Annotated in this window: 30 protein-coding genes (2 of these 30 only partly in view); 17 read left to right on the forward strand and 13 right to left on the reverse strand. The window is 50.3% G+C overall.

All coding sequences use genetic code 11. The features are described from left to right. The 10 genes from L6472_RS10790 to L6472_RS10835 form a co-directional block, all read left to right on the forward strand. Nucleotides 1-962 carry the 3' end of a TonB-dependent receptor gene (locus tag L6472_RS10790; protein ID WP_237804979.1) on the forward strand. The gene continues 2,134 nt to the left of window position 1, outside the view, so the window shows 962 of its 3,096 coding nt (coding positions 2,135-3,096); its start codon lies off the left edge, out of view; its stop codon occupies nt 960-962. Nucleotides 963-1,009: 47 nt separating this feature from the next. Beyond that, complete coding sequence (locus L6472_RS10795; protein ID WP_237804981.1) at nt 1,010-2,695, forward strand: RagB/SusD family nutrient uptake outer membrane protein; 1,686 nt, start codon at nt 1,010-1,012, stop codon at nt 2,693-2,695. A 13-nt stretch (nt 2,696-2,708) separates the two neighbouring features. Beyond that, nucleotides 2,709-3,689: a DUF5017 domain-containing protein gene (locus L6472_RS10800; RefSeq protein ID WP_237804983.1), complete on the forward strand. Its 981-nt coding sequence runs from the start codon at nt 2,709-2,711 to the stop codon at nt 3,687-3,689. A gap of 80 nt (nt 3,690-3,769) precedes the next feature. Beyond that, nucleotides 3,770-7,762, forward strand: a complete 3,993-nt coding sequence (locus L6472_RS10805) for a two-component regulator propeller domain-containing protein (protein ID WP_237804985.1) — start codon at nt 3,770-3,772, stop codon at nt 7,760-7,762. Between the two features lie 114 nt (nt 7,763-7,876). Continuing rightward, nucleotides 7,877-11,143, forward strand: coding sequence for a family 43 glycosylhydrolase (locus L6472_RS10810; protein ID WP_237804987.1), 3,267 nt, complete (start codon nt 7,877-7,879; stop codon nt 11,141-11,143). After that, entirely contained in the window at nt 11,140-12,306 is a 1,167-nt protein-coding gene (locus L6472_RS10815; RefSeq protein WP_237804989.1) for a family 43 glycosylhydrolase, read from the forward strand. Before L6472_RS10810 ends, L6472_RS10815 begins: the two co-directional genes overlap by 4 nt. 1 nt (nt 12,307) lies before the next feature. Beyond that, complete coding sequence (locus L6472_RS10820; protein ID WP_237804991.1) at nt 12,308-14,341, forward strand: alpha-L-arabinofuranosidase C-terminal domain-containing protein; 2,034 nt, start codon at nt 12,308-12,310, stop codon at nt 14,339-14,341. Beyond that, complete coding sequence (locus tag L6472_RS10825) at nt 14,338-15,870, forward strand: sulfatase-like hydrolase/transferase (RefSeq protein WP_237804993.1); 1,533 nt, start codon at nt 14,338-14,340, stop codon at nt 15,868-15,870. The genes L6472_RS10820 and L6472_RS10825 overlap by 4 nt, the downstream gene beginning before the upstream one ends. Nucleotides 15,871-16,103: 233 nt before the next feature. Continuing rightward, entirely contained in the window at nt 16,104-17,948 is a 1,845-nt protein-coding gene (locus tag L6472_RS10830) for a hypothetical protein (RefSeq protein ID WP_237804995.1), read from the forward strand. Between the two features lie 18 nt (nt 17,949-17,966). Next, nucleotides 17,967-18,164 carry a hypothetical protein gene (locus L6472_RS10835; RefSeq protein ID WP_237804997.1) on the forward strand — a complete coding sequence of 66 codons (198 nt, stop codon included), beginning with the start codon at nt 17,967-17,969 and terminating at the stop codon, nt 18,162-18,164. 719 nt (nt 18,165-18,883) lie between these two features. Here the strand turns inward: L6472_RS10835 and L6472_RS10840 are convergent. The 6 genes from L6472_RS10840 to L6472_RS10865 all read right to left on the reverse strand — a co-directional run bounded on the left by L6472_RS10840 (nt 18,884) and on the right by L6472_RS10865 (nt 30,155). Further along, nucleotides 18,884-20,779, reverse strand: coding sequence for a glycoside hydrolase family 13 protein (locus L6472_RS10840; RefSeq protein WP_237804999.1), 1,896 nt, complete (start codon nt 20,777-20,779; stop codon nt 18,884-18,886). Between the two features lie 4 nt (nt 20,780-20,783). Continuing rightward, nucleotides 20,784-22,667: a type I pullulanase gene (gene pulA / locus L6472_RS10845; protein ID WP_370640846.1), complete on the reverse strand. Its 1,884-nt coding sequence runs from the start codon at nt 22,665-22,667 to the stop codon at nt 20,784-20,786. 4 nt (nt 22,668-22,671) lie between these two features. Further along, entirely contained in the window at nt 22,672-24,882 is a 2,211-nt protein-coding gene (locus L6472_RS10850) for a glycoside hydrolase family 97 protein (protein ID WP_370640913.1), read from the reverse strand. A gap of 47 nt (nt 24,883-24,929) precedes the next feature. Continuing rightward, on the reverse strand, nt 24,930-27,542 hold the full coding sequence (locus tag L6472_RS10855; protein ID WP_237805004.1) for a 4-alpha-glucanotransferase: 2,613 nt from the start codon (nt 27,540-27,542) through the stop codon (nt 24,930-24,932). 228 nt (nt 27,543-27,770) lie between these two features. After that, nucleotides 27,771-29,072 carry an MFS transporter gene (locus tag L6472_RS10860; protein ID WP_237805006.1) on the reverse strand — a complete coding sequence of 434 codons (1,302 nt, stop codon included), beginning with the start codon at nt 29,070-29,072 and terminating at the stop codon, nt 27,771-27,773. Between the two features lie 57 nt (nt 29,073-29,129). Next, entirely contained in the window at nt 29,130-30,155 is a 1,026-nt protein-coding gene (locus L6472_RS10865; protein ID WP_237805008.1) for a LacI family DNA-binding transcriptional regulator, read from the reverse strand. Nucleotides 30,156-30,442: 287 nt separating this feature from the next. Here L6472_RS10865 and L6472_RS10870 point away from each other — a divergent pair, with 287 nt between their 5' ends. From L6472_RS10870 to L6472_RS10900, 7 genes are all read left to right on the forward strand, one after another. Beyond that, the gene (locus tag L6472_RS10870) at nt 30,443-33,514 is read left to right on the forward strand and encodes a TonB-dependent receptor (RefSeq protein ID WP_237805010.1); all 3,072 of its coding nucleotides are present in this window, start codon (nt 30,443-30,445) and stop codon (nt 33,512-33,514) included. Between the two features lie 38 nt (nt 33,515-33,552). Continuing rightward, a complete protein-coding gene (locus tag L6472_RS10875) occupies nt 33,553-35,238 on the forward strand; it encodes a RagB/SusD family nutrient uptake outer membrane protein (protein WP_237805012.1) in 1,686 nt (561 codons plus the stop codon). Between the two features lie 25 nt (nt 35,239-35,263). Further along, nucleotides 35,264-36,481, forward strand: a complete 1,218-nt coding sequence (locus L6472_RS10880) for a SusE domain-containing protein (RefSeq protein WP_237805014.1) — start codon at nt 35,264-35,266, stop codon at nt 36,479-36,481. Between the two features lie 24 nt (nt 36,482-36,505). After that, on the forward strand, nt 36,506-37,675 hold the full coding sequence (locus L6472_RS10885; RefSeq protein ID WP_155808409.1) for a hypothetical protein: 1,170 nt from the start codon (nt 36,506-36,508) through the stop codon (nt 37,673-37,675). 231 nt (nt 37,676-37,906) lie between these two features. Then, nucleotides 37,907-39,088, forward strand: a complete 1,182-nt coding sequence (locus tag L6472_RS10890; RefSeq protein ID WP_237805016.1) for a hypothetical protein — start codon at nt 37,907-37,909, stop codon at nt 39,086-39,088. 200 nt (nt 39,089-39,288) lie between these two features. Beyond that, complete coding sequence (locus L6472_RS10895) at nt 39,289-41,307, forward strand: alpha-amylase family glycosyl hydrolase (RefSeq protein ID WP_237805018.1); 2,019 nt, start codon at nt 39,289-39,291, stop codon at nt 41,305-41,307. A 179-nt stretch (nt 41,308-41,486) separates the two neighbouring features. Beyond that, complete coding sequence (locus tag L6472_RS10900) at nt 41,487-43,556, forward strand: starch-binding protein (protein ID WP_237805020.1); 2,070 nt, start codon at nt 41,487-41,489, stop codon at nt 43,554-43,556. 53 nt (nt 43,557-43,609) lie between these two features. On the opposite strand, the gene L6472_RS10905 is transcribed toward L6472_RS10900, so the two are convergent. From L6472_RS10905 to porU, 7 genes are all read right to left on the reverse strand, one after another. Next, entirely contained in the window at nt 43,610-44,398 is a 789-nt protein-coding gene (locus L6472_RS10905; RefSeq protein ID WP_237805022.1) for a glycosyltransferase family 2 protein, read from the reverse strand. Continuing rightward, nucleotides 44,395-45,669 carry a glycosyltransferase family 4 protein gene (locus tag L6472_RS10910; RefSeq protein WP_237805024.1) on the reverse strand — a complete coding sequence of 425 codons (1,275 nt, stop codon included), beginning with the start codon at nt 45,667-45,669 and terminating at the stop codon, nt 44,395-44,397. Before L6472_RS10910 ends, L6472_RS10905 begins: the two co-directional genes overlap by 4 nt. Nucleotides 45,670-46,263: 594 nt before the next feature. After that, on the reverse strand, nt 46,264-49,107 hold the full coding sequence (locus L6472_RS10915) for a M16 family metallopeptidase (RefSeq protein ID WP_237805026.1): 2,844 nt from the start codon (nt 49,105-49,107) through the stop codon (nt 46,264-46,266). A gap of 438 nt (nt 49,108-49,545) precedes the next feature. Next, a complete protein-coding gene (locus L6472_RS10920; protein WP_237805028.1) occupies nt 49,546-54,741 on the reverse strand; it encodes a CotH kinase family protein in 5,196 nt (1,731 codons plus the stop codon). A gap of 87 nt (nt 54,742-54,828) precedes the next feature. Continuing rightward, on the reverse strand, nt 54,829-55,314 hold the full coding sequence (gene ispF / locus L6472_RS10925; protein ID WP_237805030.1) for a 2-C-methyl-D-erythritol 2,4-cyclodiphosphate synthase: 486 nt from the start codon (nt 55,312-55,314) through the stop codon (nt 54,829-54,831). Continuing rightward, nucleotides 55,311-56,486: a type IX secretion system outer membrane channel protein PorV gene (gene porV / locus L6472_RS10930; RefSeq protein WP_237805032.1), complete on the reverse strand. Its 1,176-nt coding sequence runs from the start codon at nt 56,484-56,486 to the stop codon at nt 55,311-55,313. The genes ispF and porV overlap by 4 nt, the downstream gene beginning before the upstream one ends. 30 nt (nt 56,487-56,516) lie before the next feature. Then, nucleotides 56,517-57,671, reverse strand: the 3' end of a protein-coding gene (gene porU, locus L6472_RS10935; RefSeq protein WP_237805034.1) for a type IX secretion system sortase PorU. The gene runs 2,394 nt beyond the window's last position; 1,155 of the gene's 3,549 nt are visible here — the last part of the coding sequence; its start codon lies beyond the right edge, outside the window — the gene reads right to left on this strand; its stop codon occupies nt 56,517-56,519.

The following is a 57,671-nucleotide window of genomic DNA, read 5'->3' on the forward strand; positions in this document are numbered from 1 at the left end:
CCAATGCCGCAGGCCTGGTGACGGCACCAATGGTCAATGCCGGTTCGGTAGATAACAAGGGACTCGAGATTCAGATGGCCTGGAAAGACCAGGTGGGCAAGGACTTCCGTTACGATGTGGGCTTTAACATTTCGTTCAATAAGAACAAAGTGGTGTCCCTGGGCACTGGCAACGAGCCCGTCTATGGTGCCTACCTCAATGAGAACAGCATCCTGAACTATGTCACCAAGACCGAGGTGGGCCGGCCTATCGCCTGCTTCTTCGGCTATGTCACCGACGGCATCTTCCAGAATATGGACGAGATTGAGCACTCTGCCCAGAACGACGGTGTCACCAAGCCCGGCGACTTCCGTTTCAAGGACCTGAACAACGACGGAAAGATTGACTCCGAAGACCGCACCTATCTGGGTTCGCCCCATCCCGACTTCACCTTCGGCGTGCCCATGACCTTCGGCTACAAGGACTTGGAACTCACCGTGTTCCTACAGGGACAGGTAGGCAACGACATCTTCAATGTCATGGAGTACTACCTCAACTCCAATCACGGCACAGGCAACGTCTACAGCGACCTGCGACAGAACCACTGGGCTGGCGACTACGTGGCCAACCGTTTCTTCTGGCCCGCCAACCCCACGGCCTCCGTGCCCGACCTGCGCCAGGCCGACAACTCCAAGAACTACCGTGCTAGCGACTTCTACGTCAAGGACGGCTCATACCTCCGACTGAAGGACATACGACTGACGTACACCGTGCCACGACAGCTCGTCGACAAGCTCCACCTCACAGGACTGCAGGCCTACATCTCGGCCTACAACCTGCTGACCTTCACCAAGTACAACGGACTGGATCCCGAGGTAGGCCGCAACAGCGGTTCGGAGTCCAACAACCTCTACATGGGAGTCGATCACGGTAACTATCCTCAGGCACGAAACTTCACCTTCGGTCTGAACCTGACGTTCTGAGAAATGTAAAAATTTTAAATACCAATAATGTAAATGACTCGACGATTATGAAAAGAATAAAACCATTTATATTTTGTAATTTTTACATTGTAGTGGCAGCACTGTTGTTCACCTCCTGTAGCGACTTCCTCGAGAAGGAGGTGCAGGGAGCCTCTACCCCCGACAGCTTCTATAAGACGAAATACGAGCTGCAGGAAGGGCTCAATGCCGTCTATGACATATTGCAGAGCAACCAGTTCACCAACTGCGCATGGATTTTCGGCGAGGCCTGCGGCGATGATGTCGTAGGAACCGACGAGAACGGCACGTCGCAGATAGCCGAACTGGTGAACTTCCGCTTCGATACCTCCAACGATTGGCTGTTGCGTCGCTATCAGATCATGTATCGTGGCATCAACCGTGCCAACCAGCTCATCTCACATATCAACAGTGTGAAGTTCTCCAGCGACGATGCCAGCAACTACACCACGGTGCAGGCCATCCTCGGTCAGGCCAAGTTCCTGCGTGCCTACTTCTACTTCGAGCTCGTCCGCACCTTCGGCGGTGTGCCCATCCGTCCTGAGACCGAGGACATCAACCACCTCACCATTCCCCGCTCCAGCAAGGAGGAAGTCTATGCCTATATAGAAAAGGATTTGCGCGAGGCTGCCTGTATGCTAGATGCCAAATATACCGATGCCTCCAGTGGCAAGGTGGGCTGCGGAGCCTGTGTGGCCCTGCTGATGAAGGTGCTGATGTACGAGGCTACGCCTGGCGAGCATTCCGACAAATGGGAGGAGATGGCCCTGCTCGGCGACTATTTCATCACCGGACGTACGCTCACCTACCGTGACATCCTGCACCTCGACCAGTACGACGAGACCTGGGACCAGCTGATGCGCCGCTTGTGGTTCAAGCCACGCGAGAAACTGCTCTCAGGCGAGGTCTATACCACCGAGGACACCGCCCTGCCTGCCCTAGCCAACATCTATTCGCTGGTGTCGAAGTCCAGCTACGACGGCTCCACGCTCCATTACCGTGACCTGTATTATCAGGCTGGCGAGTTCTGCTCGCGCTCGGTCTTTGAGATCGTCTTCAAGGAGAGTGCCACAGGCAAGAGCGACGATGACAACGAGGGTATGGGCATCATGAACGACCTGTTCTGGAACCGCCTCTGGGCCTCCACCTCGTTCCGCAATGCCGTGGCCAACGACCCGCGCCGCGATGTTATCATCCTGCTCCATGCCAGTGCCACCTTCGACAACGAGCGTCTGGAGGTGCCCGCCACACGCTATGGGTGCATGAAATGGTACACGCCCAAGAACGAGCGTCCGCTGGACGAGAACGACAATGCCAAGAACCGCCGTGTCATCATCTACTCTGATGTGGTGCTGATGTATGCCGAGGCCCTCAACGAGGTTGGTCGCCGCGAGGAGGCACTCACCCAGCTGAACAGAGTGAAGGCAGTAGCCAACGAGATCACCAATGTCTCCACGCTCTACACTGCCGGCACCTATCTCGAGATGCGTTCACAGATATGGACCGAGCGTCGCATAGAGCTCTGCCATCTGTGGGACCGCTATTTTGACATCGTGCGTCAGGGACGTGCTGCCACCATCCTCCACAACCTGGCTTCCGAGCAGGTGTGGGGACGTGGAAAGAACTACATCGAGGGCATACACGAGCTGTTCCCTATCCCTCAGACCGAGGTCGATGTCACCAATGGTGTCGTTGAACAAAATCCAGGTTACTAACATTTACACATCTATGAAGAAATATCTAAATATCGTCTGTTTGACACTTGTCGCTGCCCTGTTTGCTGCCTGCAGCGACGAGGAGGTGCTGATGCCCACAGCCGACTTCACTGTTTCGGCCACCGACGTAGGCATTAACCAGACCGTCACTTTCGCCTTTACAGGCAGCAATGCCGTTCAGGCAGTGGTGTTCCCGGGTGATGCAGGCCACGACTGGGACCTGGTCAACCAGGGCAGCACTGGTCTTGTCATGAGCAAGGGCGTAGCCACTTATGCCTATCCCACTGCAGGTGTCTATACCGCCACTATCGTAGCCACCAACTACGACAAGGAAGGGCGCGAGAGCAAGATGGCTGTTGCCAAGGTCACCATCACCGTGACCGATGATAACAACCAGCTCAGGTCGGTCATCCTGCAGAAGGATCTTTACAACAAGGAAATGGCAGCCGAGATAGGCGACGACTACGTGCTGGTGGCCATGCCCTACAAGGTGAGGGTCAACAACCGCGATGTTGCCGTCAAGGCCAATGCACAGCGTCTGGGCATTACGGCCATGTCGCCCAATGCCACTATCGACATCAGTGGTGAGCCCTATTCCGACAAGACGAAGTACGACCTCACCGCCTCACCGACCATTGGCGTCACAGCAGCCTCCGGTCTGGTAAAGACCTATCAGGTCTATACACTCAGCTATCCTGTGTTCGAGACGTTCTCCATTGACGGTGTCGCAGGTACGACGACCTATTCAGCCTATAGCTACGACAAGACCTTTGTCAGCGTGACACTGCCCTCAGGCACCGACCTGACCCGCCTGAAGCCAGTCTTCAGTTCGGCTGATGCCCTAAGTGTAAGCATCGATGGCCAACCGCAGACTTCGGGCGTGTCTGAGGTGGATTTCTCCCAGACCGTCACCTACACACTGACCAACCAACTGGCAGACCATCCCGAATGCAGATGCGAGAGCCAGGTAGTGGTGGAAGTGACTGTTAAATAAACACAAATCTTTGTCATGCCGTGGCCTTTAGTGCCATGGCATGACTATTTTTGCATTCAAAACTAAACAACTATTGCTCTATGCGACGACTGATCCTTCTGCTTACCATAGCCTCAGTGGCTGTATGTGCCCAACCCTTAGTTCCGCGTGCAGCCTACAATCAGCCCATTCTGTTTTCGCATCTCACCACGGGCAACGGACTGCTGCAAAGCCATATCACCTGCATCCTGCAAGACCGCCGCGGACTCATCTGGTTTGGCACCCGCAACGGACTCTACCGTTACAACGGCTACGACTTCCAGCCATTCCTGCGCAACATCAACGACAGCACGTCGCTGCCCGACAACTTCATCCGCTCACTCTGTCAGGACCGTCAGGGCCGCATCTGGATAGGCACCGACAAGGGCGTGTGCCGCTACCGTACCGAAAGCAACGATTTCCTGCGCTATGGCGGCATGACAGGACAGGTACATTCCATCGTTCAGCATGCCGACGGCAATATCTACTGCTCGTCGGGAATTCTCTACGTCATCGACACCAGCCGACAGCAGCTCGTAGCAGTCACCATGCCCGACGGGCAGACAGTCATCAAAGGAGCTAATGTGCTGGCTGCCGACCGCAACGCACTGCTATGGGTAGGGGGGCGCCAGGGACTGCATGCCTACAGGCCGCAAGGCAAGAGCCGGCTGACCGAGGTGTCGCTCAGGAATGCCGAGGAAAGACTCGACACCGACTTCATCACCGCACTCTACTGCGATGACCACGATCATATATGGGCAGGAAAGAACGGACGCGACCTGATAAGCTACGACCAGTCCACTGGAGCCGTCAGCCACTACGAGACAGGTACGCCCATGAACAACAATGTAGTGCGTGCCATAGATGCCGACCGTCAGGGACGCATCTGGGTGGGCACCGAGCGCGGCCTTGTCATCATCAGTCCCGACGGACATACCGAGGCCCTCAGACAAGACTATGCCAACCCCTTCTCGCTGAGCGACAACGCCGTCTACTCCATTCTGTGCGACAACGATGACAACGTGTGGATAGGCACCTACTTCGGAGGCGTAAACCTTTATAGCAGTGCATCGACACGCATCAAGTACTATGCTCCGGGTAACCAACCTGGACAGTTGGGAGGAAAAGCCGTCAGACAAATGGCCGAAGAACCACCCCAACGGCTGTGGATAGCCACCGAGGACGGCGGACTCAACCTGCTGGACCGCACCAGCGACAATATCAGCCGCGTCAACATCAGTGGCATGTCGTCGGACAACATCCACTCGCTGATTATCGACAACCACCGCAACCTATGGATAGGAACGTTCATGGGCGGACTGACACGCTACAATCTTGACACCCATGATGCCTATACCTACGACAGGCACAACTCACCACTGGCAGAGAACAACATCTTTGCCCTCTGCACCGATCGCGACAGCGACCTGTGGATAGGAACCACCAACGGACTCTATCATTACGACAACGCATCGCAGCAGATAGAACCCATACACCAGCAGCCCCTCGACCATGCCTTCGTCTTCCACCTGGACAGCGACAAGGACGGCATCGTATGGGTTGGCACGCGATACAACGGACTCATCAGCTACGACAAGACGACGGGAACAACCCACCACTACAAGGCAGGATCTGCCCCGGGACAGATCACCGACGGCTACATCACCACACTTCTCGTCACACGTAGCGGACAGCTCTGGGTAGGTACCAACAACGGCGGACTCTTTCTCAAAAAGGAGAACGCCTCCTTCGAGTCCATGATACGCAGCGGCGTGCTGGCCGAACTGTGCATCTACGGCCTCACCGAGTCGGCTGACGGGAACCTGTGGATAACGGCTGGTAAGAGCATCTATCGGCTCGATCCCGAAAGTCGGACGGCAACCATGCTCAGCGAAGGCGACGACCTGCCCACAGGCCATTTCAACTACACCTCCGCGCTCTGTGACTCACAGGGCACGCTCTGGTTCGGAGCGGTTGACGGACTCGTGTCCTTCCGGCCAGAGCAAGTGATGTCCGAGCCTACCTTTCCACCAGTACAGTTCCTGCCACTGACACTCGACGCCGACAAGGAGTGCGACATAGATGCGCTCGATTGCATCACGCTCAGTTACGACGAGGCCGCCACCATCGGCATAGCTTTCGCGGCCATACAGCCTGCCCATACGCAGGGAATTGTCTATGAAGTGAAGATGGAAGGCCTGGGCAGCGAATGGCAGTACGTAGGCACCCAACGTAAGCTATACTATTCGCACCTCCCCTCGGGGCGTTATGTCTTTTCTGTTCGCGCCTCTTCTACACGCGGCGTCTTCTCTGATAGTAACATACGCTCTATTACCATCATCATCCGTCCGCCGTTCTATGCAACATGGTGGGCTTACACGGCCTACGCCCTCCTCCTCGGTGCCTTCCTCTGGTGGCTCTTCCGACACTATCGCCGCCGACAGCATGAAAAACGCATGGCCTATGAGATGCGTATCGAAAAAGAGAAACTGGAAAAGCTGGATCAGATGAAGCAGGCTTTCTTCACCGATATCTCGCACGAGTTCAAGACACCTCTCTCGCTCATTATTGCCCCTGCCCGCAAGCTGCTCCATGAAGTGAAAAGCGGAAAGTCAAAAGAGAACATTGAAACCATTCTGAAAGGCGCCGGCACCATGCAGTCGCTGCTCGACGAGCTGGTCGAGGCAGGAGGGCTGCGCGACATCCACCAACAGCTGAAGATGGTGTATGGCAATCCCCTTGCCCTTGTCAACGATGTGTCGAGCCGTTTCCAGCCCCTTGCCGACGAGAAGGGTATGGTTTACAACATTGAGATAGAGGACTGGGAGGCAGAAGGTTCCTATTCGCCCGAGGCAGTAGAGAAAATCGTAGCCAACCTGCTGTCCAATGCCTTCAAGTTCACACCACAGGGCGGTACTGTAGAGCTGTCTGCCACACTGAGTCCTCATGGCGAACTATGTATCACTGTCAGCGATACAGGCATAGGTATGGACGAGGAAACCGTGACACATATTTTCGAGAAATTCTACCAAGCCAATGCCGACGGCAACAAGTCACAGGGATGGGGCGTCGGCCTGGCCGTGACCAAAGGTCTGGTTGAAGCCCATGGAGGTATGATAACCGTGGAATCGGAACCTGGACGCGGGTCCGTATTCACCGCTACGTTGCAGATGCAACCTGCAGCCTCAGCCCTAAAGAATGCTGATGACGAGAAAACTGTGGTAGCGACAACTGGTGACGAGGTAGAGCCCCAGCACACTGATGAGGGACTCAGCACCGTGCTCTTGGTCGAGGACAACCCTGACATGCTGCGGTTCCTCACCAGCATCTTTGAAGGAGAATTCCAGTTGTTCACTGCCAATGACGGACAGCAGGCTCTCGACCAGATCAGGGCCGCTCATCTGCCAGATATCATCGTCAGTGATGTGATGATGCCTCGTCTCAGCGGTACCGAGCTGTGCCGTGCCGTAAAGAGCGATATACTGACGGCCCACATCCCCGTCATACTGCTGACGGCCAAGGGCGGCACCCTGGCCACACGCGAAGGCTATGAGCTGGGGGCCGATGCCTACATAGAGAAACCCTTCGACCCCGCCGTCCTACTGCTGCAGGTGAAGAACACCCTGAAGACGCGCGACAACAACCGCCGACTGTTCAACGAGTCGTCGACACTCGACATCAGCGTGATGGCCAACAACCGCTATGACGAGAAGCTGCTGCGCGATATCCGCAGTATCGTTGAGGAGAATATCGGTAACAGCGACTTCTGTGTGAACGATGTGTGCATGGGGGTGGGCGTGAGCCGTACGAAGCTGCATGTGAAACTGAAGAGTCTGATCAATATGTCTATTGGCGAATATATCCGTGAGACGCGTGTCAGGAAGGCGAAGGAGCTGCTACTTGCAGGACATACGCCCACCGACACTGCCTATGCCACGGGATTCTCAGACCCCAACTACTTTGCCAAGTGTTTCAAGAAGTCGACGGGACAGCTTCCACGTGAGTTCGTGGCCCAGCAACAGGCGAAAAAAAATGAAGACACAGGCGAAAAGTAGCGTTTCTGTCCACTCCCTAACATTATTCCCTGTATTAAGAACATTTTTCCCTGTGTATAGGGTATCATTATCGTAACTTTGCAAGCGAAAGGTATTTTAAAAAGGATCAGCACCATGAACTTGCGAACAATTATCTGGCCAGTGGTCGCGGCTGGCATGACAATACTGACCGCGACGGCCCAGCAGGGCTTTGTCAATCCCGTGCATAACATGCGTGACGGCTGCGTAGAACGTCATCGTGGCTATTTCTATATCATGGGTGAAGAGACGAAGGGCACCATCTCCAGATCAAAGGACATGGTGTCATGGTCCAATCCTGTGAAAGCGGTAACCACAGACGGTGCCACATGGCTGAACGACCCGCAGTGGACGCAGGCATATACTTATAAACAGGTGCAGGCGGGCGATCTGATCTACCGTAATGGTGTATGGCACAGCTACTTCAACGGCATTGGCCATTGCTACTGCGACGAACCGCAGGGCAACTATAAAGAGCAAACGCTGATGGAGCCCTTCGACGACTACGGCATTGATGTGCAGGTATTCCAGGACGAAGACGGTGAGATATACTGGGTGAAGAAGCGCAACCCTACCGACCCGCATCCCATGACACGTGCTGCCAGCAATATTGACGGGCCTGAGGTGTGGGCTTTCCGCATGAACTCGCCTTTCTCGCGCTGGGACATCACCGAGGGCAGAGTGCAGATGACTCACCAGCGCGGACACCCCACCAGCCTGAATCATATCAACTTCGAGGGTCCGGAGTTAGCGCGCTACCATGACAAATACTATATATTCTATGCTGTGAACCGCATGGGACCACGCTCGGGCATGTACCAGGTGGGGTGCGCCATCAGCGACCAGCCCATGAACTTCAACAACTCGAAGAAGCTGCCACATCCGGTGATCACCCGCAACACCGAACAGCAGCTCATTGACTATAAGCCCATCGCCCCTACGGCCGAGCATGGCGGTTGGGATGCACGGTACACCATGAGTCAGCCTTCGGGCAGCTGGACATCCGCCGACTATGACGACTCGTCATGGAAGCAAGGTCAGGGCGGTTTCGGCTATCAGGAGTTTGATTTATTTTCCGGAACGACGATGACCAATGCCAGGGTGCGTGCCCGCAAGACTTTCTGGAAGACCACCAATATCTACATACGGCGCACGTTCACACTCGATGAGGTGCCCTCGCACATGGGCATGAAACTGTGGGTGAACGGTACGGCGACCTTCTATATCAACGGTCACGACTTCAAGGTGACATCATCCAACAATACCTATTCCGTACGTATGATAGACCCGTCGTGGCTGAAGCCAGGAGAGAATATCGTGGCAGTGGCAGGTGTGAGTTCCAACACATCGAATACCAGCCAGCAGCTCATCGACTTCGGCTTCTACGACACGGGCGACGAGGATATGTATCCCGTGATGATCGGTCCGGCACAGCCCAACTTCACTGCCGGTCCCAACGGCTTTGAGCGGTGGATGGTTTACAAGTCTTATATCGAAGGGCAGCAGAAACAGAGTATCGATCGCATACACTTCTACGGCCAGGAACCCGTGGTGGAGTCTACAGTGAAAGGGTCGGCAGGCTACCATCCTGCACCGGCACAGCCCACCATGATCAACTATCTCGACTATGCGCTGTACTATCCGTTCCGTTTCCTGGGCGGATCGGAATGGAAGGTGGTCGATAAGGTGATGGCACCAACGGCTGCCACGGGCGGCGAGCTGCTGCTGCGAAAACCCGCCGAGGCCAACTACCGCTTCGAAGTGCCTCTGCGACTGCAGGGCAGCAACGACTGGGGCGGTGCCTATGCCTACTATAAGGATGAACAGAACTGGGTGCGCGTGGAGATAGGACGTGAAGGCAAGTGGCGACTGACCAACAGCATAGATGGAACAGTCACCACGGCTGAGAAGCCCCTGCCCGCCAAGTTCCGCTTCCTGGAAGACCACCCGTTGGTGGCTGGCTATGCCGAGCCATGGCACACACTGACCATATATAAAAACGTGGACCGGCTTCACGTGATGCTCGACGAGTTCAACCTGACCATTGGCGGCGATGCCGTGATAGGACACAGCGGCGCTGGAACAGTAGGACTGGTGGCCTCGTCGCCGACAGTGAGTTTTGATGCCATACAATATACAGCGGGCTGGGACGAATGGAACAGTCATGTGCTGGGCTGGACGCCCCAGGGTGGCACGTGGACAGTGGATGACGGCGGACTGTCGCAGCAGTCGACGGAAGCTGTCGAGGCCCTCGCACTGAAGGGCGACCCAGCATGGAACTATGAGTTCTCTGCCTATATGACTACCGACGGCCTGGCTACGGCTGGCGAGGCAGGCTTCTATCCTGTCTATGTCGATGGACAGAACTATGTGCGTGCTACCATCAATTACGGCAAGAAGGCACTGGACATCACATCGTGCGAACAGGGCATCGTGACCAGCCAGCAGACGGTTCCATTGAACCATAAGACCATGCGGCAGTATTCGTTCTCGACATCATCGGCCTATCCCACCAATTCGTACATCTACGAACTGCGTAATGAGACGGAGGTGTCGGGTATCGACGTGCTGTGGCTGGAAGGACCCTATCCCTACCTGAACCAGACATTCGACCTGCCCACAAAAGTGATTGTGATGGCAAGGGAAGGCAGTTCGTGGAAGCAAGTGGAGGCAACGCTGCAGGGCGAGCCGAAGCTGGGCGTGATGAACACCTACACGTTTGCACCGGTGAAGACCTCGGCAGTAAGACTGTACCTGACGCCCAAGTCGGGAACGCATGCACGTCCGTTCTGCATCTATGTACACGAAGACGTGGCAGCGGGCTATCACCTGAGGGCACGGCGTGAGCGCGACGGCGTGAGGATCATGGTTGACGGCCAGCTCATGGCCACGGTACAGGGCAACTGGCAGCCGTCGGTGCCCGCACTGGCAACGAAGGGCCTGGCCGCTCACTTCAACAACATGCTCTGCTACCAGACAGGGGGTGTCAGGGTGGAAAGCATCAGCATAGCCGAGACGGGGTGCACTGTAGGCAAAAGCCAGCAGCTGAAGGCCACCATCCTGCCTGCCGATGCCACTAACACGATGCTAAGCTGGGTAAGCAGCAACCCCGACGTGCTGTCAGTCGATGACAACGGCATCATCACCCGCCATGCCGAGGGGGCAGTTACCATCACTGCCCATGCTGCCGACGGTGGTTCGGCCAAGGGCAGCGTGGTCGTCGGCGATGCCACGAAGGTGGAGAGCGTGATGACTGTCCCCACTTGGCACAAGAGGGCACTGATCTACAATCTGGCAGGGCAGCGTACGGCGAAAAGAAAAGGGTTATTCATCATTGACGGGAAAAAAAACATTATAAAATGACAAGCAAAAAGACAACGCTATTCTTCAAGACTGGCATGCTGGCCGCCATGCTCATGGCATGGCCTGCGGCCTCGGCACCGACCATCGGCGACGCCCCCTACGGACAGGCACGCACCGCCGACCGCCATACGCGCCTGCCACTGGCCACGGAGCCCGTGATGGACTACTGGATGCGCGACACATGGATGACGCTGGGCCCCGACGGCTACTACTACATGACGGGCACGACGGCCGACCCCACAAGGGTATTTCCCGGTCAGACTCACTGCTGGGACTGGAACGACGGCATCTACGTGTTCCGCTCTAAGGACATGAAGGAGTGGACACCGTTGGGCCGCGTGTGGTCGCTCGACGACGACGGCACCTGGCAGCGTGAAGCCAAGGTGTTTGGGGAGGACGAACGCTACCCAAAACGCTCGCTCAACGGCGACGTGATGGACAACCGCTTCCGAGCTGTGTGGGCACCCGAGCTGCACTACCTGAAAAGTCAGAAGTGCTGGTTCATCGTGGCCTGCATGAACAACTCGAAGACGGGCGGCAAGGGCTCGTTTGTGCTCAGGAGCACGACGGGCGGCCCCGAGGGTCCCTACGTGAACATCGAGGCCAACGAGGAGGAACCGCTGTTCGACAATATCGACGGCTCGCTGTTTGAAGATGAAGACGGAACGGTCTATTTCATAGGCCACAACCACTATATAGCCAGGATGAAAGCCGACATGTCGGGGCTGGACGAACCGCTGCGCAGGATGCAGGAGATAGCCTATCATCCTGAACCCTACATCGAAGGGGCCTTCATCTGCAAGGAAGGGGGACGCTATCACCTGGTGCAGGCTATATGGTCGCACCGTCTCGACGACGGGACGGCCACCTACTGCCCCGCAGTAGATGACAACCGCACCCGCTACAGCTACGACTGCATCATCGCATCGGCCGACAATATCTATGGTCCATACGGGCCCCGCTATAACGCCATCACCGGCGGCGGGCACAACAACCTGTTCCGCGACAAGCAGGGGCAGTGGTGGGCCACCATCTTCTTCAATCCACGGGGCGCTCAGGCCAAGGAGTACAAACAGACATGCCGACCGGGCGTGGTGCCTATGAAGTTCAGAAAGGGACGTTTCGCCATCGACTATAAGAGAGTAACGAAAAAAACACAATGATATGAAGACAAACAAATGTTTTACCGCCGTAGTGCTGACAGCACTAATGGCCACAGGCATCCAGGCCCAGAACCATAGTGTGACCATCACCACGGCAAAGGCAAAGAAGGTGTCGCGCATGATCTATGGCTGGCACTATGAGGAGATAGGCAACATCGGCGAGGGCGGACTCTATGCCGAGATGGTACGCAACCGTGGTTTCGAGGAAGCCAACCTCCCCGGAGGACTTGTCATCGAGAACGGACAGTATAAGGACGTGCCCAATCCTGGGCACCCCAACAAGCGCGTCTATCAGATAGACCCGCTGGTGGGATGGGTTACCACACCGCTGTCCAACAGTCCCATACGCATCACCTGCACCGACCGACACCCGCTGAACGACCAGAACCCGCACTCGATGGCTGTCAACGTCATCAGCAACGACCTGGGGCGTGCCGCCATCCACAACCAGGGCTACAACGGCATGGCTTTCAAGCAGGGCGTGGCCTGCCGCCTGTCGTTCTATGCCCGTAGCGAGGGCTACGAGGGTACCGTCGCCTTCCGACTCTCCGACGAGGAGGGACGGGCCGTGTCGGAAGCTAAGTCGTTCACCATCGGGAAAGGCCAATGGACGAAATACGAGTGTGAACTCGTGCCGACAAAGAACATTGCTGCCGGCATGCTCACCATCGTTCCCTCGCAGCGCGGACGCTTCCAGTTAGACATGGTGTCGATGTTCCCGTCGGACACCTACGACGGCGGACGCTCAGTGTTCCGTGCCGACGTGCTGCAGAACCTCATCGACTACCGTCCCCACTTCCTGCGCTTCCCTGGCGGTTGCATCGTCCATGGCGTTAACGAGGAGACGATGTACCACTGGAAGAAGACCATCGGCGACATAGCCCAGAGGCCTGGACAGTGGTGCAAGTGGGAGCCCCACTACCGTACCGACGGACTGGGCTACCATGAGTTCTACGAGCTATGCGAATACATGGGCTGCGATGCCATGTATGTCACCCCGACGGGCATGGCCTGCACGGAATGGGTGCACCGCGACGACCAGCGTCATTTCTTACACAAGGAGACCGACGTGAACTATTATATCAACGACCTGCTCGACGCCATCGAATATGCCATAGGGCCTGTCGACAGCCGATGGGGAGCCGAGCGCGCCAAGAACGGACATCCCGAACCCTTCCCGCTGAAGTATGTCGAGATAGGCAACGAGGACTTCGGTCCTGTCTATTACGAGAAGTACCACCAGATCTACTCGGCAGTGAAGCAGCGCTATCCCCAGCTGCGCTTCATCGCCAACAGCCCGCTGGGCACCGAGGGCGAGAAAGAGCGTTTCATGGATGAGTTCATAGACAGGAGCGAGGTGGAAATCTATGACGAGCACTACTACAAGGACATTCCATGGGCCGTGAAAAATTTCCATAAGTACGATGTATACAAGCGGCGCGGCATTGACATCTTCATCGGTGAGCTGGGCATACAGAGCAACGGCGTGGGCGGACCGTCGGGCCGCTACCCGGGCAGCATCCTGGCCGAGGGCATCTTCAAGATGGGACTGGAGCGCAACGGCGACATGAACCCCATCATGGCCGACCGCCCACTGATGCGCAACTGGGAATCCATAGACCGCAACGACATGCAGCCGCTGATACTCAACAGCAGCACGGTGAGCGCCCGCACGTTCAATTACTATCTGTGCAAGATGCTGCGTGACAACCCCGTTGACCAGGTATTCGACGTGGCCAACAGTGAGGGCGAACAGACGCTCTTCGTCACCGCAGGTCGCGACCTGCAGCGCAAGCAGATGGTGGTGAAGATCATCAATCTGAGCGAACAGCCTCAGGCGTTTGAACTGAAAACCGACAAGAACTTCAAGAATCGCCAGACGGAAGTTCTGACCCTCACTGCCACACCCGACCAGCGGGTGACACCGCTGACGCCCGATGCTGTCAGCACAGTCACTACGACAACTACTGTCAGCAAGGGTGATAAGATTACCCTGCCCGGCAACGCATTCGTCATCTACAGAATAAGCCTATGAGAAAGAACACCACAACGGTGCTGGCGGCACTCGCGGCAGCAGTGCCCGCACTGGCACAGCAGGAGAAGCCTAACGTCATCGTCATCATGGCCGACGACCTGGGATGGGGCGACGTGAGTGCCTATGGCAACACTACCATCCACACACCCAACATCGACCGCCTGGCCACTGAGGGTGTCTGTCTGAATGACGGCCATGCCGCCTCGGCCACCTCTACACCATCGCGCTACGCCCTGTTTACGGGCATGTATCCGTGGAAGAACGAACAGGCGAAGATTCTGCCTGGCGATGCGCCGCTGCTCATCTCGCCCCAGCAGTTTACCATGCCCCGCATGTTCCAGCAGGCAGGCTATGCCACGGCTGCCGTGGGCAAATGGCACCTCGGCATGGGCATCGGCAAGATTGACTGGAACAGCCACATAGCCCCGGGGGCACGCGAGATAGGTTTTGACTACTCGTGCATCATCGCTGCCACCGTCGATCGTGTGCCGACGGTCTATGTGGAGAACGGCGACGTGGTGGGACGCGATGCCAACGATCCTATCTACGTGGACTACGACACGCCCTTCCCTGGCGAACCCACAGCGCTGACCAACCCCGAGCTGGTGAAGATGCAGTGGAGCCACGGTCACCAGAATACCGTCGTCAACGGCATTCCCCGCATCGGCTATATGAAAGGGGGCGAGCGGGCACGGTGGAAGGACGACGAGATGGCCCAGTATTTCCTTGACCGTTCCTGCTGGTTCATCGACTCGGTAAGCAGGCTGAACGAGCCCTTCTTCCTCTACTACGGCCTGCACCAGCCTCATGTGCCCCGCACGGCTGATCCACGCTTTGTAGGCTCCACGCAACTCGGTCCCCGAGGCGATGTGGTGGTCGAGGCCGACTGGTGCGTGGGACAGATTATCAAGAAGCTGGAAGAGAGCCATTTGCTGGATAACACGCTCATCGTTTTCACCTCCGACAACGGACCGGTGCTCGACGACGGCTATGAGGACGGCTCGCGCGATACCCGTTTCATGCACGACCCCAACGGCTCGCTGCGAGGGGGCAAGTACAGCCTCTTCGATGCCGGCACACGCGTTCCTTTCTTCGTCTATTGGAAAGGGCACACACGTCATGTCAACAGTCCGGTGCTCGTGTCACAGCAGGACCTGCTGGCATCGTTCGGACGACTGATCAACCAGCCCGTCCCCGACTCGCTCGACTCGAAGGACATGCTCGACACCTTCCTCGGACAGCGCATGAAGCACCGCGACGACCTCGTGGTGGAAGCCAGCGGACGACTGGCCTACCGCTGGCGTCAGTATGCACTGGTGCCGCCCTATCGTGGCCCTGAGACCAACGAGACGGGCAACGAGCTGGGTGTGGTCAGCGACTGGGCCCTCTACGACCTGCAGGCCGACCCTACGCAGCACACCGATCTCGCCCGCCAGAAGCCTGCCCTGCTCAGGCGGCTGAAGAAGAAATTCCTCCGGCAGGTCAGCGGCTACTATAATCCCGACCGCGAACAAGAAACGCTAAAGTAATGACAAACAGAACTCTCTTCTCACTCTTGGGGGGCGTCTACTGAGCACTGCCCCACTGTCGGGCCTGTACATCACAGGAGGAAAAAAAGTGGGCATAAAATGACTTTTGCCCATACGGTCTGAAGAATGAAACAATTTTCTTGAAAATAAAAACAAATTTACCATGACAGCCCTGTGAAATCACCTAAATTTGGAGCAGGAATTATTACTATACCAACAAACAAGAAAAGCTTATGAAGAAAATGATTTTATTAGCGGGAGTGATGATGGCCTCCCTGGATATGACGGCTCAGACATCGCCATACACCGGTACGACACCACAGGAAGGTGTCTTCTATCTCTACAATGTGCAGAGCGGACTATGGCTGCAGAACAACGACAGCAAGTGCAACTTCTTCCAGCCCTTAGGCAACCTTGGCACACGTGGCCTTGATATTAATATGGTGGCCAGCGGCGAAGGGTACTTCCTGGGCGGCGGCTTCGGCAAGAACTCCCTGAACTCCGAGCCCCAAACCTATTTCGACAGTGAAAAGGCAGCTAACAGGGTATGGATATTCGAAGCTGGCGATGCCTCCGTTTCCAATGGCTACACCATCCACTGTGGGGAAATCTACCTGAGGGCTGTGGAAACTAAATGGGACTTCCCTGCCTATAATCTTTTCACCCAGCCTCTGGTCAACAACAAACGCTACTACTTAGAGATTCCTAACAACTCGAAAATCAGTGAGGTGTCGTTGCTGAACACGTGGCAAGTGGTCAGCAAGGAGGAACGACTGGCAAAGATGGTGGCCGATGCTTCAAGAACCACACCACAGGATGCCTCCTGGCTGGTGCCTAATGCCGATTTTGCCAAAAACAACGAGCGCGCTACTCTGTGGACCAATGACGGATTCACGCTCAAAGGTGAAGGTGAGAATGGTCAATCCTGGCGTATGGGCAACAGCATCATGCAGAACTCAACCCCAGGTCAAGGCATTCCCGATGGGAAAGAACTCTCCATCCAACTCACCGGTCTGCCCAACGGCATCTACCACTTCAACCTCCAGGGCTTCTACCTCGGTGGATTCTACGATGCTGTGGCTGATTTAATAAACAAGGGTTCCAATGAGCAGCGGGTGTTCTATTTTGCCAACAACGAGAAGAAAGCCCTCATGTCGCCCTTCGACGAGCCCTTGTGCCAGGGTCATACTACTGGTGACGGCACCTACCCCCTGACCGTCCAGAAGACCTACGATATAGGAGAATACACCTTCCCCCCTCATAACGATGCTGTGTTGGCATCGGTGGTGGTCAACCGCTACTGTGGCTATGTGAACGAGGAAATCGAGGTCGTGGTGACCGACGGCACTCTGAAGCTCGGTATCATCAAGGAAGGCAATGCCGTGGCAAACGAATGGACAGTGGTCGACAACTTCCACCTCACCTATCTGGGCACCGACCAGACCATCGACGACAACACAACCTGCAGCGTGGCACCTGCCAGCGATATCACCGTGAAACTGAACCGCACACTGTCGGCCGACTACTGGAACACGTTCTGCGTGCCCTTCTCGATGACGGCCGAACAGGTGACTAAAGCCTTCGGCAGCGATACCAAGATCACAAAGATGAAGAGTGTTGAGGGCGACGTGATGTATTTCGAGGAGGCAACCACCATCGAGGCTGGCATGCCCTGTCTCATCAAGCCTGCCACGACCACCGGTCCTGACATCATCCTCAGCGGCATCACCATGACCGACACCGAGGCGCAGAGCGTAGGTAACGACAGCTATAAGTTCACGGGTACCTACAGCCCCGTTGAGCTGAAGACCGACGGCACCAACCTCTTCCTGCAGACCAATGGCAACCTGGCCGCTCCTGCCGATGCCACCAAGACCATGAAGGGCATGCGCGCCTACTTCGAGGTGCCTGCCAGTGCTGCTGCCCGCATCGTCTTCGACGACGGTACGACAACGGGCATCGACCTCACTGCTCCCGCTCATCGGTCTGCGGAAAGCATCTACACCCTCGACGGACGGAAAGTCGGCGACAGCAAGGGCATCGTCGTCAGCAAGGGCAAGAAGTATATCAGAAAGTAATCATGAAAGGAGGATATTATGAAAAAACATTATCAGAAACCGCAGACAGAGATGGTTCTGCTACAGTCAGAACCCTTTATGAACCTCTCGGCAAGTGGACGTACCGTCACCTTCGACACGCCCGAAACCGATGGCGATGCCAGCAATGCCGCCTCGCGCACCTACAACGTCTGGGACGATGACGAGGACAGCGAGCGGGACGAGAACGAAGTATGATGAATAAGTATAGTTTAAAAGTTATTTAGTTTAGGTAGTAATTGATTTAATTTCAAATGCTGCGGTAAGTCTTGCCTATGTACTTACCGCAGCTCTGTTTGATAGCACCAACAAGAAGCTCACCGACTTTATCTTTGCCAGCGACCTGCTGAAAGACATGCGTGCGGCCATTCTTAAGAACGAATAAAGGTCGTCTCTCCCACCCGTTCAGCCACTATTAGCACGCAAAAGTTACACTTTTCAACTCCAATCTTTCAACTATTGCAAACCGAAAGTACCCCTTTCAGCTTGCAATAGTTATACTTTTGGTGTTCATCTAAAGTCTAGAAAGGTCATTTCTAGAGTCTAGAAACGGTCATTCTAAAGTCTAAAAGCACTAGTTCTAAAGTCTAGAAACGCCACTTTTAAAGTCTAGAATCAAAACAATAGTTTCTATTCTAGCCCCTAGAATGGTCACTTCTAGCCCCTGGATGGGCTGCTTCTAGGGGCTAAAAGTGGTCGTTCTAGGGGCTAGGAACGTCTCGTCCAGGGGCTAGATTAACACCAAAACTAACGCTTTTGCAGGTCAAAACTAACCCTATTGCAAATCAAAAGCAGAACTATGACGCTGCAAAACTGCCCCCATCATCATGCCATGGGATAGAAAACTAACTTATACACACAAAGCGCCGCCTCTCGAATGGAGAAGCGGCGCTTTGTGTATATGATAGGGATGGATATCAATCGCCCAAGAATTCAAGAATGAGGGTCTGACGAGGCTGCAGTTTCAAGTCTTGCGACAAGTCATAAGTGCGTCCTGTGAGTACATCTTGCACTTTGGTGGCCGAACCGATGACCTCGGCATAGCGCTTCACTGGCATCACTGCAGGACGAGACGTGCCGTTCATGATGGTCATCACCGTGTTGCGATGCCAGCTGCGACTGATGACATAGATACCATTATATGGTATGAACTGTTTCTGCATGCCACGGATGATCGTCTCGTTGCCATTGCGCCAATGCAACAGGTTACTCAACCATGAGAACATCTGATTCTCTTTGGCCGTGCGCCCTTCCTTGGTGAATGCGTTGTGCTGGTCACCAGGGAAACCACCGGGGAAGTCCTTACGCACATAGCCATCGCTCCTCTCCTTCGTGCCGTTCATCATAATCTCCGTGCCATAATAAAGCTGAGGAATACGACGAACCGTGAGCAACAATGCCAGAGCCTGCTTCATAGCCAGCGAGTCCTCGCCATTGCCCAGGAAGCGATCAGTGTCGTGATTATCAAGGAAAGCCATCACCGATGATGGGTTCGGATAGAGATAGTCATAGACAAACGAGTTGTAAAGGCGGTTCATGCCTCGCCACCAGCCATCGGTCTCCTCACGCTTTGCGGAGTCCATAGCCTCCTGGAACGAGAAGTCCATCACGGTTTTCAGATAGCTGTTGGTGTCAGACAACTTAGAGTCTTTCTGCCATGAGGCGGTATAGGCAGGCTTGGTGACCCACGTCTCGCCGACGGTGTTGAAGTTGGGATATTCCTCGTCGAGCTCTTTCATCCACTGCGCCATAGGCTCGCGGAAAGCATAGGGATAGGTATCCATGCGGATGCCGTCGATGTCGGCTGTCTCTATCCACCAGATGGAGTTCTGGATGAGATAGCGCATCAGATGGGGGTTGTGCTGATTCAGGTCGGGCATCGTGGATACGAACCATGCGTTCTGCGTCTCCTTCTTATCAACCTCGGCAGCATAAGGATCGACCACGGGTGTCAGCTTATAACTGGTCTGCTGGAAACTGGTGCCACGGGAATCGCTGGTGCCTCCCGACTCCTTCAACCATTCTGACTGGTTGAACCAATCTTTCGAAGGCATGTCGCTGACCCACGGATGTTCGAAACCGCAGTGATTGAAAATCATGTCCATCACTACCTTCAAGCCGCGCTGATGGCAATCGGCAATCAGACGACAATAGTCATCGTTGGTGCCAAAGCGAGGATCCACACGGTAGTAGTTGGTACAGGCATAACCATGATAGGTGGACCACGTCTCCATCATGTCGGGCGAGTCGTTCTCCAAAATGGGTGTAAACCAAAGGGCTGTGACACCCAGGTCATTGAAATAGTCCAAATGTTCACGCAAGCCTTCCAAGTCGCCACCATGACGCAGCGAAGGCGCCTGGCGGTCTTCACGATACTGGCGCAAACCTTTCACCTGCGATTGATGGTGAGCGCCCTGAGCAAAGCGGTCGGGCATCAACAGATAGAGCACATCGCTGATGTCGAAGCCACGATGGTCTTCACCTTTCATCTTGCGAGCCTTCAGCTGATACTGCACCTTTTTCTTGTCGAAGTTCAGCGTCATCGTGCCGGGGTTGGCATTGCCCACGTTCATATAGACCAACAGGTAGTTGGGCGAATCCAGTCGCACCAGACTATCAATACGTACGCCTGCATAGTCGGTGGTGACGGAGGCCACATCACGGATGCCCTTACCATAAACCATCAACTGCACCTGCGGGTTCTTCAGTCCCACATACCAGTCGGTTGGCTCTACCCTATCGACCGTTACCTTTGCTGCATGCATAGCAGCCATCTGCCCCATGAGGGCCAGCAATAATATGACTCGTTTCATTGTTTTAGTTATGAATGATTAATGCAGATTGAGGTTTGACCAGCACGCGGTCGCTGTTGACCTCGCCCAGTCCGTTTTCGTTGATTTCGCCATCGCAACATACCACTTGGTAGCGGTCTTTGGGTATCTTAACCAGCTTGGCACTGCGATTGCCGTTCAGTATGACGATGATATTGTTCCAACTGTCGCCGCCGGCATGATTCTTCAACAGAAATGCCACCACGCAGTCGGTATCGGTATCAAGGAACTCCAGATGTTTTTTCACCAACGATGTCTCACCCAGGCGGAAAGCCGGATGGTTACGGCGCAAAGCAATCAAACGCTTATAGTAATTGAACACCTGCGGATACTTGTCTTTGTGGCTCCAGTCCAATTGGTTGATGCTGTCGGGCGACTCAAAAGAGTTGTGCACACCCTTCTTGTCGCGCAGCAGTTCCTCGCCACTCAACATAAAGGGAATACCCTGCGAGGTGAACACGGCTGTCTGTGCCAACAGGTCCAGGCGTATCAGCTCGTCTTCCTTGATGCCAGGAATGCTTGAGCGCAGACGGTCGGTCAGACACATATCGTCGTGACAGCTCACATAAGCTATCATCTGTGTTGGCTCTTTAGCATAGGGCTTATCAGAGTAGTTCACCTTGGTGTAGTCCACCTGCGGATGTTCGGCCATGCCGGCAATGCCTGCCTTCAAACTTTCCTCCATACCAGGAATACCAGCCAGGAAGGCTCCTTTGGTATCGTCAGAGAAGGGGCCGCGCAACGCATCGCGCATGTCGTCGGAGAAAGCTGCAATGCCAGGCATCTTACTGATGTTGGCCTTCATACCCAGCACTTCGTTGGGAAGGGCACAGGAACCGGCACTCCATCCTTCACCATATATTATTATAGAGGGGTCTATCTTATCCACCTCTTTTCGAATCTCGTTCATGGTCTCGATGTCGTGAACACCCATCAGGTCGAAGCGGAAGCCATCAATATGGTACTCGTTGATCCAGTACTTCACGCTCTCAATCATGAACCGACGCATCATGGGGCGCTCGCTGGCCGTCTCGTTGCCACATCCCGAACCATTGGAATAGGCACCATCGCTGGTCTTGCGATAGAAATAGTCGGGATAGGTCTTTTGGAAATTGCTGTTGTCTATATTATACGTATGGTTATACACCACGTCGAGAATCACGGCAATGCCAGCCTGATGCAGTGCCTGTACCATTTGCTTGAACTCAAGGATACGAGTGGTGGGAGTATAGGGGTCGGTAGAATAGCCGCCCTCAGGCACGTTGTAGTTCACTGGATCATAGCCCCAGTTATATTGGGGCTCGTCCAGTCGGGTTTCATCCACCGAACCGTAGTCATAAGAAGGCAGGATGTGCACCGCGTTGATGCCCAGCTCCTTCAGATGGTCAATGGCCCATAGCTCGGTCAGAGCCAGGTATTTGCCTGGATACTTTGCCAACTTGTTGGCTATCGAGAAGTCACGATGGTGAAGTTCATAAATCACCAGATCCTTGAAAGGACGGCGTACGGGCATGTCGGTATCCCAACCCACGGGATTGGTCTCAGCCATGTCAACGACAACACCTTTCTGTCCGTTGACGGTGACTGCCTTGGCAAAGACGCCTGGCGACGATTGTCCGTTCACCAGGAATTCATACGTCTTGCCTTTCTGGTCGCCTACAGCAGTAGCAGCCCAAATGGTATCTGCCAATTGCTCCATCTGAAGGGTATTCCCCCCTATCACTACCTGACAGGAAGCGTCAGAAGGTGCAAAAAGTTTAAATACGGTTTGACTGGGTGAATAGGTCACCTCGTCGAACATAAAACACTTCTTGGCGGGTTCACATGCAACAATCAGAGCTGCCATTCCTGCTAATACTGCTTTCTTCATAGGCTTATCTGGCTATGAGCGATATGGCAAAGCCACCTCCAGGTGCTTCGGTGAGCTTCAGCACATCACCCTGTTTAACAACTTTCTTGGTAATCACATATTCCTTAGGGTTCTTCTCGTAATGGGCATTTTTGGCGTCTGCATAGATGGTGCAGTCATACTTGCGCCCCTTATCCAGGAAGTCGAGCTTGACAACCGACTTATGTCCGTTCTCATCGCACTTGCCGCCAACGAACCAATTGTTGGTGCCCTTAGCCTTACGAGCCACAGTAATATAGTCGGCAGGTTCTGCCTCGAGGTATTTCGACTCGTCCCAATCGACTGCCACATCCTTAATAAACTGGAAGGCATCCATGAACTTGGCATAGTTCTCGGGCAGGTCGGCAGCCATCTGCAGGGGACTGTAGAAGGTGACATAGAGAGCCAACTGCCCTACCAGCGTGGTATGTATGTAGTTGGGATTATCGCTCCAGGTCTTCAACTGCGTCTCGAGCACGCCGGGCGTGTAGTCCATCGGTCCGCCCTGCAGGCGGGTAAATGGCAGGATAACGGTATGGTCGGGACGAGAACCGCCGAAAGCTTCATACTCTGTGCCACGAGCAGCCTCATTGCCCACCAAGTTAGGATAAGTACGACACAGGCCTGTAGGGCGCACTGCCTCGTGAGCATTCACCATGATATGATGCTTTGCTGCCTCCTTGATGCACAACAGATAGTGGTCGTTCATCGACTGACTGTAGTGGTGATCGCCTCGAGGAATGATGTCACCCACATAGCCACTCTTCACGGCATCGTAGCCATACTTATTCATCAGGCTGTAAGCCTTTTCCATGTGGCGCTCGTAGTTCTGCGTTGACGAAGAGGTCTCATGGTGCATCATCAGTTTCACACCTTTAGAATGAGCATAGTCGTTCAGCATCTTAATGTCGAAATCAGGATATGGCGTCACGAAGTCGAACACGTCACGCTTCCACATGTTGGCCCAGTCTTCCCAGCCAATGTTCCATCCTTCTACCAGCACCTGGTCCAATCCGTTGTCTGCAGCAAAGTCTATGTAACGCTTCACCTTCTCGTTGTTGGCACCATGACGACCATTAGGCTTCACGCTGTTCCAGTCCACCTTGTCAATATAGACCGAGGGGTAGTCGTCGGTGTAGTTCCATGAGCTCTTGCCCACGATCATTTCCCACCACACGCCGCAGTATTTCGTGGGATGAATCCACGAGGTATCATCGAGGGCACAAGGCTCATTCAGATTCAAAATCAGATTAGACGACAACATATCGCGGGCATCGTCGCTGACCATCACGGTGCGCCAAGGCGACTGACAGGGGGTCTGCATACAACCTTTCAGTCCGGTAGCATCGGGCGTCAGGTGGCTGACAAACGTAAAGGGCTTTGGCAGCGGACAAGCCGATGGCTTCGGCCAAGGGGTATAGTTGTTGCTATTGCCCTCGAGCTTAGTTGAGAAAGCCTTTGTCTGCGCATCAATCAGTTCCAGGTGCATGGTGGCATAGTTCACACAGGCTGCCTCATGGATGTTGATATACAATCCATCAGCCGACTTCATCTGCAGCGACGTCTGCACACCCGTCTCCGAGAAGACTGCTACCGACGAGTTATCCCAGTTTACGGCCTGCTTCAGGCGTCCTCTGATTTCAGACAACTTCGTTTCCTGTGTTTCCTGCTCCTGTGTGTCGTAGTCGCCCGGCAACCACCAAGCGGTGTGGTCGCCCGTCATGGCGAACTCGGTCTTCTCTTCCTGAATGAGAAAGTAGTTCAGGTTCTTTTGCTGTGGAAACTCATAACGGAAACCGATACCATCGTTATATACGCGGAAACGGACAATGATCTCACGCTGTTCTTTTTCCTGCTGTAGCGTAGCTGCATATTCATTATAGTGGTTCAGAATGGAGCTACTTTCGCCCCATACAGGACTCCACGTCTCCTTAAATTCAGATGTCTTCTCCTCCTTTATTCTGAAGCCATCCAAGAGGTTGGTCTCATCCATACCTTTGGATGCATGCTTGTCCTTGGCCAGTTCCAATCCCAGATGCGATGGAGCCACAACCGTTTTACCTTTGTAGCTCATCTCATAGACAGGACGTCCATCGGCATCTACAGAGAAGTTTACTACCACATTGCCGTTAGGCGATTTCACCTCAGCGGCCATCGCCATTAAGGGCATAGCCAACACTGCGAAGAGTGCTTTCATTTTCATACTTACAATCTAGCTTTTGATATATTATTAATAGGGTTACTTTATCTTCCTCCACGACGTATCAGCATAGACACCTCGCGGTTGAATGCGTCGGCTTGCATCAACTGTTCGATGGTGAGGTGCATGCGATAGCGCCAGTAGTGACGCGGATTTGCGGGGATGTTGATTCGCTCTGCATCAGCATTGGGCAGGCGCAACTGTTCGTCGATGCTCAACCAGTCTTGTAGTGACAACAGGCAAAGCATGGATGGAGACATGAGATGCATGGACACCACCTCCTCGGCCAAATAGCCTGTCAGGGGATGAGGTGCCGGACCATCATGGTGCAACATCTGGTTATAGTAGGCTTGCGTCCGCTCGAAGTCTTCATCCCACCACTGGCGTAGCGTGGCCATATCGTGTGTAGAGATTGTGGCCACAGAGCGATAAGGATTATGCTGCAGATGTCCAAAGCGCACGGTGGGATTTTTCGGCATGGACTGTATCTCGAGCGAGAGTATGCGCAACTCGTCCATGACCCAAGGAACGCAGTCGGGCACCATGCCCAAATCCTCGGCACACACGAGCATGCGGGTGGCTTGAGTCAGCAGCGGCAACTTCTTCATGGCCTCGGTGTACCAGAATTGGTTGTTGCGATGATAGAAGTAGTCGTTGTAGAGGCGGTTGAATGCGTCCTTGTCGCTGTCCCACAAGGCCTCGTAGATGAAATCGTTTTGAACACCAATGCGGGGGTGGAACTTATGAGTGTCCTTGCGGTCGCGCACAAAGAGCACATCGCTAATCAGGGCATACAACCCGTCGCGCAATGCGTCCTCGTTCTTATCTTTTGCCCAGGCTTCCACTTTGCGCTGCGTATTGAATTCGGGTTTCATCTCCCAGATATCATCGTGCAGATGGTTCAAGAAGTGTTCCTTCACATAGGACGCACGCTCGCCAAAGATGCGCTGCAGTGTCCAGTCGGCAATAAACGGACGTGTGAACAGTTCTTCCTGAAAGTGAAGCCCGTAGCCTTCAATCTCTTCGGGCGTCATGCCGAGTGCCGGAGAGAACTGTCCCAGCAAGCCATGGACGGCGTCAATAGGTATCTCCCAAATGCGGAAGAAGCCCAACACGTGGTCAATGCGGTAGGCATCAAAATATTCCTGCATCTTGCGGAAGCGGCGCACCCACCACTGACAGCCATCACTCAGCATCTCGTCCCAGTTGTAGGTGGGGAATCCCCAATTCTGACCGTTGACAGAGAAAGCATCGGGCGGAGCGCCTGCTTGCCCGTTCAGGTTGAAATAGCGCGGTTCTACCCAGGCCTCGACGCCATAACGCGAGATACCAATGGGGATGTCGCCTTTCAGAATGACGCCTTTCTCGCGGGCATGCTGATGGGCGGCACGCATTTGTTGGTCCAGATTATACTGAACAAAGTACCAGAAATCGATGGTCTTTGGATCGGCTTTGGGCAGTTTTGCCGGCCATTCTGAGAACTGCGCCGTGCCGTATTTATCGCGATAATAGCAGAACCGTGCATAAGGTTCCAGCCAGTCTTTATTGGTCTCGAAGAAGCTCTTATAGGTGGCACGGCGCTTGATGACCGTCCACTCTTGAGTAAAGACAGCACGCAGATAGTCCATCTTCGCCTTGTTCACGCGCTCATAGTCAATCTGAGGCAGTGCATTCAACTCCTGACGAAGTTGTTCGAAGGCTCCACGCTGGGCCTCATCTTTCAATATAGGCAACTGTCGCAAATCGGTGTATTGCGGGTGAAGTGCATAGATGCTGATAGAGTTATAGGGATAGGAGTCCTGCCAAGTGTGCGTAATAGTGGTATCATTGATGGGCAGCACCTGCAGGATGCGCTGCTGCGTCTTGGCACACCAGTCAACCATCAGTTTCAGATCGCCAAAGTCGCCAACGCCGAAACTGCCTTCTGAGCGCAAAGAGAATACTGGGATAACCGTTCCGGCACCTTTCCACGAAGGGATAGAGAACCAGGCTTGGGCTAACTCATAGACCACTACTTCGCCCTGTGCCATTTCCTGATTCAACAAAACACGATTACTGCAGTTCTCCCAAACCACTGATTCGCCCAGAATGACGAACTTGAATTCAAACACTTCGGGCAACCTGTCAGCATCGAGACTGATGACCCACTCATGGTATGCATGCTCTGTCATCGGGCGTGCCTTGGCGCAATCCCAATACCCTAAATAGGAAGCATTGCCCACAATGGCCAGCTGCGAACCACTTTGCAGTTGGGGTGCACGCACCTTTAAGCGTATCGTACGTCCATGCTCGGTGTTGGAAATCGGCTTGCAGGCACGAGCCATCACACAGTCTGTGAAGGCCGACGAATACAGATAGCTGTCCTCTGGAATATCAATCCAACGGTCATAGACCCTGTAGTAAGTGGCTTTCAGCGATGGCATTTCCAGTCTATGAGGCTCTACAAGCCACTCATGGCGCATCACCTTGCTTCCCCGACATACGCTATAGTAGTAGTCGAGACAACCTTTCTCTGCACGAGAAATCTCTGCTGTCCAGTGCAATCCATCACGCGTTGACATGGCATGAACTTCTGTCTGGTTGTGATCCACGATGATATTCATCATCAATTGCTCGCCAAATGATGTTTGATAATCAAGGTTGAATAGTAATTTCATACGCTTATCTTGTTTTTATTTGCTACAAATATAATACTTTTATTTCGTCCTCTTAACGCTTTAAACGTATAATTTATTTCTTGCAAAACGCAAACGTTTGCATTTACCCTATCCTAAAGACGCTCTTTGATACGAAAAGTGACACTATAAGAAAGGAATAGTGGCACTTTACTCATCGAAAAGTGCCACTATTATTATTGAAAACGATAACTTGACTACAGAAAGAACCTAACGCTTTGTTTTGATCATCGTCACACAGAGTGCGCCTACTGCCAACATAGCGCCGGCAATAAACATCATGTTGTACTGGTGACTGCCCACCAACGAGAGAACGACTCCACCCAGCAGGGCTGCCGCAATCTGAGGCAGACAGATTGTACAGTTGAATAATCCAAGATAGGCGCCCATGTGGCCGTAGCCCTGGAGGGCATTGGTGACCAGTGCAAACGGCATTGCCAACATGGCTGCCCATGCGCAACCGATAAGCAAGAATGGTACAAAGAGTACATACTGGTCGTGTACGAAGGGGACTAGGGCAAAACCTAAGCCTCCCAACAACAGACTGAAGGCATAGGCAAGCTTCACGTTCTTGAACTGAGGCAGCACCATGGCCCACAATACTGCGCCTAACGTTTGCACACCAAAGACAATACCGGTCCAGTTGCCTGCTTCCTGATAACCAGCCGAAGCAACATCTGTGGTGCTCCACACGGTATCGGAGATAGCACCTGTGGTATAGTTCCACATATACAGGAAGGCAGCCCACGAGAAGAACTGCACCAGACCTACCTGCCAGAAGGTGGCAGGCGCCTTGCGCAACAGAGTGAACCAGTTTGCACTCTCTTTCTCCTGTTCGGATGGGGCATTATACTCCACATACTCCTGCGGGGGCCACTCTTTCACCTTGACGGTCGTATAGATCACGCAAAGAATCAAAATGAGTGCACCTATATAGAATGAATAGATGACCGAATCGGGCACCACACCCGTAGGAGCGGTATTGGCTATGCCCACAGCGGTGAAGATAAAAGGGAAGGCAAAGCCTATGAGCCCGCCGGCATTACACAGGAACGACTGTATGGAGTAAGCCTTGGTCTTCTGCTTTTCGTTGACCATATCGCCCACCAACATCTTGAAGGGTTGCATTGCCATATTGATTGATGTATCGAGAAACATCAGGGCACAGGCGCCAAACCACAATGCGGCGCCCACCGAAAGACCGAAAGAGCCTGCATTAGGCAGCAACAACATAACCAGCACAGCCATTGCTGCGCCAACAAACAAATAAGGAATGCGACGACCGAAACGTGTCCAGGTGTTGTCACTGAGTGTTCCGACAATGGGTTGCACAAGCATACCCATCAATGGGGGCAGCACCCAGAAGAAACTGAGTGAATGAGGGTCGGCACCCAGTGTAGCAAAGATGCGAGAGATGTTTGCACTCTGGAGCGAATAAGCTATTTGTACGCCAAAAAAGCCAAAGCTCAGATTCCAGAGATTCCAAAAGTTTAAATCAGGTTTTTGTTTCATAAGGCTTTCATTCTATCATATAATTTTAGTTTTTTCTTGTCAAACATTCAATAAATCTCATCGCGTCGTTCCTCGAATAATCAGGCGGGTACGAACCAGACGTTTCTCTACATGATCCTTCGGAATATTGCCTTCCACATAACCAATCAGGATGTTTGCGGCCTCTTCGCCCACCATCTCGCCGCGCTGCTCAACCGTGGTAAGCATCGGATCGCAGGAAATGGCCCTGATGCCATTGGTAAAACCGCAGATAGACACATCCTCTGGTACACGCATGCCCATACGCTTCACAGTGTATAGAATGCCTAAAGCAGTATCATCGTTGATGGCAAAGAAGGCATCGGGATAGACGTCGTCATCAAAGAGCGTCGGTGTGATCATCTCGGCATCATGACGTGTGTCGCAGATACGAATCATAGACTCGTCGAATGGAATCTTATTTTTCAACAAAGCATCCTTATAACCATTAAAGCGGTTCTTGGATGTCTCGAGGTTCAGTGGTGAACCAAAGTAGGCAATGCGACGACAACCCGTGCGAATGAGATAGCTCACGGCATTGAAAGCGCCCATATAGTCATCGACCACCACACGGCTCGCGTCCACGCCCGTACATATTCTATCATAGAAGACCAAAGGCACGCCCGCCTCTATCAATCGATTGAAATGCTCAAAATGATGTGTATCCTTGGCTTGAGAAACAATCACGCCACAGACTTTCATCTCGATAAACGACTGACAGAGCTTCACTTCTGTCTCGTAGCGTTCGTTGCTCACAGCCACGACGATGTGGTAGCCATGAGCTGCTGCCTCCTCCTCAATGCCATTCAGGATACTGGCAAAGTAATAGTGAACCAACTCCGGCAGGATGACTCCAATAAGCTTCTGTGGTTTCACCTTAGACAAGCGCAACAACTCGGCCAGATGATTTGGCACAAAATGATGCTCATGCGCAAATTGTTGAACGCGCACGCGCATTTCCTTAGATATACGCGGAGAATCCTTTAAGGCGCGCGACACCGTAGCCACTGATATACCCAGTTCTCTGGCGATGTCTTTCATTGTTAGCGGTGAGTTCTCTTCCATTTTGATTTGTATGCTTGTTGTTTTATGATGTTACAAAAGTATTAATTATTTATTTTTGATGTTCTCGTACCGAGTTAAATCGTTAACGAATACAATTGCAAACGTTTGCATCTATACATATAACATTTTTATTAGTCAAAAAGTATAAAGGGATTGAAAAAAATCTATCTTTGCAACAAATTATCTAAAACCATTTAACAAATAGCTAAAAAAATCGAAAGCTGACAACAGTCGAACTAACTCAATATTTGTATATACTAACAACTAATTCTAATTAAACTATTGTAATGATGAAGCAGGTAAACATTAAATTACCATTCAGGATGTTAGCCCTTGTTGTGGGCCTTTTCCTGGCTATGGGAGCCTTTGCACAGAACATTACGGTGAAAGGTCATGTGAAAGATGCTACAGGTGAAGTCATCATCGGCGCAACTGTACGCGTGGCTGGCACACAAAATGCCACCATTACCGACTTCGACGGTAACTTCACGCTGCAAGCCAAGCAGGGAGCCGACATCCAGATTTCCTATGTAGGTTATCAGATGGCCACCGTGAAAGCTGCTGCAAACTTAGAGGTAGTCCTTAAGGACGACACCGCAGTTCTTGAAAACGTCGTAGTTATTGGTTACGGACGCGCAAAGAAAAGCGACCTGACCGGCTCTGTTACAGCCATCAAACCTGATGAAAAGAACCACGGCCTGAACGTCAATGCACAAGACATGATCAGTGGTAAGATTGCCGGTGTGAGTGTCATCTCTGGTGACGGTCGTCCCGGCGGTGGCGCCCAGATTCGTATTCGTGGCGGTTCTTCTCTGAACGCCTCTAACGACCCTTTGATAGTTATCGATGGTTTGGCCATGGACAACTATGGTGTACAGGGTTTGTCCAACCCCCTCTCTATGGTAAACCCGAACGATATCGAGTCGTTCACCGTGCTGAAGGACGCTTCAGCTACCGCAATTTATGGTAGCCGTGCATCAAATGGTGTCATCATTATTACTACCAAGAAAGGACGCTCTGGACAGAAGCCCACGTTCAATTATAACAGCAACGTATCTATCGCTAGCGTGAAGAAGACTACTGATGTCCTTGATGGTCCTGGTTTGATGAGCTATATCAAAAAACTCTATGGAGAGGACAGCGATGCATATGCCGAGCTTGGCTATTATGATGCAAACGGAAACAAGCAGTATGCCAACACTGATTGGCAAGATGAGATTTTCCGGACAGCTCTCTCTACAGACCACAACTTAACGATGTCTGGTGGCATGAAGAACATGCCCTATCGTGTCTCTATAGGTTATACCAATCAATCAGGTGTAGTCAAGACCGACAAATTTGAGCGCTTTACAGGTAGTTTCAACCTCTCTCCCAGTCTACTGAAAGACCATCTGAAATTGAACATCAACGGTAAGGGTATGATAGCAAAAAATCATTATGCGCCTGGTGTAGTAGGAGCAGCTATAGCTATGGATCCTACGAAGGCCGTTAAGAGCGATTATCCTGTTTATCGTGACTATTTTGGTGGCTATGTTCAGAACTTTACTGGCGCAAGCTATGATGGCGCAGCAAACTGGAAATACACCAACAAGGGAACAGGAAACCCTGTTGCTGCATTAAATCAGACTAACGACCGTGCTACCTCAAAGTCTTTGATTGGTAATATTGAAGCCGACTATTCTATTCATGGCTTCGAAGACCTGCATTTACACATGAATGCCGCCATGGATCTTTCAACTGGTAAGCAGGATACAGACAGGCAGCCAAACTCTGCCGTTGCCAACTACTATGGTTGGACAAACTGGAGCACGATGGACACGTATAACCTGCAGCTATCATTATACGCACAATACATGAAGGATTTTGCTGATGTACATCACTTTGACGCAATGGCCGGTTATGAGTGGCAGCATTTCCACAAGCAGACAGACTGGTTCGGCCATGGAACCTACCCTGCTGGCAACACAAAATATGCAGAGGGTACTTATTACGATGCTCCTAAGGCAGACCAGATTACAATGTATAAGACCGAGAATTTCCTTGTATCTTTCTTCGGCCGTTTGAATTACTCATTGATGGACCGCTACATGCTGACCTTCACACTTCGTGCTGACGGTTCTTCACGTTTCAATTGGATGAAGGGAAATCCAAACCAGCAATGGGGTTACTTCCCTGCCATGGCCTTGGCATGGAAGATGAAGGAAGAGTCTTTCCTCAAGAACATTGACGTGCTCACCGATGCCAAGCTCCGCTTAGGTTGGGGTATCACCGGTCAGCAGGAAGGTATTGGAGATTACACCTACATTCCTGTATTCAAGCCAAACACAAACTCACATGCCTTATATCCTGTACTGGATAATGGTACGACTTACCGTCCTGAGGCCTTCAACGCCCATCTGACATGGGAGAAAACAACAACATGGAATGCCGGTATTGACTTATCATTCTTGAACAACCGACTTGAATTTAATTTAGACTGGTACTACCGTAAGACTACCGATCTGATTAACACCGTATTTGTAGCAGCCGGTTCTAACTTCCGCAACAAGGTGACTAGCAATATCGGTTCACTACACAACACCGGTTTCGAGTTCATGACAACCGTACGCCCTATTCAGACCAAGGACTGGCAGTGGGAAGTTAGTTACAACTTCACCTATAACCACAACGAGATTGACGAGTTGATAGATGGTGTCGGCGCGGATTACTTCGTTGAGACTGGTGGTGGACTGACTGGTACGGGTGGTAACATCCAGGCCCATACCGTAGGTAAGCCAGTCAGTGCCTTCCACGTTTACCAGCAGGTTTACGACCAAAATGGCAAGCCCATCCCCAACGCATTTGTTGACCGCAATGGTAATGGCTATCTGGATAGTGGCGACCGCTACTATTACTACAAGCCTGCAGCTGATGTGCTGATGGGTCTGTCTTCAAAAGTACAATACAAGAATTGGGACCTTGGTTTCTCTATGCGTGCAAGCTTGGGCAACTACGTGTTTAACAGCACAGCTTCAGGTTCCAGCAATGTCGGCGCTGGTTCAGTTTACACCAATGGTAACCTGAACAACCTGCGCACTGTAGCGGTAGAACGAGGCTTTACTAATGTTTCGCAGCAGCAGTATGCTTCAGACTACTTTGTAGAGAATGCTTCGTTCTTGAAGCTGGATAACATAACTTTAGGTTATAGCTTTAACAAGCTGTTTGGTACTTCGATAAACGGACGTGCATATGCAACTGTGCAAAATGTTATGACGATTACCAACTATACAGGAATTGATCCTGAGGTAGCCAGTGGCGTTGATGGCGACATTTACCCACGTCCTATCACGACGATTCTTGGTGTCAGCTTGAACTTCTAACACAGTATTAAGGTAAAACAGTAAAAAGAATAATAGTTATGAAACTGAAATATATAACAACTGTGGTCGCTATTGCCTGCGGAATGTTTTTCACGTCATGCGTGAAAGACTTGGAGGTTGAAAATATTAATCCCCAAGATCTGTCAGACTTCAACCAAGACTATATCTTCAACAAAATCTATAGTAATCTTGTTCTCACTGGACAGACAGGTCCTAATGGTAGTTCCGACTTGGACGACATCGATGAAGGTACTTCAAATATGACACGTCTTATTTGGTATCTTAATGTGCTCACTACAGACGAAGGACACTGCTGGTGGAACGACCCTGGTATTCCTGAGTTGAATCATAACTCATGGACAAACTCGAATGTGCTGACTAAGGCACTATATTACCGACTCATGTTTGGTGTGACACTATGTAATTTCTATCTGGACAGTGCCACGGGATCTGACGCAGTGACTCTTCAGAAGCGTGCCGAAGCTCGTTTCATGCGCGCATTCCATTATTTCTATCTGATGGACCTCTATGCCAATCCACCGTTCCTGACTAAATTGTCAAGCGAAAAAGCGCCTCAGATTCAGCGCGCAGACCTCTTCAAATATTTGGAAGGCGAACTGTTAGACATTATTGGAGAAGGCTCTGGCAATGAGGTATTAGCAGACGCGAAGGCTACCGACTATGGCCGTGCCGACAAGGCTGCAGGCTATCTGCTGCTGGCTCGCATGTATCTAAACGCAGAAGTATATACAGGTACTGCTCGTTGGAACGAAGCGAAGACCTATGCAGACAAAGCGATAAACACCAGCTATAAGCTTTGTACGACTCCGAAGAATGGTTTCAGCGCTTACCAATTACTCTTCATGGGCGATAACGACACCAACGGTGCTCAAGACGAAATCATTCTCCCTGCCCTTCATGATGGTGACAAAACCCAGACATGGGGTGGTTCACTCTACATGATAGCAAGCAACATGTCAGACAAGATGCGTGAAATGGATCTTTATGGTGCTACTGATGAAAATGGTGATGCCATCAAGGGTTACGGCACCAATCAGGCATGGGACCGTGGCGTACGCGCACGCAAACAGTTCTCTCAGGTATTCTTTGGCAGCAAATCATCCTCTGCCCCCAGTGGTCTTCCCAAGGACATCGTAACGAGTGCTGGAGACGACCGTGCTATTTTCTACACCACTGGTCAGACCATGAGTATCGAGACTGAATCATCTACAAGCAATGGTCTCGTCTATATGAAATACAACAACCTCCATGCTGATGGCACATCGGGACACGACCCCAGCGGTCGTTTTGTCGACACCGACTATCCCATGTTGCGTCTTGCTGAGGCATACCTCATTTCTGCTGAAGCCGATGCTCGTCTGAATGATGGAACATGTACATCGGCAGGCATAGAGCGTATCAAGGATTTGCGCAAGCGTGCCAATGTTAAGAGTTCCAACAAGTACGATGGAACAAGCCCGGAGGCTTTAACCAGTGTTACACTGGAGAACATCTTCCAGGAATGGTCACGCGAGTTTGGCTTTGAAGGAATGCGCCGTATGGTACTTGTTCGCTGGAACCGCTTTGCAGGTCAGAGCGACTATACTTGGGAATGGATGGGCGGAACAAAGGCCGGAACACAGTTCGACAAGCGCTTCAATATCTTCCCCATTCCTGACAGCGAATTGAATGCGAACCCCAACATTAAGCCTAATTACAATTAAGCAAACCTAATAATACTATACAGATATGAAAAAGTTAAGCATTATATTTTCATTGATGGTAAGTGTTTTCTTTATGGTAGCTTGTGATGCTGATCGCGATGACAATCCCGTCATAGACCTGTCAAAGACACAAGAGCCCATTACATTAAACACGCCGACGTTTGCCAATAGTACATACGACTTGGCAAACACAGACTCAGTGACGTTGACCTGTACGGCACCCAGCTACGGATTTCCAGCAACGGTGACATATGTTATACAGATATCAATAGATAGCGACATGTCTGATCCCAGTGAGCTGACAACAACCTATTATCAGAATAAGATGATTGTTCCTGGCAAAGAGATTGCCATGGCAACCACCAAGCAGATGATTAAAAAGAAAGGACTGAAACAGGAAGACTTCCCTGTTGAGACACCAGCTTACATACGTATCCGTGCTTACATTGCCGGAACTCCTGAAACAGAGACTACGTCAAACATCGTTAAACTGAACAAGGTCAAACTTAATTTCGCTCTGCCTGATGTTGTGATGCCTGACTCATTATTCGTCATTGGTACATTTAACGATAACGATTGGGAGAAAGCAGTCAAGACCATACAGGTCAACAACTCTACCCAGAACCATTGGCGTATGGTTTGGCTTGACAAGAGGGGTATTCGCCTCAGTCCAATTAAGGGAGAGCCAAACTTTGACGACAATATGATCACTCCAGTCTACAAATGTAATACACTTGGCTTCTATGTATCTAACGACGGACTTGTAACGACAGATACTCCAGGTTGGTACATTATGCTGGTTGAAGGCGTCGGCAATAATGAGAAACGTCAGTTAACCCTGACCTACAGATTCTACGAAGCTAATGTATGGCTCATCGGTCCTGCATTAGAAGATGTTCTTGGTGATGACATTAAGGACTTCTGGGTGGAAAAGACATTGAGAACCAACTATACAGACTATGTTAAGTTTACGGTTCCTACAACAATGAATGGTCAGTTCGTATCTCCCCCACTGCCAGGAGACGCCGAGGCTGACGATGGCGGTGTACGTGCATATGTAAGCATCAAGTGGGATTGGTGGCAAACAGAGTTCATGGCATATCCCAAAGACCGCACCAGCAGTTCATGTGTTATTAAGTACCGTGGTAATGGTGATGAGGTGAAACCGTTTGTCAGCGCAAGAAAAGGACAGCGTATCTATCTGAATTTCTGCGACGATACGGGTGAGATAAAAAATGAGTAGTAATATAATAACATAGAAATGATTATGAAAAAGATATTATCATTATTGATGCTCGTCATCGCAGGCTGGTCACTGACCGCCTGTGATGAAAGCCACAATGACTATCCGATGCCACCTGTTTACCCGCAGGAGCCCGTAATAACAGTTGACGGTTTCCAGGCCGCAGTTTCTGCCGCAGCCACAACCCCCATTGACTTAGGTGTCATGACGGAAGATGCTGTCAAGATGTTTACCCTTACCACAGGAACTCTACCCAGTGGAATAACTTTTGAGAATTTACGCATCGAAGCAAGACCTGTGGACAAACCTAAGTCACAGCCTCATGATGTTATGGCAACAGAAGACGGAAATGTCACTAAGGAGGAGCTTACTAATCTGGTGTATGCTTTCTATGGCAAAAAAGCTACAGAACGTACATTCACAGCTCAGGTACTGGCAAATGCAGTTCATGACAAAGAAGCGCAATTAATCTACCTGTCCGACCCCTTCACAATCAGGATTACACCTGAGAAGCTTGAAGATCCGTACTACTATCTGTTTGGTAAGGCAACAGGAAATGTGACGGCCGACAATGCTTACAAGTACGTCATGACTCCTATTGAAGGTAACGACATGGCATTCTCGTACACCACAAAGTATACCGCACGTACGGCTGGTGACATATTGGTATGGAATATCAGCTACTGGAAGAACGACTATCCTAAGAAGGACTTCTCTAAAGTCTATGCAACTGAAACCAAAAACGACAAGTCTATAAACGGAAATGTTGTTCAGGGCAACAAGGATAACTTCTTCATTGCTCCAACAGCTGAGTACTACACATTCACCATTGATCTGGAGGCACTTACCTTTAAGTGGGAAAAACTTGAGAACCAGAATCCTACCACTTATACCAGTATTGCCATGTTACTTGCCAGCGACAACAGCGAGATTGAACTCACTGCTGTTGATCCTACCAAGCATAATTGGTACTATCGTCATACATTCGCCAGCGACACTGACCTGAAGTTCCGTGCTAATCATAGCGATGACATGGTTTGGGGCTATGGCGAAAACGACAAGGAATGGAATGCCGGTATTGATTGGGCAAAGATTTGCACAAAGGACAAGAAGAACATTACTGTACCAGCAGGTACCTATGATGTTTACTTCTGTGACATCACTGGTGCAGCCCACTTTGTCCCCGTAGAATAGCAATCATCTGATTATCAATTAAAAGAAGTGAGGTGTGGTTAATGCAACCCACCCACTTCCTTACAACCTTAGAAACGCGAAAACGTTTGCATCTCGCTAATTACATTTTTTTTCAAGAACGTGAACACACATTCCAAAAAATATTTAATTTTGCCACAGAAAGGACATGACGCGTTAAAACAACAGAACATTAATTCTTACTATAATTATTAACTTTAAAACGAAACAATTATGAAGAAAATTTTTACGCTATTAGTAATGCTGGCAGCAGCCCTTGGCATGCAGGCACAAGACACATGGACCATTGCTGGTGATGCAGCTTTGATGGGTGATGGTTGGAATCCTGCTTCAGAGACTAACGTCATGACCACGACTGACAACATCCACTATACTTTGGTCAAGGAGAACGTGATGTTGAAGAAAAACACCTATTACTTCAAAGCTTGTGTCAATGGAGGTTGGCCTAATGCTATCGGTAAAGATGGAGTGAGCGGTGATGACGCTCAGAACGTACCCATTGAAATTGCAGAAAATGGTGCATACAAAATCACATTCTCACTTGATCTTACTGAGGGGAAAGTTGCGTTAAATGCAGTAGCCGAAAAAACCGGTGAATACGATGGGCCAACGGAAAGCACCGTAGTCCTCGCTGGTGCTACCGCAATTTTTGGTGAAAGCTGGAAAGCAGATGCTGAAGCTAATACAATGATTACAAAGGATGGTATTCACTATACTTTGCAAAAAACTGATGTCATTCTGGAAGCATATGTTAATTATGAATTCAAAATTGTAGTTGACGGACAATGGAATGGTAATGCTGGCGAAGGCAAATTTGCTTCAAAAGACGAAGAGGGAAAAGATTATCCCAACATTATGATTGCAGTTGAAGAGAATGGTAAATACACCATTAGCTTTAGCGTAGACCTTGAGAACAGAGAATTTACCGTGGAAGCCACAAAGACAGGTGATGTTATCATTGCTGAAAAGACTTGGACAATTGCAGGTAGCAGCGAACCTATCTTCGGTACAACTTGGGATCCTACAAATACAAAAAACGACATGGTTAAGTTGGAAGACGGCTCATTCGAACTGATTAAGCCTAACATCGAACTTGATGCAACAGAATTCCAATTCAAAGTATGTGCAAACCATAGTTGGGACGAGTCATATGGTGATGGTGGTGAAAACATGAGTTTCACAGTTGAGCTTGCTGGCACCTATGACGTCATCTTCACATTCATTCCTGACTCTAAGTTCCTCACAGTTGAATTGACGGAACCAGATCCAGCAGGAATTAGCACTGTAAAGACCATCAAAGCCAACAATGCTATCTACAACATGCAAGGTCAGCGCATCAATAAAGCATTCCGCGGTATCGCTATCCAGAATGGTCGTAAGATGCTGATGAAGTAATATACTAATAATCGTAAATCGATACAACTCGATTTACAACAATACATGAAGAGGCGGACATCCATGATGAGATGTCCGCCTCTTCTATATTACAGAACAACCGATTGCATATACACAATTAAGTTTTCACACTAAAAGAGATATAACCAATCATTAATATTCGTATATTTGCAAGACAATAACTATAAAGCGCGAAAACGATGAAAAAGCTACTACTTTCACTGCTAACGCTTCTTGTATCTTCACCAATGATGGCACAGGGTTGGCCATCAGAATACAAGGGAGTCATGTTGCAAGCCTTTTATTGGGACTCCTATAACAAGGCTTCAAAATGGACAAATCTACAAGCACAGGTTGACGAGTTATCACAGTATTTCCAACTGGTATGGATACCACAGAGCGGTAACTGCAATGGAAAATCCATGGGTTACGACCCATACTATTTGTTTCCAGGTACTGACCACTATACCAGCTCTTTTGGAAGCGAAAAGCAATTACGCTCAATGATTAGCACCTTTAAAGAAAAAAAAATAGAAACAATTGCTGATGTAGTCATCAACCACCGAAAAAGCGGAAGCGGATGGTTTGGGTTTCCCACAGAAACATATAACAACATCACCTACACGATGACCTCGACAGATGTCTGCAGCGACGATGACAACGGCAAGGCACAAACAGAAGCCACACGTCTGAAAGTGGCCCTCGGCGCTGCAGACACAGGCGAAGGTTGGGATGGCATGCGCGACCTTGATCACAAGAGCGAGAATGTTCAAAATATAGTCAAAGCCTATCTCCATGCGTTACTGGAGGATTTAGGCTATGCAGGCTTCCGCTATGACATGGTAAAGGGTTATAGTGGCACATTCACAGGCCTCTATAATAAAGACTCTAGCCCCAAATACTCGGTGGGAGAATACTGGGATGGAAATGCGTCAAATGTAAAATCATGGATTAACAGCACTAAGGTTGATAATGTCATTCAAAGTGCAGCTTTCGATTTTCCATTCAGATATACTGTCCGTGATGCATGCAATAATGGAAACTGGGCAAAACTAGCCAATAGTAGTCTTGCATCAGATGGCAACTACAGACGATATGGTGTCACCTTCATTGAGAACCACGACACGGAATTCCGTTCTGCAAATGCGCCACAAGATCCCATCAAAAAAGACACATTGGCAGGTAACGCACACATGCTGGCAATGCCAGGAACACCTTGTGTATTCTTAAAGCACTGGATTGACTGCAAGGAATTCATCAAGCCAATGATTGAGGCCAGAAGACTAGCAGGCATTAGCAACACCAGTAGTATCACACGACTAAAGAACAGCACCGCTTGTTATGCGTTCTCTACAGACGACCGTCTGATAGCCGTGCTTGGAAACGTATCAGACTATGCACCAACCGACAATGGATGGGTAAAGATTTTGGATGGCTACCATTACGCTTATTACATCCGCAATACAGTTGGAAATACAGCATGGATCAGTCATGCATCAGGCAAGTATCAAGGAGAGCAGAAGGTAATACTTGCTGCAATAACTACTCAGAATGCCCGCATAGTTTATACTACAGACGGTTCAACTCCTACGGCTTCGAGTCCTAGTGTAGCTAGCGGTGAGAAGATTACCATTCCTATTGGCACAACAACCTTGAAGGCTGCCATGCTTGTCAATGGAAACATCACAGGCGACATCATCACACGTGAGTATGAAGTGGAATATGTAGAGCCTTTCTCTATTCCGAGTTTCTGTACCGTAGCTGATGGTGAGGTGTGCGCCTTCTTCGAAGCTCCTATAACATGGACGAATACCATCAAGTGCTGGGCGTGGAACGCCAACAATAGCAACGCCAACTATACGGGGGGCACATGGCCAGGCGTTGAATGCACCAAGTTAGGAACGAACAACGGGAAGGATGTATGGAAGTGGACATTCAAAGCTACCGATTACAAGGGTAGCGGTAATGCCACCCAACCTACTCTTATCATTTTTAGTAGCAATGGTAACCCACAGACAGACAACCTGACATTCAAGAACGGAGGATACTACAATCAAGATGGCTTACGCGACATTGTCACAGGTATCGGTAACGTCGTTAATAAGCAACAAAACAGATTGCAACGATATTATACCATAGACGGTCGCTATGCGGGAAACGACAAATCCACACTGCCGCACGGTATCTTTATCACCAACGGGAAAAAGTTCGTACGATAAAAAACTGCAACCAGCCTGAATGATTTTGCATTCAGGCTGGTTGCTTTCATATTCCTCACTCGCGCAAACGTTTTCATTTTATCCTAGTCTCTTTTTGCACACACGACACATGTACTATCACAAAAAAAACTATTTTTGCTAAATAAAACTATAAGTACAACTAACGATTAAATTTTATCATGAAGAAATTCTACGCATTTATCGTTGCTTTACTATTTGCACAGTTTTCTTTCGCCCAATGGCCCGATAACTATGGTGGTGTGATGCTACAAGGTTTCTATTGGGACTCGTACGAAGATACAAAATGGACTAACTTGACAGCCCAGGCAGACCAAATAGCTCCTTACATAGACTTGATTTGGATTCCAAATTCCGGCAACTGCGGTTCCGGCAACAGGATGGGATACATGCCTATCTATTGGCTCAACCACATCAGCTCCTTTGGTGCAAAAGAGTCATACCTCACCACTATGATTAACACCTATAAGGAAAAAGGTGTAGGTTTCATCAGTGATGTAGTCATTAACCATAAGTCACCCCGAGGAGAAAATGGTTCATGGATTGACTTTGTTAATGAGGAAAGAGCGGGAATAGTGAATTCTGACGTAACCTACAAATTAACATGGAGCGGTGCTGACATTTGTAATAATGATGACGGAGGGTATGTCAAAGAGAGGGGATGGCCAGTGACTGGTGCTGATGATACGGGTACAGATTTCAGTGGCGGTCGAGACTTGGACCACACGTCTGCCAACGTACAAAAGAACTGTAAAACCTATCTGGACTTCCTCCTCAAGGAGTTAGGCTATGTTGGTTTCCGCCTTGACATGGTGAAGGGCTACGCCCCCCAATATACCAAGATGTACAACGAACATGCCAAGCCTCAGTTCTGCGTAGGTGAATATTGGGACGGCATTGACGCCATTAAGTGGTGGATATCAGAAACAGGATGGACCTCGGCAGCATTCGATTTCCCATTAAAATACCAAATCAAAGAAGCCTTTGGCGACGGCAATTGGAATAAGTTGCAAGAAGCAGCCCTATCTAAAGATGATAGTTATAAACGCTATAGCGTATCCTTCATCGACAACCATGACACATTCCGCGATGAGGATGGTAACCGTTTACGTAAAAACGTGATTGCCGCCAATGCATATATTCTGGCATTACCTGGAACACCATGTATTTTTCTTAAGCACTGGAAGCGCTATCCCATTGCTATTGGCAACATGATTCTTGCTCGTAAAGCTGCCGGTGTAACAAACCAAAGTGGCATAAAACAGCTAGAAGTTGTTGATGGTGGTGTTATTCTGAAAACACAAGGTTCCGTAGGAACAGTTGCAGCCTATTGTGGTTCAGCTGCCAGTTATGGTACTCCCGACGGTTATCAACTGATTAGTAAAGGCGAAAACTATGCTTTCTATGTCAGCAATAATGTTACCGTCAACGGACTTCGTTCTGGAGTGGACTCCAATGGTGAGGATGTCTCAGGTCCTGCCACAGCCTATGTTGCCTGCGACGAGGCTCCCTACCTCTATGCATGGGACAACAACAACCAGCCTATCAACGCCAGTTGGCCCGGCACTCTGATGAGCGAGACAACAACTGTCAAAGGTCGAACTTTCTGGAAGCACACCTTTACAGAAAGTCCTGTTAATATTATCTTTAACAATGGAGCCGCTGTTCAGACGAACGACCTGGTGCTACAGCACGACAAATATTTCACTTTCGACCTCGACAACGATGACAAGAACACAAACTATACAGATATTACTAGCGAATACTACACGCCAGAGCCTGTTGTTCTGCCAAGTTGTGCAAAGGTAATCAACAATAGAACGTACGTTTACTTCCGCGGTAATATGGACTATGACGAGCCATACGTTTGGGCTTGGTCGGAAGACAAGAATTTCTGCACGAATACTGATTGGCCTGGAGACCGTATGACCAGAGTAGGACGAGACGACCAGAAACGTGACGTATGGTGCTGGGAAGTGAAGTTAGGAGAAAAGATGCCGACTAAGATTCTATTTAGCAATCACGGCTACCCACAAACTTCAGACTTTGCATTTGAGAATGGTGGTTACTACACCGTCTTTGGCATTCAAGGTGTATTAAATGATATTCAACAAGTCAAAGCCACAAATGTTTCAAAGCATGGAGCGATCTACAACCTCGCAGGTCAGCGCATCAATGCTAACTTCCGCGGCATAGCTATTCAGAATGGCAAGAAGGTTATCTTGAAATAAAGTAGTATAGAACAATTGTAAAACAAGAAAAAGTAGTGATTCCAATCGAATCACTACTTTTTTATGATGGACCTCACAACAAACCAGCAATGCATGAGGAAGGTGCTGACATGGCCATAATGGCTCACCATCACGCGATAGCGCTCTTTCAGCGAAGCACGGTGGTTGGCCGTGGTGGCGCCCTCCTCGGTATAGTTAGCCACCACCATATTTATATTATAGAGCGGCAGTCCCATACGCTCGGCCTCACGCATCACACGGATACACCAATCTACATCGGCAGAGAAGCGATACTGGGTGTCATACTGCAGGTTCTTGGCTATGTCCGTGCGCACATAGAAAGCCTGATGACACACCAGCATTCCCTGCCGAAACGAACGCCACGACAGCTGCGCTGGCGGCTGCAAGCGCCGCGGACGCAGATAGTGCCCTTCGCTATCGACGATATCGGTATTGCCATAGAGCACGGCAGGCAGTTCGGCTGTAGCACACTCACTGAGTCTGCAGCGGTGCACTATTTGTTCGATCGTATCAGGTTGCGGAAAAAAGTCGCCCGCATTCATAAACACAACATAATCGCCTGAGGCCTGCGTCAACCCCTTGTTCATGGCATCATAGATACCGTGGTCGGGTTCCGACTGTACGATGACCTTATGATGATTGCCAGAGGCATCGCTCACTTCCTTGTAGCGCTGTGCCATGTTGACGGTGCCATCTGTTGAGCGCCCGTCAACGATCAGATGTTCCACGCCCTCGTAGGTCTGACTAAGCACGCTCTGCAGCGTTCGCTCCAGCACCTGCTCTGCATTATAAGTGATGGTGACAACAGTGAATCGAATCATAGCATCAAGTGTTTTTGAGCCAATACTTGCTGATAGACCTCGATATAGCGCACCATCACCTGCTGGGTAGCGTAGTGATGATGCACCTTCTTAACGGCCTCATTGCTCAGCAGGGCGCGGTCGGCCTTGTTCAGAATCCAGTCGATGCCCTTTGCCAGGTCATCCACCGAACGATAGTCGGCCACATAGCCATTCTTCAGATGATCTATCTCTTCGGGAATACCGCCTACACGAAAGCCCAGACAAGGCACACCGCATGCCATAGCCTCCATGATGGTGTTGGGCAGATTCTCGCTGAGCGAGGGCAACACGAACATGCTGGCCGCCCTATAGATGCGCACAATGCGCTGGCGGTCGCTGACATAGCCCATGGGATAAGCCGCAAAAGGCAGCTGTTGCGCCACCTCGTCAGCATGTCCGCCAAGGATGACGACCCCCGTATTCGCCTTCATCTCTGGTTTTTCGTCGGCCAGTTTTCTGCAGGCATCAACCAGATACTGCATGCCTTTATTGGGATTGGTAGCACGCTGACAGACAAACAAAATGAGCCGCTTGTCGGTGGGCAAGCCCTCTGCTACACATGCTTCTTCGCGCGAACCCGGACTAAACGTGTTCACATCGATGGGGTTAGGTATGCTGGTAATGGTCTGCCCTTGCAGCAACGCGCTGCTCTTAGCTTCTTGTTCCAGCCACTTGCTGCAGGTCACGAATGTGATATTCCCCTTCTCCAGCATGGCTTGTTTGTGTTTCCACACGCGTGCCGACAGGTCATGTTTACTTCCTCCGCCCGGCAAGTACTTACAGTTCATACAACCCGTGCGGAAGTTAGTACACCCCAGCGTCAGGTGGCAGAGGGCTGTGGCGGGCCACATGTCGTGCATGGTCCACACCACGGGCTTACCGCTACGCAGTATCTTCCCGATGACGTTCAGCGACAGAAAGCCTTGATTGATCCAATGCAGGTGAATGATGTCGGCCTCCTCGAACTCGGGCAACCGTGTGATGTCGGTGCCAGCATTGGCCAGGTCTATCTCGAACAGGTGTTCGCGCTTGAAATGCAGCTGACAGAACACCACGAAACGTTCCCAAAGAAAATACCATCGTTTCGACAGTTTACCTTTGAGCCCCACAACGCTGATGTCCTGAGTCTGTTTGTCGCGCACCAACATTTTGGCTTTAACACCATAATTATTAAGAGAAGTCATCAGACGGTTGGCAGCAACAGCCGCTCCCCCTGTCTTTTCGCTCGTGTTTACAATCAATACTTTCATAAGCAAAGACAAAGGTACTTACTTTTTCGTAACATTCAGCCATAATCAGCGTTTTTTTCGCTGTTATCGCACACAATTGGTTGATTTACGTCAAGAACATTGCATTTATTTCGAAAAATAATGCAATATATGATTGTTGATTCTAAAAAAGTGCGTACCTTTGCATCATCAAAAGGTTAATAGATTGTTTTAGGTTAGTAGTAATATTTATAGTTTTAGGTTTTTAGTTATTGGTAAAAGAGAAAGTTTTCAACTGTAGGATAACAGGAGGTCGCTGTGAAGCTCCCTTTTAAACTTTCAAATTTTTAGTCCTTTGTGGACTGAAAATTTCTTTTAGAGAAAAAGGATTTTTAGTTAAACATAGGCTTGTTCCGCTGCTGCTCGAGAGAGTTGCAGCGGACTTTTTTTTATTTATACCCCTAAAACGCTTGTCTATATCGCAGAAACATCGAAAGCCGCATAGGAAGCGATGGCTCGACCACCTACCGCAAGTGTTTCAGCAAGTAAAAAAGAATAGCGCCCCCAAACGACCCGTTTGGAGGCGCTATTCAAGTCGTTTGGCGGCCCCAAACCATCCGTTTGGAGCCGCCAAACTTATTCCGTCGTAATGTACCCTATATGACAACTGCCTTTCTTGAGCATTTTTCTCAGATATGCTTTAAGTGAAGCTGGTGTAACCTGCCTAACACAAGTCAAATCAAAAGGATCGTCAAGCTCATCGCCAAACTCACGATTCAGATAAGTATTACATGGATCCTGCTTATTTGCTTTTAAGAATTCCATCACCTGCTTATTAGAAGTTTCTATCTCCTTCACCGAGCTGTCTATGAGTTCTTGCGTTATCAAACCACCTTCTACCATATCATTGACCATATCTCTCACGTCTTGAGCAATGCGCTCACGCTGACTGGGGTCACATGTATAAAAAATAGGACAGTACAGACGAGGAATGGGTTGTACTATGGTAATCACACTACAAAAAGGTGAATACACATCACTATGCTGCTTACGTAGCACGTTGAAAAGAAGTTTTCCAAGAACTCTCTGCAGCACATTATTATGAGCATTTGTCTGTGGCGTATATTTGTATCCTTTCTCCCAAACATACATTATATAGGTCTCGCAATAAGGCTTATCCATTTCCACTTTTTCTACCAGCGTAGAATTACTAGTTTTATAGTGGTCTGAAGGCCATACCATTCGCTTCACGGGCTTTTTCTCCGATGGAAGAGTTGCAATATATTTCATAATAGATGGCATGATGCTGTCTATTTCGTAGTTTCCATGAACCAACAGCACAGAGCCATTATAATTAGATTTATACTTTTTCACTATCTGGCGGAAATGGTCTAAAGAGAATGCAGAGAGTTGATCAGCTGTCAGTGCATTGATTCTGTCAAGCGATGCACTTGGCAGATTTTTAATTTTATTTCTTGCCGTTATTAATGGGTTGTCACTTGTTGCGGTTTTTTCCTGAAGTTGTTTCAGACTCTTATTGAACTTAACCGAGTCCACATCAACATTGGTCAAGTTTAGATAGAAGCCTTTAAGACTTCCTTCGACAGCACTATGATCGTAAACTGTGATCTCGAGGTTGTCCTCATAATCGCCTGCAGAAAAATCAGGGAAGCTCTTATATTTGACAACACAATTATTCAGCATGTTTCGATAACCATACTCGTCGTTCTTCAACATAGAGAAACCTGATGGGCGACGAAAAGCAAAACGCAATTGGCTACTGCCTTTATCCTTCCATAAAACCACTTTTACACCATTCGGCAAAAAGACTTCACTGATACTATCATTCAGAACTTTAATCTTTTTCGCCAAAGGAGGAACGGTGATAACTTCAACGCTATCAATATCTTTCTCTTCCGGTTCACTTTCTTTCGTGTTTTCAACGCTGAGCAATTCGTCATCCGACATTCGCTTCACCCGTTCAATCACAGCCAAAGCCTCATCTTCCGTAGGCGCTTTCACATTGTCAGGAAACATCATTGTAATGAGCAGGTTTCGGTCGTCGGTCAGCTTGAGGAATTCTTGGTGCATCTGCTCTTGTGTCATCGTGGATACAATGTAACTATGCGCCACTTCACTTGCCATTGGCTGCTTAATCGTCTTTCCTTTTAGGAAGTTGTTTGTACAAGCTTTCATCAAATCTACGCTTGTGCGTTGTTTAGATGTGCGTTCCACAAAGGTTGTGTCAACCAGTATGAGGGCTGTCGTGTCAGCATTGAATTCAGGCATACTGACAGTGTAGGTCTCCTTCCATTCTTGATGAGTGAATCCCTTGCGGCGAATCAGTTCCACCTGCTTCATGAGTGTTTCCAACGTTGACTGCCACTGGTCAGGAGCACTCGAGAGTTTGAAAGAGAGAAGCTCTTGTCCCCCATCTACGAGCTCCATCTTTAAAGAAGAGTCAAAACTTGCCAATCCTGTGATTTGAGTTTGCAAGTCCCCAATTTTCCATTGCATAATGTTCGTAATCTTATCACGAATATAGTCTGTACGTATACCTCCAATTGTATGACGGGATTCAGCAGCCAACTCTGGAACATTCATCAGAAACGATACATCAAAAGCGTTTTGGGCTTTATCCTGATAGCAACGTAAACGGAGACCATTAGCATTAGGAATCTCGGAAAATGGAGCAACGACATGTTTGCCGCGCGCTCTGTCCCCAAAGTGTGCTTTCAGCTTATCCACCATTACGTCAGGGTCAACATCACCCACAACGATGACTGTCTGGTTCTGCGGCTCATACCAACGATGGTAGAAATCGCGTATCAATTGTGGCGAACAGTTTCTGATAATATCCATGTCGCCTATGGGACTACGTTTCGTATAGGCGGAATAATTAAAGATCTCGTTCAAAACTTGCTCACCAGAAGGCGAAGCCTTGCGCATTCTCCATTCCTCTACTATAACATTACGCTCACTCTCCACGTCTTTATCCGTGATGACAACATCATTAGCCCAATCGCGCATCAGCAGCAGACAGGAATCCAGCAGTAAAGTATTGTCTGCAGGAATATAGTGAAGCAAGTAGCGCACCGTATTGTATCCAGTAAAGGCATTGCTATCATGTCCGAACTGGATGCCGTTGCGTCGCATAAATTCAATCACACTGCTATTAGGGAAATGCTTCGTTCCCTTGAAAGCCATATGCTCTACGAAATGTGCGATACCCTGTTCATTGTCGTTCTCCACCATTGATCCGCCCTTGACAAGCAATTCGAAATAGACACGTTTTTCAGGATTATCACACCGACACACATAATAGGTCATACCATTTGCCAACACGCCCTTGCGCACAGTGGAGTCTGCTGGTATCACCTGCTGGTCAATCTTGTCCTGATGTGCAAACAACGTACACTCTTCTTGGGAAAATGCAACAATACTTACTAAAGTGAAAACAATACTTAAAAAAAATTTCATGATAGTTATTGGGTTTATATAAGATGATTTTAGTTTTTCTGTCTTTTGAGGCGCAAAGGTAACATTATTCCCTAAACAGACAAACAATTTAATACAATTTAATATATAAAGGCATCTCGTCATTTGCTTAAAGCGGCAGTTTTATAGTTTAAAAGCAACAGTTCTACAGTCTAGAAATGGCTGTTTTAAAGTCTAAAACCAAAACAACTGTTTTACGTTTAGCCCCTGGAAAGCCTGCTTCCAGCCCCTGGAAGCATCATTTCCAAGGGCTGGAACAACCTCGTCCAGGGGCTGGAATTGACTCGTCTAGGGGCTAGACGGGAACCAAAACCTAAACTATTGCAATGCAAAAGTGCCACTTCTGCGCTGCCAAACCAAAAGAATGGCGACACTATTCCGTGCGAATAGTGCCGCCATATCTTATCAATGAGATTACTCTTACTTCATAAACTTACAGCTGACGCGAGCGTCCTGACTGTTGGTGGCACGTGCCACATAGAAGCCCGAGGGCAGATGAGAGACGTTGATGCGAGCCGTGCCACCAGTAATGTTGACAGCGGTGCGCTCTATCAGTCGGCCGTCGGTGGTGAAGATGTCCACAACGGCCTTGTCGGCCTCGTCGCTCTTCACGAACAAGGTCTGCGCACCATAGCGGATGCGGAATCCATTGGCCGAAGCAATCAAAGCAGGCTGAACGCCAGAGATGATGTCGCGCTGCGGCTCCTCCACCAGATAGCTGGTGAGCATGTTGGTCTTCCCGATGGTGGGCACGTTCATCTGATAGATGGCCGAAGCACCATCAGGATAGCGACCCACCGTGGTGTTGCCATCGTGAGCACTATAGACGAACTTGTCGGTCCAGGTGCGACCACGGTCGGAGAGCATCAGATAGCCACCCTCGCCGCTGATCTTGAACGAAGCATGCAGGGCCTGGTCGGTGGTGGCGAGCTTGTCGCACCAGATGAGCAGATGACCGTGGGCAGGAATGACGGTGTTGACCTTGGTGCCGTCCTTTGCTATCTGGTACTTCATGGGCTGATCAATATCGTCGGTGAGGAACATGCCCTCTACGTCGATGTCGGCATCAGTGGTGTTGTAGAGTTCCACCCAGTCGTTCTTCTTGGCATATTCGTTGATATAGACGCTGTTAGAACCGCTCACCTCGTTGATGCAGACAGGATTAACGCTATGACCCATTCGCTCGATGGTGTTCATGGGGCGGAAGCTTGCCACCAGTTCTACATCGCCTTCGGGCAGTGTGATCTCCTCTTTCGTAGAATAATAATTAGGTGTGGCATTGTCTTCATCCAGCATGCTGAACGAGGCATCCCAGACAACGTCTGTTGAGTTGGCCTGGTTATTGTGCAGTTCGACGGCAATAACATTGCTGCCACGCTGGAACAGAGAGGCATCGAGCGTGAAGAAGACACGGTCGGGATTATCATTGGCATAGGTCGTGGCAAACGTGTTGTAAGTCACAAGGCCAGAGGGCATGTTATAGCGGCCGGCCTCTTGACCGTTGACATAGACCACTGCTCCATCATCGAGGGTACAGTAGAGACGGAACTGAGTCGTGGCTGAGGGTGCTGCATTCAGCACCACATTCTTGCGGAAGTAGTAGGTGGGACGCTTGTCGTTGGCATTGTCGCCAAAGTCAAGGCGTGTGGTTTCAGAGACATTGGGGTTGTTGTAGCCCAAAGGTGCGCCACCCGTCTTCCATTCTGTGGTCTGATAGGCAGGAGAGGTCCAGTCCGCATGATCTAACGAGCCTTGGTCGTAGTATGACCACGTGGCGCCAGTGGCAAAGAGCTGCGTCTCTTTCATCGAAGCCTTCTGTTTCCACCCTTGGAACACATAGCCGCCAGGAGCCACCGCACGAAGCGTGGTTGGCGCAAAGAGGTAACCAGCAAAGCGACTGGTAGGTACCTGTATGCCGTTGATCAGCAGCTGTGCATCGGCAACATCGGTGCTGAGCAATACGTACTGACGACTGTTAAAATCTAAGTCGAGGGGCTGATAATTGCACAGGTCGCGGATAGACGTCAGCAGACGATTGCTGAGATTGTCCTTCAGCTGTTTGGCGGTATTGTTGGCGGAACGTCCCTCCAGTGCCAAGGCAGGATTGGTGATGCCGGTAATGCCGTTGATGATATCTATCGAGCGCTGAGCCTCGAACACGCTGCCGCCCATCATGCAATAGACATCGGTGAAGCGACGACGGAAGTCGCTATTGGCAAGCATGTTGCGGAAGAGCGTGACAAAGCGTATCTGATCGCTGATACGTCCCAGTTCGACGGGATAGAGCTGGTCGAAGGTGTAGTTCTCCTTACCCATGAAGCCATTGAAAGGATCGTTAGAGCTGAACACGCCATCGAGGTCGAAGGTGACGAAGCGGAACTTGCCATGGTCCTGATGGCGGAAGCCCTTGACATTGTTCTGAGGCCAGTCCCAGTTGGCCAGATAGAGCTGCAGCGCCATATAGTTGGCATAGGCATCGATGTCGAGCACACTGCATATCTCGGCATAGGTCTCAGGATTGGCTGCCGACTCCGAGAGGCTGACCAGATCGAGGAAAGCATCTTTTGTGCCACACTTCTGCACATAGCCTGAGTCGGGCGACATCTCGAACTGGTCGATCTCGTCGTCGTCCCATCCGTAGTTAGCATAGACAAAATGTTTGTTGTTGGGCTCACGCACATTCAGCATGCCCATATACTGGCCATTCACAAACTCGTGGACGGGCTGGAACTCCTGATAATCTAGGTTTAGATGGGCTGAGCTGGCTATCATCTGAAGGGCGGCATCACGCAATCGACAGTTGTTGTCGTTGCCGCCATTACGAATCTGCAGGGTGCGATTGCGGTTATAGGGCTTTGCCGAGAAGAAGGGATAGAGCAGGTTCTTATTGCCTCCCATCTCCTTATTACCTTTCAGTTTGAAAGCCTTAGGATCCCAGGCACGGCTCCATCCGCCACACATCTCAAGATCGACATCCTGGTTGAATACCATGTCACCCTGTGCCGAGAGATACGAGAAGTTGACAGGTCGCTCCCAGTCCATGTTCCAGTTGCACTTCTCAGACTGGCCGTTGCCCGGACGCCCGTTGGGACCTTTGGCAAACACGCCCATCTCGGTGCTATAGATAAAGCGGTCGTCGGCAACAACAGAAACGACGGGCAACATGAAGTCGCGGATGCGATAGATATAAGAACGTGTGGTCACGGGCGAAGCAAGCTTGTCGTTGGCAAACAGGCGCAGACGCAGGTTGGTGGTCTCTGAGATGCGGAAGGTGCCATTGGTAGAAGTGCTGCCATTGTCTAACGTAGGCAGCGAGCCGTCAGTGGTGTAGCGCAAGGTGGCTCCAGAGGGGATGGTGACCGTGGCAGTGAAAGGACCATCGAAGAGGCGTGAGTCCTGATCAACGGCGGGCGCAGCCAACTGTTCGGTGGCAAAGCGGCTCGTAGCATTCGTGGCTTCAGGCGTAGGCATGGAGGTCTGTCCCCAGGTACTGCCGCCATCGGTGGTGCGGGCATAGCTGACACGTTCCATGGCCTGAGGATAGGCCTGGCTGGCTAACAGTTTGCCATCGGCATCGCTCAGGTAGATGGTGCCGCCATCAACATCGAGCTTGAACGGGGCGTTCTGCGAAGCGATGTTATTGCTGTCGAACCAGACGACTTTATAGCCACGGGCAGGGATGGTACCAACGGTGGCTGGCATGCGCCACTTCTTGAGATTGCCGGCCTCATCGCTGAAGTAAAGTCCGGTCAGATCGAGTGTCTGATTAGAAGAGTTATAGAGCTCTACCCAACCATCGAAGTTATAGGCGGGGCTGACGAACTGATCGACATTGGCAGCCATCACCTCGTTGATGACCAAAGAACCGGTCACTTCCCCACTCTTCTTCACGGTGACCGTTACACTGCGAGACACACCCGAGCCATCGGTAGCCATCGCAGTGATGACCGCCGTGCCTGGAGCTATTGCCCTGACAATGCCTTCTTGACTGACCACAGCCACTTGCTCGTTGTTAGACGACCAACTCAGTTGTCTGATCATGGCATTGGCAGGCAGCACGGTGGCATTGATCTGGGTGGTTTCGTTGACCACCAGTTCGGTGTTAGCATCGGAGAACTGAATATTGTTCACCTTAACCATATCGCCACAGAACTCCAAACGGAAATGACTGAAGATACACCAGTTGCCCGAACGGTAAATCTGATCATCAAGGGTCACACCAATATTGACATCGTTAGATGCATTGTTCAGCGTGAATTCAAGGGATGTTCTGTAGTTGTTGTCGCCATAAGCCACCAATACTGTCTCCATCGTGTTAGGGAAAGCATAGTCGTCGTAATAGCCTTCATCTTGCGCTATCCTATAATGTTGCCAGTCATTGTATTCGTCAGTCTGATAACGCAGATCGTAATAGGAAGGCATCAGCACACGATTGTCGTCGGCAAAAAGATAGGCAAAGCGGTCCTGCTGACTATTGCAATAGGCTGAGAGTGTAGGATTTAAATCATAACCACGATGGAAGCCCTGCACACTGAGGCGATAAGTACCGCTGGGCAACCCCTTGATTTGCTGTTGTGCCGTAAACATATAGGCGTTCCAGAACTCCATAGAACCGGCACGCACGGTGTTTGTGCCATTAATGCGCGTCACATCCCAACCCTCAAAAGAGGCGTTTGTTGTGAAATCGGGATTGGTCAGATAGGAAGAGGTGATGTCCACCCACTGACGGGTGTCGATAGTTGTTGGTGCTTGTTTCACTTGGAAGGTCAGCGTGCGAGACAGATTGGAACCATCCACGGTCTGCACGGTAGCATGGGCTGTTCCCACACCGCGAGCTATCAAGCGGCCGTCGGCTCCTACGGTAATCACAAAAGGATTATCTACGACCCATTTCAACTCGCGATTGGTGGCGTTTTCGGGTAGCGCACGAGCGACAAGGGTGATTTCCTCGCCTACCTGAAGCGTGGTTTTCGGCGCGGTGAACTCTATATTGCTGACCGCCACCTGATTGAACTCGCCCAGATACTCAAGCTTGAAATTGTCGAACATGCACCAGTTATCGCTATAGTCGCGACTGAGATTGCGCAGCCCCAACTGAATCTGGCCGTCGGCATCGAACTCAATCTCGTTTATATAGCCACCATCATTGAATGCCTCATTAGCTGACTCCATAGTATTGGGGAAGTAAACAGAGCCATCAGGCGACCAGCAATTGTTTCTATAAGACTCAAAGGAATAATCATAAACGCTTTTCAGAGTCTTTGTTTGATTGCCGGCATACAACTGGGCCGTAATGTTTTCCGTTTGGTTCTGATGGGCATTCCACGATATCTGATTATTGGATATACGGAAATAGGCCTGCACCGACAGGCGATAATGTCCCTTGGGGAGGGTTGGCATCTGATAGATATCGAAAGTGCCATTGAAGAACTCAGCACTCTGAAGCCTGATATTAAACGACTGAGAATTGTAAGTGTAGGTCCATCCATCGATGGAATTGTCATCGAACGATGGGCTTTTCAAAAAGATACTGGTTACATCGGTCCACTGTTGAGCTTGTAAAGCAATGGAAAGACACAAGAAAAGACCCAATATCGAAATACGTTTCCTTTTCATGATTATTTGATTGCAGTAATAAGTTAGTTTTTACTGCGCAAAGATAGGAATAATATTTCGAAATTAGGTGTAAATTCACATCTTTTTTTATGAGATACGCTCAATTAGGGCAACAGCATAAGCCGCAATTCCTTCTTGACGGCCCGTAAAACCAAGCTTTTCTGTTGTTGTTGCCTTAATGGATATTTGATCGACATCGCAACCAATAATCTGCGCCATACACTGCTGCATGGCGGGTATATGAGGATTCATCTTGGGTTTCTCGGCACAGATAGTGGCATCAATATTGACCAAGCAATAACCTTTAGTGGCTATCAACTCGATGGTTTTCTTGAGGATAATCTTACTGTCCATGCCGTCGGTCTCGGCCGATGTATCGGGAAAGTGATAACCAATGTCGCGCATATTGGCTGCACCAAGGATGGCATCGCAAATGGCATGAATCAACACATCTGCATCACTATGACCGAGAAGCCCCAGGGTGTGGTCTAACTTGATGCCGCCCATCCAGAGATCACGACCTTCTACTAACTGATGGACATCATAGCCCATTCCTACTCGGATGTTTGTCATTTGAACAAGTCTTTTAGGCCGTCCATATCGAAGGCCAAGGTGAAACGAAGGGTTTGGTCAAGGGGATTTGACTGAGCGGTAGAGATGACATAGCCCACATCAAGAGAGAATACATTCATGCGGAAGCCGCCACCGACAGTGAAGTACTTACGGTTGCCCTTGGACTCGGACTCATGGTGATAACCGGCACGCAGCGCAAACTGATCATGATAGACATACTCGGCACCAACACTCCACTGCACTTCTTCAAGCTCTTCCTTGAAACCGCCAGGGGCGTCACTGAAGCTCTGGAACATACCCTTGATAGCTCCTACGTCAGAATATTCCTTGCGCACACGGTCTTGATAGGTGGAGTTGTCTTCATCCACCATCTGACGTGGCACGGTGGGGACCATCAGCTTGTTGGCATCAGCGGCAATGGAAAAACGATTGTACTCATCGAAGGGAATCATCAGAGAGGCTCCCAAACGCAGGTTGGCAGGAATAAACTGACTCTCGTCGTCGCCATAATAGGAAATCTTTGAACCGATGTTGCTGGCCACCAGACCCAAACCCAGCTGACATTCACGGTTGCCCAGCATGAGGTAGTTGTTGTAGTACATAGCAATATCGGCAGCAAAGGCTGATGCCGGCTTAGAGTCATCGCTATAGTCATAACGCAAATCGCTGTATATCCAACGCAGTCCGACACCAAGTGAGAATGTTTCGCTCAACATCTGCGAGTAGGCCGCATCAAACGACATCTCGTATGGCTTCACGGTCATGGCGTTCTCTGTGTCGTAATCGGTATAGACTTCACCCAGAGAGAAATAGCGCAACGAACCTGACAAGGCGCCATATTCACCCACACGATAGTAACCAGCTACATAGGCCAGGTCGATATCGTTGACCAGCTGGCGCAACCAGGGGGTGTAGTTCAAAGCGATGCCCGAACGACTGATGCAAAAAGGATACTTAGCAAGGTTCCAATACTGAGAGTTAACATCGGGATCGGTAGCAGCACCGACATCACCCATACCAGCAGCACGGGCATCGGGAGCGATGGTCTGCGAGATAACTGCATGTTCAACGGGGTTGAACGTCGTGGTCTTATAGTCTTCTGCCTGCATGGGAGCAACAGACATCAGGGCGCAGAAGACTGTCAACAGTGGTTTCATCATAATCTTGTTCATTGCTTAAATAATAACGCAGGCAATGATGTATTATTGTCTAAGTATAATCAATTTATTTGCTTGAGAGGCTTTACGACTACCTTCAGTCCCGATAAGCACCCGATAGAGGTACACACCGGTCTGCAACTTGCTGCCGCCTTCAACCGTCAGGTTCCAGTTGACCGTATAGGTATTGTCGGTAGATACGCCGTTCTCGCTGTGCGACCACAACAGGCGACCAGACATGTCGAAGACTTCGACAAGCACATCCATATTGCTGCCGGTGCGATCGTGACTGACAATAAACGAGGTAGAGGTGGTGGCTGGGTTCTTGGTGCACATCACACTGAAGCACTGAGGTTCAAGACCTTTGACAACATTAAACTTCAGTTCGGACGTAGAAGCATTGTTGAGCACATCCCATGCACGGAAGAGCAGCGTGTGAGGACCTTCGCTGAGCGCGGGTATGCTGTAACCAACGGTGCCACTGGTGTATTCTCCAAAAGCATAATGGAAATAGTCGTTCAACCGATAGGTCTTCATGGGCTCATTGTCTATGATCAACTCCAGATCATGGCCCAAGCCACTGCCTGATGCGTTGATGCCATCCTTGTCCGTTATCTCGGCAAAGAAGTAAGGTGTGGTATTAACGGCATCGCCATTAGTAAACGAGCTGTTGTTCAGATAGCAATAGATGGACGGTCCTATACCATCGTTTGCCAGATTCGCATTGCCTGTCATCATAAACGAGTCGTTGCGACCATGCACTTCTTGACCATTGTCACTATACGCATAGAGGTTGATGAGTCCTTTATCTTCGCCATAGCTGATGTCGCTCGGCATTGCGAAAGAGATGGTGAAACGTCCGCTACGGACACTATCTGAACCAACATACAGGACGTTGGGACGATCTTGAAACACAAATGCAGAGTAGGTGTCGCTTTCACTGTTTTGACGACAGATGATTGATTCCTCAACATCTCTGACCATCATACTGACGACACCATTGAACTGTGTATCAATGATTTTGGAATTGGCCGTAGCGTTATTGGATGATTCTGGATTCACCACATGGCCTCTGACAACCACCCTTTCTCCTGCTTTTAATGTTACGACACCATCGGCAACAGCCTTATCATTGATGCTGTCCACCACAATCTCGCCAGTTGGAGTTGCCAGGCTCAACGCTGGATCGCCCAACAACGT

Origin of the sequence: Prevotella sp. E13-17 (assembly GCF_022024035.1) — a bacterium.
Taxonomy (GTDB): domain Bacteria; phylum Bacteroidota; class Bacteroidia; order Bacteroidales; family Bacteroidaceae; genus Prevotella.

What these genes read in the sequence shown, in the direction of transcription:
- L6472_RS10895 (WP_237805018.1), top strand. Translation starts at nt 39,289, where the DNA reads ATGAAAAAGCTACTACTTTCACTGCTAACGCTTCTTGTATCTTCACCA.
- L6472_RS10875 (WP_237805012.1), top strand. Translation starts at nt 33,553, where the DNA reads ATGAAACTGAAATATATAACAACTGTGGTCGCTATTGCCTGCGGAATG.
- L6472_RS10910 (WP_237805024.1), bottom strand. Translation starts at nt 45,669, where the DNA reads ATGAAAGTATTGATTGTAAACACGAGCGAAAAGACAGGGGGAGCGGCT.
- porV (WP_237805032.1), bottom strand. Translation starts at nt 56,486, where the DNA reads ATGAACAAGATTATGATGAAACCACTGTTGACAGTCTTCTGCGCCCTG.
- pulA (WP_370640846.1), bottom strand. Translation starts at nt 22,667, where the DNA reads ATGAAGAAAGCAGTATTAGCAGGAATGGCAGCTCTGATTGTTGCATGT.
- L6472_RS10855 (WP_237805004.1), bottom strand. Translation starts at nt 27,542, where the DNA reads ATGAAATTACTATTCAACCTTGATTATCAAACATCATTTGGCGAGCAA.
- L6472_RS10805 (WP_237804985.1), top strand. Translation starts at nt 3,770, where the DNA reads ATGCGACGACTGATCCTTCTGCTTACCATAGCCTCAGTGGCTGTATGT.
- L6472_RS10860 (WP_237805006.1), bottom strand. Translation starts at nt 29,072, where the DNA reads ATGAAACAAAAACCTGATTTAAACTTTTGGAATCTCTGGAATCTGAGC.
- L6472_RS10830 (WP_237804995.1), top strand. Translation starts at nt 16,104, where the DNA reads ATGAAGAAAATGATTTTATTAGCGGGAGTGATGATGGCCTCCCTGGAT.
- L6472_RS10825 (WP_237804993.1), top strand. Translation starts at nt 14,338, where the DNA reads ATGAGAAAGAACACCACAACGGTGCTGGCGGCACTCGCGGCAGCAGTG.
- L6472_RS10920 (WP_237805028.1), bottom strand. Translation starts at nt 54,741, where the DNA reads ATGAAAAGGAAACGTATTTCGATATTGGGTCTTTTCTTGTGTCTTTCC.
- L6472_RS10800 (WP_237804983.1), top strand. Translation starts at nt 2,709, where the DNA reads ATGAAGAAATATCTAAATATCGTCTGTTTGACACTTGTCGCTGCCCTG.
- L6472_RS10840 (WP_237804999.1), bottom strand. Translation starts at nt 20,779, where the DNA reads ATGAAACGAGTCATATTATTGCTGGCCCTCATGGGGCAGATGGCTGCT.
- L6472_RS10815 (WP_237804989.1), top strand. Translation starts at nt 11,140, where the DNA reads ATGACAAGCAAAAAGACAACGCTATTCTTCAAGACTGGCATGCTGGCC.
- L6472_RS10795 (WP_237804981.1), top strand. Translation starts at nt 1,010, where the DNA reads ATGAAAAGAATAAAACCATTTATATTTTGTAATTTTTACATTGTAGTG.
- L6472_RS10885 (WP_155808409.1), top strand. Translation starts at nt 36,506, where the DNA reads ATGAAAAAGATATTATCATTATTGATGCTCGTCATCGCAGGCTGGTCA.
- L6472_RS10900 (WP_237805020.1), top strand. Translation starts at nt 41,487, where the DNA reads ATGAAGAAATTCTACGCATTTATCGTTGCTTTACTATTTGCACAGTTT.
- L6472_RS10880 (WP_237805014.1), top strand. Translation starts at nt 35,264, where the DNA reads ATGAAAAAGTTAAGCATTATATTTTCATTGATGGTAAGTGTTTTCTTT.
- L6472_RS10890 (WP_237805016.1), top strand. Translation starts at nt 37,907, where the DNA reads ATGAAGAAAATTTTTACGCTATTAGTAATGCTGGCAGCAGCCCTTGGC.
- L6472_RS10850 (WP_370640913.1), bottom strand. Translation starts at nt 24,882, where the DNA reads ATGAAAGCACTCTTCGCAGTGTTGGCTATGCCCTTAATGGCGATGGCC.
- ispF (WP_237805030.1), bottom strand. Translation starts at nt 55,314, where the DNA reads ATGACAAACATCCGAGTAGGAATGGGCTATGATGTCCATCAGTTAGTA.
- L6472_RS10835 (WP_237804997.1), top strand. Translation starts at nt 17,967, where the DNA reads ATGAAAAAACATTATCAGAAACCGCAGACAGAGATGGTTCTGCTACAG.
- L6472_RS10865 (WP_237805008.1), bottom strand. Translation starts at nt 30,155, where the DNA reads ATGGAAGAGAACTCACCGCTAACAATGAAAGACATCGCCAGAGAACTG.
- L6472_RS10905 (WP_237805022.1), bottom strand. Translation starts at nt 44,398, where the DNA reads ATGATTCGATTCACTGTTGTCACCATCACTTATAATGCAGAGCAGGTG.
- L6472_RS10870 (WP_237805010.1), top strand. Translation starts at nt 30,443, where the DNA reads ATGATGAAGCAGGTAAACATTAAATTACCATTCAGGATGTTAGCCCTT.
- L6472_RS10915 (WP_237805026.1), bottom strand. Translation starts at nt 49,107, where the DNA reads ATGAAATTTTTTTTAAGTATTGTTTTCACTTTAGTAAGTATTGTTGCA.
- L6472_RS10820 (WP_237804991.1), top strand. Translation starts at nt 12,308, where the DNA reads ATGAAGACAAACAAATGTTTTACCGCCGTAGTGCTGACAGCACTAATG.
- L6472_RS10810 (WP_237804987.1), top strand. Translation starts at nt 7,877, where the DNA reads ATGAACTTGCGAACAATTATCTGGCCAGTGGTCGCGGCTGGCATGACA.